The organism is Bacteroides faecalis, assembly GCF_003865075.1.
Classification (GTDB): Bacteria; Bacteroidota; Bacteroidia; order Bacteroidales; family Bacteroidaceae; genus Bacteroides; species Bacteroides faecalis.
This window is the reverse complement of sequence record NZ_BHWB01000006.1, coordinates 230,687-280,516: the sequence shown is the minus strand read 5'-3', so window position 1 is coordinate 280,516 and position 49,830 is coordinate 230,687. Positions and strand designations below refer to the sequence as shown.

At 38.9% G+C, this 49,830-nt stretch carries 43 protein-coding genes and 2 pseudogenes (1 of these 45 running past the window's edge); 11 read left to right on the top strand and 34 right to left on the bottom strand.

The genetic code is table 11. The annotated features are described in order from the left end of the window. A pseudogene (locus tag EJF25_RS12780) lies at window positions 1-761 on the top strand (IS1380-like element ISBf12 family transposase); the annotation flags it as partial. A gap of 285 nt (window positions 762-1,046) precedes the next feature. Here EJF25_RS12780 and EJF25_RS25700 read toward each other — a convergent pair. The 8 genes and pseudogenes from EJF25_RS25700 to EJF25_RS12755 all read right to left on the bottom strand — a co-directional run bounded on the left by EJF25_RS25700 (window position 1,047) and on the right by EJF25_RS12755 (window position 9,052). Continuing rightward, window positions 1,047-1,205, bottom strand: coding sequence for a hypothetical protein (locus EJF25_RS25700; protein WP_235016805.1), 159 nt, complete (start codon window positions 1,203-1,205; stop codon window positions 1,047-1,049). Beyond that, window positions 1,205-1,327 carry a RagB/SusD family nutrient uptake outer membrane protein gene (locus EJF25_RS25695; RefSeq protein ID WP_235016804.1) on the bottom strand — a complete coding sequence of 41 codons (123 nt, stop codon included), beginning with the start codon at window positions 1,325-1,327 and terminating at the stop codon, window positions 1,205-1,207. Before EJF25_RS25695 ends, EJF25_RS25700 begins: the two co-directional genes overlap by 1 nt. Before the next feature lie 228 nt (window positions 1,328-1,555). After that, on the bottom strand, window positions 1,556-1,753 hold the full coding sequence (locus EJF25_RS25690; RefSeq protein ID WP_235016803.1) for a hypothetical protein: 198 nt from the start codon (window positions 1,751-1,753) through the stop codon (window positions 1,556-1,558). Window positions 1,754-1,848: 95 nt separating this feature from the next. Continuing rightward, window positions 1,849-2,724: a RagB/SusD family nutrient uptake outer membrane protein gene (locus tag EJF25_RS25685; protein WP_235016802.1), complete on the bottom strand. Its 876-nt coding sequence runs from the start codon at window positions 2,722-2,724 to the stop codon at window positions 1,849-1,851. Between the two features lie 23 nt (window positions 2,725-2,747). Beyond that, the gene (locus EJF25_RS12770) at window positions 2,748-6,122 is read right to left on the bottom strand and encodes a TonB-dependent receptor (protein WP_125041461.1); all 3,375 of its coding nucleotides are present in this window, start codon (window positions 6,120-6,122) and stop codon (window positions 2,748-2,750) included. 156 nt (window positions 6,123-6,278) lie between these two features. After that, window positions 6,279-7,463: a FecR family protein gene (locus EJF25_RS12765; RefSeq protein ID WP_125041460.1), complete on the bottom strand. Its 1,185-nt coding sequence runs from the start codon at window positions 7,461-7,463 to the stop codon at window positions 6,279-6,281. Window positions 7,464-7,509: 46 nt separating this feature from the next. Then, complete coding sequence (locus tag EJF25_RS12760) at window positions 7,510-8,076, bottom strand: RNA polymerase sigma-70 factor (protein ID WP_125041459.1); 567 nt, start codon at window positions 8,074-8,076, stop codon at window positions 7,510-7,512. Window positions 8,077-8,232: 156 nt separating this feature from the next. Then, window positions 8,233-9,052: pseudogene (locus EJF25_RS12755) on the bottom strand (IS982 family transposase). Between the two features lie 394 nt (window positions 9,053-9,446). Between EJF25_RS12755 and EJF25_RS12750 the strand changes: the two are divergent. The 8 genes from EJF25_RS12750 (at window position 9,447) to EJF25_RS12730 (ending at window position 15,942) form a co-directional block, all read left to right on the top strand. Next, a complete protein-coding gene (locus tag EJF25_RS12750) occupies window positions 9,447-10,622 on the top strand; it encodes a glycosyltransferase WbsX family protein (RefSeq protein WP_125041458.1) in 1,176 nt (391 codons plus the stop codon). Between the two features lie 109 nt (window positions 10,623-10,731). After that, the gene (locus tag EJF25_RS12745) at window positions 10,732-13,905 is read left to right on the top strand and encodes a glycosyl hydrolase (protein ID WP_235016801.1); all 3,174 of its coding nucleotides are present in this window, start codon (window positions 10,732-10,734) and stop codon (window positions 13,903-13,905) included. Between the two features lie 30 nt (window positions 13,906-13,935). Then, a complete protein-coding gene (locus EJF25_RS26170; RefSeq protein WP_262707205.1) occupies window positions 13,936-14,061 on the top strand; it encodes a hypothetical protein in 126 nt (41 codons plus the stop codon). A gap of 7 nt (window positions 14,062-14,068) precedes the next feature. After that, the gene (locus EJF25_RS24910) at window positions 14,069-14,230 is read left to right on the top strand and encodes a hypothetical protein (protein ID WP_160119412.1); all 162 of its coding nucleotides are present in this window, start codon (window positions 14,069-14,071) and stop codon (window positions 14,228-14,230) included. Further along, on the top strand, window positions 14,227-14,346 hold the full coding sequence (locus tag EJF25_RS26165; RefSeq protein WP_125041457.1) for a glycosyl hydrolase: 120 nt from the start codon (window positions 14,227-14,229) through the stop codon (window positions 14,344-14,346). The genes EJF25_RS24910 and EJF25_RS26165 overlap by 4 nt, the downstream gene beginning before the upstream one ends. Next, window positions 14,324-14,731, top strand: coding sequence for a hypothetical protein (locus EJF25_RS12735; protein WP_125041456.1), 408 nt, complete (start codon window positions 14,324-14,326; stop codon window positions 14,729-14,731). The genes EJF25_RS26165 and EJF25_RS12735 overlap by 23 nt, the downstream gene beginning before the upstream one ends. 195 nt (window positions 14,732-14,926) lie before the next feature. Continuing rightward, entirely contained in the window at window positions 14,927-15,088 is a 162-nt protein-coding gene (locus EJF25_RS26600; RefSeq protein ID WP_370685718.1) for a DUF5043 domain-containing protein, read from the top strand. A 350-nt stretch (window positions 15,089-15,438) separates the two neighbouring features. Beyond that, window positions 15,439-15,942: an HU family DNA-binding protein gene (locus tag EJF25_RS12730; protein ID WP_125041455.1), complete on the top strand. Its 504-nt coding sequence runs from the start codon at window positions 15,439-15,441 to the stop codon at window positions 15,940-15,942. Between the two features lie 342 nt (window positions 15,943-16,284). Here the strand turns inward: EJF25_RS12730 and EJF25_RS12720 are convergent, their stop codons facing one another. Together EJF25_RS12720 and EJF25_RS12715 are read right to left on the bottom strand one after the other, a co-directional pair. Beyond that, the gene (locus tag EJF25_RS12720; protein WP_077155498.1) at window positions 16,285-17,610 is read right to left on the bottom strand and encodes a Gfo/Idh/MocA family protein; all 1,326 of its coding nucleotides are present in this window, start codon (window positions 17,608-17,610) and stop codon (window positions 16,285-16,287) included. Between the two features lie 23 nt (window positions 17,611-17,633). Then, a complete protein-coding gene (locus EJF25_RS12715) occupies window positions 17,634-18,404 on the bottom strand; it encodes an FAD:protein FMN transferase (RefSeq protein WP_125041473.1) in 771 nt (256 codons plus the stop codon). A 216-nt stretch (window positions 18,405-18,620) separates the two neighbouring features. On the opposite strand from EJF25_RS12715, the gene EJF25_RS12710 reads away from it, so the two are divergent. After that, on the top strand, window positions 18,621-20,162 hold the full coding sequence (locus EJF25_RS12710; RefSeq protein ID WP_125041453.1) for a glycine--tRNA ligase: 1,542 nt from the start codon (window positions 18,621-18,623) through the stop codon (window positions 20,160-20,162). 11 nt (window positions 20,163-20,173) lie between these two features. Beyond that, complete coding sequence (gene bamJ, locus EJF25_RS12705; protein ID WP_125041452.1) at window positions 20,174-20,788, top strand: BamJ family beta-barrel-assembly machinery protein; 615 nt, start codon at window positions 20,174-20,176, stop codon at window positions 20,786-20,788. Between the two features lie 180 nt (window positions 20,789-20,968). On the opposite strand, the gene murQ is transcribed toward bamJ, so the two are convergent. From murQ to EJF25_RS12590, 24 genes are all read right to left on the bottom strand, one after another. Beyond that, window positions 20,969-21,775: an N-acetylmuramic acid 6-phosphate etherase gene (gene murQ / locus EJF25_RS12700; protein ID WP_125041451.1), complete on the bottom strand. Its 807-nt coding sequence runs from the start codon at window positions 21,773-21,775 to the stop codon at window positions 20,969-20,971. A gap of 38 nt (window positions 21,776-21,813) precedes the next feature. After that, complete coding sequence (locus EJF25_RS12695; protein ID WP_125041450.1) at window positions 21,814-22,647, bottom strand: ATPase; 834 nt, start codon at window positions 22,645-22,647, stop codon at window positions 21,814-21,816. 35 nt (window positions 22,648-22,682) lie between these two features. After that, entirely contained in the window at window positions 22,683-23,960 is a 1,278-nt protein-coding gene (locus EJF25_RS12690) for an MFS transporter (RefSeq protein ID WP_125041449.1), read from the bottom strand. Between the two features lie 18 nt (window positions 23,961-23,978). Next, entirely contained in the window at window positions 23,979-25,385 is a 1,407-nt protein-coding gene (locus tag EJF25_RS12685) for a SpoIID/LytB domain-containing protein (RefSeq protein WP_125041448.1), read from the bottom strand. After that, window positions 25,382-27,847 carry a DUF4922 domain-containing protein gene (locus tag EJF25_RS12680; RefSeq protein ID WP_125041447.1) on the bottom strand — a complete coding sequence of 822 codons (2,466 nt, stop codon included), beginning with the start codon at window positions 27,845-27,847 and terminating at the stop codon, window positions 25,382-25,384. Before EJF25_RS12680 ends, EJF25_RS12685 begins: the two co-directional genes overlap by 4 nt. An 11-nt stretch (window positions 27,848-27,858) precedes the next feature. Then, window positions 27,859-29,340 (bottom strand): sodium:solute symporter, encoded by a 1,482-nt coding sequence (locus EJF25_RS12675; RefSeq protein WP_125041446.1) that lies wholly within the window; start codon window positions 29,338-29,340, stop codon window positions 27,859-27,861. Between the two features lie 56 nt (window positions 29,341-29,396). Next, window positions 29,397-30,701 (bottom strand): lamin tail domain-containing protein, encoded by a 1,305-nt coding sequence (locus EJF25_RS12670; RefSeq protein WP_125041445.1) that lies wholly within the window; start codon window positions 30,699-30,701, stop codon window positions 29,397-29,399. Between the two features lie 210 nt (window positions 30,702-30,911). Then, the gene (locus EJF25_RS12665; RefSeq protein ID WP_125041472.1) at window positions 30,912-31,946 is read right to left on the bottom strand and encodes a DUF4857 domain-containing protein; all 1,035 of its coding nucleotides are present in this window, start codon (window positions 31,944-31,946) and stop codon (window positions 30,912-30,914) included. A 43-nt stretch (window positions 31,947-31,989) separates the two neighbouring features. Further along, window positions 31,990-32,658 (bottom strand): hypothetical protein, encoded by a 669-nt coding sequence (locus EJF25_RS12660; protein ID WP_125041444.1) that lies wholly within the window; start codon window positions 32,656-32,658, stop codon window positions 31,990-31,992. Between the two features lie 6 nt (window positions 32,659-32,664). Further along, window positions 32,665-33,552, bottom strand: a complete 888-nt coding sequence (locus EJF25_RS12655; protein WP_125041443.1) for an ABC transporter ATP-binding protein — start codon at window positions 33,550-33,552, stop codon at window positions 32,665-32,667. Window positions 33,553-33,574: 22 nt separating this feature from the next. Further along, window positions 33,575-34,141, bottom strand: coding sequence for a PepSY-associated TM helix domain-containing protein (locus EJF25_RS12650; protein WP_125041442.1), 567 nt, complete (start codon window positions 34,139-34,141; stop codon window positions 33,575-33,577). Then, window positions 34,128-34,715 (bottom strand): hypothetical protein, encoded by a 588-nt coding sequence (locus EJF25_RS12645; RefSeq protein ID WP_125041441.1) that lies wholly within the window; start codon window positions 34,713-34,715, stop codon window positions 34,128-34,130. Before EJF25_RS12645 ends, EJF25_RS12650 begins: the two co-directional genes overlap by 14 nt. Before the next feature lie 57 nt (window positions 34,716-34,772). After that, a complete protein-coding gene (locus EJF25_RS12640; RefSeq protein WP_125041440.1) occupies window positions 34,773-35,696 on the bottom strand; it encodes an FISUMP domain-containing protein in 924 nt (307 codons plus the stop codon). A gap of 38 nt (window positions 35,697-35,734) precedes the next feature. Next, window positions 35,735-37,243, bottom strand: coding sequence for a DUF6850 family outer membrane beta-barrel protein (locus tag EJF25_RS12635; protein WP_125041439.1), 1,509 nt, complete (start codon window positions 37,241-37,243; stop codon window positions 35,735-35,737). After that, complete coding sequence (locus EJF25_RS12630; protein WP_125041438.1) at window positions 37,236-38,462, bottom strand: DUF4876 domain-containing protein; 1,227 nt, start codon at window positions 38,460-38,462, stop codon at window positions 37,236-37,238. Before EJF25_RS12630 ends, EJF25_RS12635 begins: the two co-directional genes overlap by 8 nt. Before the next feature lie 4 nt (window positions 38,463-38,466). Continuing rightward, window positions 38,467-41,280: a TonB-dependent receptor gene (locus tag EJF25_RS12625; protein ID WP_370685720.1), complete on the bottom strand. Its 2,814-nt coding sequence runs from the start codon at window positions 41,278-41,280 to the stop codon at window positions 38,467-38,469. Window positions 41,281-41,494: 214 nt separating this feature from the next. Continuing rightward, the gene (locus EJF25_RS24905; protein ID WP_160119411.1) at window positions 41,495-41,647 is read right to left on the bottom strand and encodes a hypothetical protein; all 153 of its coding nucleotides are present in this window, start codon (window positions 41,645-41,647) and stop codon (window positions 41,495-41,497) included. Window positions 41,648-41,850: 203 nt separating this feature from the next. Next, window positions 41,851-42,813: a TlpA family protein disulfide reductase gene (locus EJF25_RS12620; RefSeq protein WP_125041436.1), complete on the bottom strand. Its 963-nt coding sequence runs from the start codon at window positions 42,811-42,813 to the stop codon at window positions 41,851-41,853. Between the two features lie 193 nt (window positions 42,814-43,006). Beyond that, entirely contained in the window at window positions 43,007-44,293 is a 1,287-nt protein-coding gene (locus tag EJF25_RS12615) for an IS1380-like element ISBf12 family transposase (RefSeq protein ID WP_009040242.1), read from the bottom strand. A gap of 592 nt (window positions 44,294-44,885) precedes the next feature. Beyond that, window positions 44,886-46,094, bottom strand: a complete 1,209-nt coding sequence (locus EJF25_RS12610) for a DUF4934 domain-containing protein (RefSeq protein ID WP_125041435.1) — start codon at window positions 46,092-46,094, stop codon at window positions 44,886-44,888. 356 nt (window positions 46,095-46,450) lie between these two features. After that, window positions 46,451-48,115 (bottom strand): IS66 family transposase, encoded by a 1,665-nt coding sequence (tnpC, locus tag EJF25_RS12605; protein WP_125041434.1) that lies wholly within the window; start codon window positions 48,113-48,115, stop codon window positions 46,451-46,453. An 87-nt stretch (window positions 48,116-48,202) separates the two neighbouring features. After that, window positions 48,203-48,562, bottom strand: coding sequence for an IS66 family insertion sequence element accessory protein TnpB (tnpB, locus tag EJF25_RS12600; protein WP_125041433.1), 360 nt, complete (start codon window positions 48,560-48,562; stop codon window positions 48,203-48,205). 3 nt (window positions 48,563-48,565) lie between these two features. Next, window positions 48,566-48,910, bottom strand: coding sequence for an IS66 family insertion sequence element accessory protein TnpA (gene tnpA / locus EJF25_RS12595; RefSeq protein ID WP_125041432.1), 345 nt, complete (start codon window positions 48,908-48,910; stop codon window positions 48,566-48,568). Window positions 48,911-49,147: 237 nt separating this feature from the next. Then, a protein-coding gene (locus tag EJF25_RS12590) for a glycoside hydrolase family protein (protein WP_125041431.1) crosses the window boundary here: on the bottom strand, window positions 49,148-49,830 show its 3' portion. The gene runs 205 nt beyond the window's last position; 683 of the gene's 888 nt are visible here — the last part of the coding sequence; its start codon lies off the right edge, out of view; the stop codon is at window positions 49,148-49,150.

The window sequence follows — 49,830 nt, the reverse complement described above, 5'->3', positions numbered from 1 at the left end:
TTTGATAGTCGGTATAGAGAATACGATGGTAACACAAATGTTCGTTTCCATCAGAAGGACACGCTGAAGAGGTTCTTTGCGAGATTTGAACAGAATGGCTCACTATCAATCGCTTCAGAGCTGATTGTGGATCATGTTCCGAGGAAATCGTGGAGGAAATAGAAAAACACTGCAAGTCCTTCTATATCCGTGCTAACCGCTGCAGTTCGATCTACAATGACACCTTTGCTCTCAAAGGCTGGAAAACTGAGGAAATCAATGGCATTGAGTTTGAATTGAACTCTATCCTTGTTGAGAAGTGGAAAGGTAAGGCATATCGACTTGTGATTCAAAGACAGAAACGGATGGATGGTGTGCAGGATTTTTGGGAAGGAGAATACACATACCGTTGTATCCTGACTAACGACTATGATTCTTCCGTAAGAGAAATTGTCGAGTTCTATAACCTTCGTGGAGGAAAGGAACGTATCTTCGATGATATGAACAATGGTTTCGGGTGGGACAGATTGCCCAAATCCTTCATGGCAGAGAACACAGTGTTCCTTCTTCTTACAGCACTTATCCGTAACTTTTACAAGGCCATTATTCAAAGACTTGACGTAAAGAAGTTCGGGCTCAATGCAACAAGTCGCATAAAAGCGTTTGTCTTCAGGTTTATCTCTGTACCAGCCAAGTGGATCAGGACATCAAGGCGGTATGTGCTGAACATCTATACCTGTAATAATGCTTACGCAGATGTTTTCCAGACTGATTTTGGATAATGCCTACAACTTATGGGAATGATATTGTGTATTGCCTCAAGTCACATTGTGGGGTAAGGGGATATTGTAGGCAGAAGTGGGTGCTTCAAGTTCAAATTATCTGCAAATTCAGTAATGAGAGGACGTGTAAACGCAATAAGGACGTTCAAGGGCTTAGTTGCGGATTTGAGTTAATAGTATTACCATTGGGATTTTGTACAATGTATTCGTCTTTGTCTATTTCCGATTGGGGGATTGGAAGAGATAATAACTCTTTCTGAAATTCTTTTTTCGAAAACAGTACGTTCATAAAAACCCTTCATCTGTAAATTGATACCGCATCCAATTCATGCCATAGAAAGGTCCACCATCTGTATCTTCGGCAATCAACCAACGTCGTGTATCAAATAGCGTAACTTTCAAAACATAGCTCCACTCTCTTTCATGCCGTATTTTCTTTCTCATCACATCTTGAGACAGACCTTTGGGTACTTCGGGAATCCCGCTCTCTCACGAATCAGATTCAGATATTTACGAATATCCGTGTTTTGAGGATCATATTCATTCAGTGCTTCAACATAATTCAAAGAATTTCAGCATAACGAATCATCACATAGGGACGCGTGACATATTTACTGGTCTTAGGATTTGAATCAGGAGATACTTCTGATAGAAATGTAGCCTGTGCGCGGGAAATCCCAAGAGCCTTTCTTGCCATGGTTTTGTCCGTGAAATATAATTGTATTCTATTTTTTGGTCCCAATCCAGTAAGCTCCACTGAAACCAATAGCTGCATAAAACCGGGGTTCTCTGTTTTACATACATTTATAAGTACCTTTAGGAGCAAATACCCAACCGGTTACAGGATCTTTATAATCAGCAGTACTAAATCCTTTTTCTACATAGCTTGTTCCTGCATCTTTAATACCTTTACCGTCTTTCATCTCGAATTCGTCTACTAATTGTTGGGTAGCTCCCATACTTTCATATCCATTGGTAAACGTGGAGTGCATGAACGTTCATAGGCAGAAAGTGAATTGCTGGTGCGGACCATGATGAGTTCATCGTTCCACGTGTCTAAGAACATTCCGGCAAGAAAGGTAAGGATCTAAATCTCCATTTTGTTTTTAACTTTATACAAATCAAAGATGCCGAGATCAATAATGTCTTTCGCTGCTTTAGCGGCATCTTTCCATTTCTGTTCATTGTATGCCTGACTGAACAGGTGAGTGCCGTCTTTGTTTATAACATCTTTGTATGCTTGGTTACCATTGAATTGTGGACTTGCAGCTAATAGCAAAACTCTATTTTTAGTAGCCATACACATCGCTTTTGTAGCACGTCCGTAGTCAATTTCAGGCTGTTCTGTAAAGTGCAAAGGAAGATCATGAGATGCAATCTCCAATTCATTGAGTATATACTCAACACATTTGTCATAAGGACTTCTAGACAACGTCATTTGTACATCGTCGTTTTCCAGGTCGCCTGCAATCACTTCATCACCAATAATAACAAAAGGTCCGTATTGTCTTAGCAGGTTATAGTAAAACCAGGCTCTTAGGAATCGTGCTTCTGCTTTATATTGGATAATTCTGTCCTGCTCACCATTTGCAATCATTTCCGTATTATTTTCGATATGATTCATAAAATAAGTTGCAGAACGTATTCCTCTATAGAAATGACTCCAGAATTCATAGTAATTGGAAGATGCACTCCAATTACCTAAATTCATTTTATAACTATTATAATCTGCACGGTCGTAAGTAACATCCAGATCGTCCGAACAAGGATCCCAAGGGACTGTGTTGGTTCGGTGTGACTCATCTTTAATATAACTGTACACAGTTGCCAGATATTCTTCGGAATATTTACGTCTCTGAAAAACTTCCTCAATCGTCAGGCGGTCATTCGGCACTTGATTAAAGAAGTCGTCATTGCAACCGGTGCAAAGGATAATGAGTAATCCTAATACAATATTTTTCATGTTATCTATGTTTACCATAAGAATTAAAAGTTAAAGTTAATACCTATATTATAAGAAGCGATATTAGGATAGTTATCTCCACGCCCGTCTCCTTTCTCCACATCCCATAATTTGAATGGGGTAATAGTGAATACATTTACACCCTGCAGGAATATATTAGCTCCGTTCAGATTAATCTTCTTTAGAAAGTTTTTGGGTAATCCATAAGTTAACTGTATGTTTTTGAGACGCAGGTAATTTGCGCTTTTCAGCCACCAAGTGCTTGACTCGAAATTCATATTTAAATTACCAGGCATAAGGCGAGGATAAAAAACATCTTGGCTTGGATTACTTTCTGTCCATCTGTTGGTGATATTGCTTAACAAGTTTCCCCGGCTAAGCCCTTGTGAGAAAGGCATCACTCCCTCTCCGGATAATTGAACATCTACGTGAGTTGCTCCTTGAAACATAGTAGATAAAGACATATTTTTATAAGCTAATGTAAATCCGAATCCGTAAATAATTTCAGGTACGGCTCCCCAGCCGATAGGGGCTTTATCATTTTCATTTATTTTACCGTCTCCGTTCAGGTCTTTATACTTAATATCTCCTGCGCGGGTATCTCCGGACTGTATAGGGGAAGCGATAACATCTTCGTCACTTTCGAATAATCCGAGAGCAATATATCCATATCTTTGGCCAACTTTTTGTCCTCTTCTATCTAGCCACGGATAAGGATAAACCATATCATTCTCTATTACCTTATTCCTGTTAAAAGAAAAATTACCCATGGCACTAAGCGACCAGTTTTTCCAGGTGTTATTATAAGTAAATGAAGTTTCAATACCTTTATTATCTACTTTTCCAATATTTCCTAATGGAGTTTTGATCATACCGACGTACGCAGGAATGCTTCCACGTGACAGAAAAATTCCTTCCCGCTGTTCTTTGAATATATCTATTTGAACATTCAGCTTATTATTCAAAGTCATGATGTCAAGACCAATGTTTGTTTTATTGGCCGTTTCCCACGTCACATCCACATTATAATCGCCAATAGCTTTGGTAGCATATTTTTGATTCATGTCTTTACCAAAAATATAAGAAGTAGTTGTAGAAGCATCCACGGTTGCGAGGTATGCAAATCGGCGTCCCGTTATTTTTGCATTACCAACTTTGCCCCAGGTTCCTCTTAACTTCAGATATTGAATGACAGAGCTCAGTGGCTTGAAGAATTTTTCGTTGGAAATAACCCATCCGGCGCCAAACGACGGGAAAAATCCAAAACGTTTGTCCGGTGCAAAGTTTTCGGAACCATTGTAGCCAAAGTTAAACTCGCCAAAATAACGTCCACCATATGAATATGTAAAACGTCCGGCCAATCCTCTGAAACGGTATGGAAGAGCTTCTTCTACAGAGGATGCTTTGGTGTTCAACTCGTCACTTTGATTGAATAGTAACATACCTGTCACGTCATGCAGTCCGAATTGACGTTTATAGTTAAGGGCTGCTTCCAGATAAATGCTGCGGTTACCTTCGGAGTTGTTGGAATAAGAGAGCGTCTGAGTTCCTGTATAAGTTTGTGTATATATTAGGTTGCCATTCTTATCTCTGCCGGTTGCTATATATGTGTCGGGAGTACGGGTGAATCGATTGCTGGTATAGCTGTATGCATCAAAAGAAAACATACCGGTTACTGACAGTCCCTTGATAATGAAGGGTAAATCCTGTGTCAGACGTAGATTTGAGAAAATCTGGCTTCTCCATTGATTAGCATATCCCGTTTCGTTTAACAGTGCATATGGATTATCAACACCACTACTGGGGCGATCGCCTATTTTCCCATCCGGATAGACTGGCGCGACATAATTAGGAGTCATGTAGAATGCTTTGCCAAAAATTGTTTCACTACCGGTTGCCGGATAATTAGCATGTGCCATGTAACCCTGAATGCCCAATTTGATCTCTGTGGTACGCGTTGGAAGTAAAGTTACATTCGAAGTGACATTGTATCTTGTATAATAAGTATTTGCATTATAATCATGTGTTTTACTCATTTTATACAATCCTGTTTCGTCGTAATATCCCAATCCGATGTAGTAAGTTGCTTTATCCGAACCGCCGTGTATGTTGGCATTGGCAGTACGATTGTGACCGAAATTATTGAATAAAGTAGAGAACCAATCCACATTTGGATACAGATAAGGGTCTTCTCCATTGCGTGTCATCCTGATTTCATCATCGCTGTATTGTCGTGGATTTCCGCGAGTGACCAATGCCTCGTTTGATAAATCCATATAGGTCGGTGCATCTACGAACTCCGGATGAGCTGTGAAATGAGTGAATCCTTCGGTATACCGGATATTAAATTGAGGTTTCCCAGCACGTCCCGATTTCGTGTTGATGATGATAACACCATTCGCTCCACGCACACCGTAGATAGCTGTTGCCGATGCATCTTTTAGGATGCTGAAACTTTCGATGTCTTCCGGATCGACATTTGAAAATGAACGGGGGACTCCATCTACCAGTGTCAAAGGTGCACTCATACTGGCAGTCAATGTAGAGATACCACGGATATAAATATTGGAATCATCGAATCCTGGTTCACCTTTTCTTTGGACGGAAACCAGACCTGCGATTCTACCTCCTAATGAATTAGTAAGGTTGGCAACGGGTACTTTCATATCAGCAGCAGAAATACTTTGTTGCGAGCCGATAATACTAATCTTTTTTTGTGTACCATATCCTACTACGGTAACCTCATCCAATACCTGATCATTTTCGTTCATGGTTACGTCAATGGTTGTTTTTCCTTTCACCGGAATGTCTTGTGTGATATAGCCAATATAAGCAAACTCTAGCACATCACTTGATAGCACATCAATCAGGTATTTACCATTAATATCTGTTGCGGTTCCAGTCTGTGGGCGACTTTTAATGCGAATATTTACACCTACCAATGCTTCTCCGTTCGCACCGTCTTTTACTATACCTGTGATACGGTAAGTTTTCTTATCCTGTTGTGGGGCAGTTCCTGGAGTGCTTTTTTGTTTGATGTATATTTGTCTGTCAGTAATGGTATAAGTATTGTTTGAGTTTTTGAAAAGCTGATCAAGTATAGCATTAATGGTTTGGTTTTGTACATCTATCGACACATTTTTATTTATGTCCAATATGTTATCATAGTAAAAAAATATAAATTCACTTTTACTTTCAATTTCAGAAAAGACTTCTCGGATAGACTTGTTCTCTATTTTTAAGGATAACAGTTTACTTTGAGAATACTCTTCTTTCGCATTTTCGGCAAAGCCATTACTATTCCATCCTAAAATTAAAAATAGGACTGTATATTTAATAATTTGAAAAAAACTTTGATTATTAATGACTTCTCTTGTGTTATTTTCTGATTTTGTCATACATTTGTAATAATTCTAAGGTTTTAAACTAAAGGTAATTTGTTTTTGATTTTAGAATTTACCGGATGATACTAGGAATATTGTCCGGTTTCTTTTTTCAATAGTGTTTGATTTTTATGTTTTCATAGGCATTCTGTTTATTGGTTTTACAAAGGTTTAATTTTCTGCTTTTGTCAGATAATATGTTCCGTCCTCCTGAAACCGGTATTGAATTGGCAAAGTTTCAGCCAATCCATTCAGTAACGAATCTAAATCTTTTTCCAGATCTAATTTTCCTGAGCAACGGAGCGAACTGATTTCCGGCTGACAAGTAATCTTCTTTCCGTAGAATTTTTCTAACTGAAGTATCAGTTGAGCAATTGTTTCGTTTTCGCAGACATATATGCCATAGATCCATGATATATATTTGGAAGTATCTATGACTTTTACAGATTCGGAGTGATTGGCTGATAAAAGATACATCTCATTTGGAACCAGTTCCTTTCCGGAGAAGATCTCACTTTTGTTTTCCGGTGTCACTCTGACAGAGCCGGAAGCAAGGACAACTGTCGTTTGATTTTCCACTTCATAAGCTGAAACATTAAATTTTGTTCCCAACACTCTTACATTTATATTTTTTGTTTTTACTATAAAAGGCTTATCTTTATCATATGCTACTTCAAGGTAGATTTCTCCATCGATGAATATTTCTCTTTGTTTATCGTCAAAGCGTACAGGATATACTAGGCGTGAACCTGCATTTATCCATATTTTAGTTCCATCCTCCAAGGCTAATATGCTCTTTTTTCCATAGGGTACGACTAGCTGATTGTAGGAAGCAACATTCTTTTTATCAATTATTTTATCTTCATTTATTCGGATATTCTTCTTATTTGAATATGAGATGGTAGGTTTTTTATTATTCAACTCAATTTTTTGCTTTTCAGAAAGAATTAGTTGTATGTCCGATAAGTCTTTGATATTTTCCGGAGAATTAGATGCAAATTGCCGGATATTTGTTAAAGAAGAATTATAGGAATTAGTGATATACCATATCCCTATAACGATAATCAGTGAAGCTACAAATCCTCCGGCGTATAGAAACATACGCCTGTATGACCGAATAATCGGATGATACTTGATCTCTAAATTACGTTGTTTAAGAAGTATTTTAGTTTTCTTCAATGCTTCCTCCGGATTGAATTCTGTTTGCTGTGATAAACTCCACGAATCATAAAAAGATAGAAACAATTTTTGATTCTCTTCCGATTCTTTCAACCAGAGAGATAATTCTTCTTTCTCGGCAGGGGTGATATTTCCCTCCAAAAAGCTGACAATAATAGGTTCTATTTCTGCTTTCATATATATAATACGATTATGAGGGGAATAACCCTACCTCAAAAATGATTTATTTTATAGAAAAGATAAATAAAAGAAAGTAGGAGATGATTTTATTATTCTGAAGTCCTTTTCTTAAAGTGAAAAGTGCTTTTGTTATATGTTTTTCTACTGATTTGATACTTATATTCAAGTGAATAGCAATTTCTTTATTAGACAAATTTTGTTGTCTGCTGAGTGTGAATACGGTTCTGGTTTTCTTGGGTAATGAAGATATTAGTGAGTAGATGGTCCGGTTTAATATCTGGTAGTCATACTTTTCATCCACTCTATTAATAATTAGTTGGTCTACATATGATTCCAGTTCTGTATTATTCAGATAATTGTCTAGACATTCATGTTGATTACCTACATACTTCAGGTAATCAATTGCTTTATTACGCGTACATAAATATAAGAAGGAACGAATGGAATCCATGTTGTATATTTCTTCCCTTTTTTCTAATAATCGGCAGAATACATCTTGTACGATATCTTCTGTAATTTGCCGATTACGGACATACCGGTACGCAAATGCGCAAAGCTGACTGTAATATTTGATGAAAATATTATTGAAGTCTTGGTCACTAATATACATTTCTATTTTTTATAGTATTAGAAAATTTATGGCAATTTAGATAGAAAAAATGTGATGTGCAAGAAAGGAAACGAAATTTGTGATTTTCGTTTTTTTTATTGTTATTATACTGTTGCAGATGAATTACTTATTAAATAACGTGAGTTCGATATACTATCAAAAAATAGTAAGTTGCCCATCGTTGATAAAATTCACATCAATGGCGGGTCTCTTTTTCAAAAAACAATAAGCAGCGATAGCTGCCAAAGCATTTGCAATGAAGTTATTGAAAGAACGATGTCTGGAAAGTTCGATCTGTGCAATGTTCTTTAGTTCATCATTAACAGGTTCAATCAAAGTTCTTTTTCTGAGTAGAATCTTATTGGCTATGTTCATCAGGGAATTCTTCATGTTGTTTTTGACTTTAGTGACAAGCTGTATGCCGTCTCGGAACAAATTCCCGAACAGGTCTGCCCGATATATCCTTTGTCAGCACATAATTCCCCCTTTATGTTTTCAAGGAACTTACCCTATTTCAACGGTTCCCGATCATTGACATTCTCGGGAGTAAACATGAAATTGAGAATTTCACTTTTGTCATTGATTATCAGATGTAGCTTGAGTCCGAAGAACCATTTCATTGAACATTTTCCACGCTCGGCAAGTCCCTCGAAAGTCTTGTGAATCCATATCCGCTGATTACGGCAAACGCGCAAGGGAGTGGAGTCGACAAAGCTGATACCCGTTCAGGTTATAAGATACACATCGGGGAAATAAACCTTTCAGATGTTTGTAGATATACTCCTTGTAAAAATGCTTAAAGCAGCAAGAACCACCAGAAGGAAATAGAATAAGTCGGCATCATTCATACGGTTGTGCTTGTTGCGATGTTTGAAATGTTTGTCTTTAACCATATATTTTCCTGTTGTCTCGTAAATTCTTTACAAGAATCACCTGCCATACAATAAATCTCTGTAACTTTAACCTCTGAGAACATAGCGGTAATTGTTTAAATGTTATAATTCAGCACTTTTTATCGTTATGTTCCTATTTATCAAAAGATTAGTTTTATTCTTATATCGAACTCACGTTAAATAGTTACTTTCAAATATTTTTTTGTCATTATTCAGAAAATAAAAATATCAATATTAGACAATTCAGTATCTTTAGATTTAATTATTTTCTTTATTCGTAATACTTATAGAAAATTAAATGAATTGCTATTTTACTAGCTAGTTATATCATTTTAGAAAGGAAAAAAATCATTATTAACAGGTTTACTTCATTAAGTATCTGCTATTTTTGCAATTTTACATTTAATATAAAATCTGAATGCAAATAAATTAAGAATATGATGAGATTTTTATAAACATCAACAACTAATATTTTTTATGAAACACATTTTATTACTATTATTCCTATTTGGAATTCTTTTTTCTTTAGAAGCGCAAAAAAAAGAGGTACGACAAAAATACGATGTTGCAGCTTTTTTATATCCTGCCTATGCGTCGGATGATCCCCGCTTACGTCCCTTCTGGCCCATGGGTATTGGAGAATGGGAAACTGTAATGACTATGCAGAACCGTTATCCCAACCATTATTGGAATCGAAAACCTCTATGGGGATATATTAATGAAGCAGATCCGACAGTAATGTCTATGGAAATTGAAGCAGCTACCAATCATGGGGTAAATGTCTTCATTTTTGACTGGTATTGGTATGATGGACGCCCCTTCATGGAAACAACCTTGGATAATGGTTTTCTAAAAGCTGATAATGTTTCTAAGATGAAATTCTATCTGATGTGGGCCAACCACGATGTACTAAATTTGTGGGATACGCGTTTAGCACGTGTCAATGAAAACAACGTCATCTGGACAGGGAAAGTAGACCGACAGGAGTTTGAGAAGATTTGTAAGCGTAACATCGAAAAATATTTCAAGCATCCTCAATATTATAAGATTGATGGAAAACCGGTATTCATGATCTATGATATCCCTCAGTTGATTACAGGATTAGGTGGAATCAAAGAGACTACCGATGCCTTAAACTGGTTTAAAGAAGAGACAAAGAGAGCAGGTTTTCCAGGATTGGAACTCCAAATAACAATGTGGGGAGTTAATTTGAACTATAGTGGATTTGATGCAGGGAAAAACACCAGTCCTGAAAATGAATTTGTGAAAACACTTGGTTTTACAAGTGCCACTCATTATCAATTTGTATATTTCACTAATGTGGATGATGAGTACCCTAATATAGCGGATCGGGCAGAAAAAGAATGGTATCGTATTGATTCCATATTCGATTGTAAATATTATCCTCATGTCAGTGTAGGATGGGATAATAGTCCGCGTACGGGACATAGTGCGGTAATGAGGAATAATACACCGGAGAATTTTGAGAAAGCTCTGAGAAAAGCACGTGATTTTGTAGATAGTCATCCCCGGCAAGCTCCTCTTATTACAATTAACAGTTGGAACGAATGGACGGAGACAAGCTATCTGATGCCTTGTAACGTGTATGGATATGGCTATCTAGAAGCAGTGAAAAATGTTTTCATGAAATAATTCATTTCAATTCTAAGTAAAAAATAATATGATGCACTTTGAGAGACAACTGAAATTTTCTTTCCATTATTTATTGTTCACAGTAATTGCAAGTGTCTTTATACAATGTATGGCACAGAATAAAATGGAAACTGAATTTAAAAATCCTCCATCTTCTGTACAAACCGGTACTTATTGGTATTGGATTGAGGGTAATATCTCCAGAGAGGGAGTAATAAAGGACCTTGAAGCAATGAAGGCTGCCGGTATTAACCGTGCTTTTATTGCCAATATCGGCGGTGCGGGAACCGGTGATCCTAATGCGTCTCGAAAAGTGGAGTTTATGAGTGAAGAATGGTGGGATATCACCCATGCTGCACTCAAAAAAGCGACTGAACTGGATATTGAAATTGGCATATTCAACTCTCCCGGCTGGAGCCAGTCGGGAGGTCCTTGGATAAAGCCGGAAGAGACGATGCGTTATCTGGCTTCTTCACAGAAAATACTGAAAGGCCCGGGAAAGGTTTCCGTTCAATTGCCGCAACCTACAGAACATTTTGAAGACGTAAAGGTACTGGCATTTCCAAATCCCACCCCTGAAGGAACTGTATTGGATATGGCAAATGCTGATATTACTATTACTCCGCATACGGAAAATGTCGCAAATCTGGTAGATGGCGACAATCATACCGGAATGTCTTTTCATGGTGAAGGAGGAGCTAGTATTGATATAAAGGCTAAACAACCATTTACAGCACGTAGTATCGTGATTCGGCCTACATCAGTTCCTATCTGTACGGATGTAGAACTACAAGCAAAAAGTAATGACGGAACATATAAAACAGTCAGCCATTTTCAGATCAACCGACTCAGAGATTGGAAGAAAGTCGGATTTGATCCCTATGCGGATGTTGCGATTACTTTTGAACCGACTACCTCTAACGAATTTCGAGGGATTTTTAGTTCAACAGGTAAAGGTACCGGCCTATCCGAACTGACGATCTCTTCCGTTCCACGTGTAGAACGCTTTAAAGAAAAGTCGTTAGCTAAACTGTTCCAGACAGAGGTTCCGGCATGGAGTGAATACTTGTGGAGAGAACAACCGGAAAAAGACGAGAGAAAATATACCCTGAATCCCGGGCAGGTCATAGATATCTCTGATAAGCTCTCGGCAGACGGCTTGTTAAACTGGGAAGTTCCGGAAGGTGAATGGATGGTTATTCGTACAGGTATGGCTCCTACGGGTGTCGTAAATGAACCGGCCTGTCCCGACGCAACAGGTTATGAAGTAGATAAAATGAGCAAGAAACATGCTGAAACCCATTTTAATGCGTATGTTGGTGAAATGCTGCGACGTATTCCGGAAAAAGATAGAAAGACCTTTAAAGTGCTGGTGCAGGATAGTTATGAAGTGGGAGGACAAAACTTTACAGATAACCTGATACCAGATTTTAAGAAAAGATATGGATATGACCCTACACCCTATTTACCTGTCCTGAATGGCATTGTAGTAGGTAGCCAGCATGATTCCGATGCTTTTCTTTGGGACCTGCGTCGGTTTATAGCAGACAGAATATCATATGAATATGTAGGAGGTACACGTGAAGTAGCACATAAACATGGCTTAACCACTTGGTTGGAGAATTATGGTCACTGGGGATTTCCCGGGGAGTTTCTGCAATATGGAGGTCAAGCAGATGAAGTGGGTGGAGAATTCTGGGCTGATCCTCCTTACGGTGAGATTGAAAATCGTTTGGCTACCTCTTGCTCGCATATTTATGGTAAGAAGCTAACTTCTTCGGAGTCGAGCACAAGCGCAGGACCGGCCTATTTACGTACTCCGAATGATTTGAAACAACGCATGGACCGTTATTTTACCTATGGAATTAACAATACGGTACTTCATCTTTATATTCACCAGCCCGGAGAAGAACGGCTCCCGGGTTCGAATGCCTGGTTTGGTACGGAATTTGACCGGAATAATATCTGGTTCAAGCATATGGACTTATATACCACTTACATCAAGCGTTGTAATTATATGATGCGCCAAGGTTGGTATCAGGCAGATGTCGCTTATTTCATTGGTGAAGACGCCCCTCGTATGGTAGGGATTATGGAGCCATGGATACCCGCGGGATATCAGTTTGAACATATCAATGCGGAAGTTATCATACGTGATCTCAGCGTGAAAGACGGTCGGCTGGTTTTACCTCATGGAGTATCGTTCAAAGTCCTTGTATTGCCTCCCGAACTTAAAACTATGCGTCCCGAATTACTTGAGAAAATTGAAAAACTGGTAGCGGATGGGGCTATCGTTTTAGGCCCTGCTCCTGAGCGTTCACCAAGTTTAGAAAATCAACCGGAAGCTGATCAAAAAGTAAAAGCATTGGCTAAAAAACTTTGGGGTGATGTAGATGGTGTGAATATGAAGCAACGGCAATATGGTAAAGGGAGCATTTGCCATGGAATGAGTTTCGAAGAGCTTTTCGCACAACTTGACTATGTTCCCGATTGCAAAGTACCGGCGGGTACATTAATTTATCAGGGACATCAGAAAGATGGTAATACGGATATTTATATTCTTTCAAATCAAGAAAACCATGCTGTCACAATGGATGTGGAATTCAGAGTGACCGGTAAACAACCGGAATTATGGATTCCTCTAACAGGAGAAATACGCAAGCTGCCCGCTTTTACCTATAAACAAAAGACTGCGGTCGTACCGATGAAACTAGAGAAAGGTGAGTGCGTGTTTGTGGTATTCCGTGAAACGGGAAAACCGATGCTCCATAGTGTAGAGGCTAACTATCCGTCTCCTGTTTTGATACAGAATGTACAGAATATCTGGGATGTTACTTTTGAAAGCGCATTTAAAAATCCGAGTCCGATAAAGATGGATATACTCCAAGACTTGGCAACAATGGCTAATGATAGTGTGAAATATTTCTCTGGAACAGCGACTTATAAGACAAATGTTGATCTGAAAAAAGCAAGTAAAGGAGAGCGTATGTTTATCAATTTTGATAAGGTTGGTGCAATGGGCAAGGTTTACATCAATGGAAAATATGCAGGAGGTGTATGGACCATTCCATATCAGCTCGATGTAACAGACTTTGTGAAGAACGGTATGAATGAGATTAAAGTCGAAGTTGTGAATACATGGGTAAATCGCATTGTAGGTGATCTGAATGCACCGGAAGGTGAACGCCAAGTATATTGCTTTATTAATCCTCATCGTCCGGACTCTCCGCTTCCTGCTTCAGGATTGATAGGGAAAGTAACTTTTGAAACTATTAAATATTGAAACATTAACCTAAATACACAATAGTATTCAATGGAGAAATCTACAGCTCTACTATTGGCAATCCTTTTCAGATTAAACGGATATGCCCAAAGAGGTGGTTTGCAATATGAATTGATTACTCTACTGGAAGAAGTGGAAACCAATATGTATTGCTAATGGATGTATGGTAATATATCAAAAGAAGGGGGACAAGGATTTACAAGAGATGAAAAGGAATGGTATTAACCGAGTTTTCATCGGACACAATGATTTTGATCCTTATATCGGTGGACGTAATGTAAAATTAATGAGTGATGATGGTGGGAAGTACTACATACAGCAGTGAGAACTGCCGGTGAATTAGATATCGAAGTGGGTATGTTCAACTCTCCCGGATGGACACAAGCAGGTGGTCCTTGGGGGGAAACCCGAAGAGTCGATGCGATACCTGAGTGGTTCTGAAATACAAGTAAAAGGTTATCAGAAGTTAAACACAAAGCTGGAAAAAACACATCCGGATTTTCAGGATGTCAAGTTGATAGCTTACCCTGTCGTAGAGACCGATGTGTCTTTATTGAATGCAGCAAGTGCCCGGATCACTGTAACCCCCGCTATCGAACAGTCGGATAGGATGTTTGATGGAGACCGCCTGTCAGATATCCGTCTACCGCAAAATGTGGACTACTGCATTGATTGGAAGACTGACAGGGATTTTACGGCACGAAGTTTGACTATTTACCCGTCTCATTGCAATATTAACGTTACCTTTGAGTTGCAGGCTAAGATAGGAAATAAAAAACTACCCCGTAGTAGTTGGCTCGAATACTTATGTTGTGGATTCTTGTAGAAATTGGAAATATTATTATAATCTAAACAATCCATTCGAAGGATTAGAGTTTGTATCTCGAGAGGGCAAAATTAGGAAAGTTACTGTTATGGGAGAAAGATCTGATTCTATTGCAATGGAGGTGTTGAAACCTTACTATACAAAAAAAGTGAATATTCTGTCTATATAAGAGCGAATTATGATTTAAAAGGTGAAATGAAGTTTCTTGAATTTGGCTTCTCTACTAATATGCATATTCCTATACAAGTGTTTGAAGAACTTGAAAATCGAGTGAAAAAGGAATCTCACCTTAAATTAGATTATGATCCTGAAAGGGCGAAAGGACTTAACTATATTCAATTAGTTTGGATGTATTAGAAGAAAATGTTCTTGTTGGTTTCAGTTTAGAAAATAGGTTTTATTGTCATTTTTATTTTGAAATTAAATATAAGCCTTTACTTATTAATGTCTGAACAATAAGGTTCATGGAAGCTGCAGTCTGGAATAAATGAGGACTTTAGAAAGAATTTGTTTTAATAGCCTTCTAATATTTGTTATCCTACAATAAAGTTTTATCTTTGTAGTATTGGAAACTTGTATGACACCTGGGTCTCGTGCTATACGACACCCGGGTGTCGTCGTGTTTAACACCCGGGTCTTGGTATGTATGACACCCGGGTGTCGTACAAGATTGAATTACTAACAAAAAAAGAAAGGAGTATAAGCTAATGGGAGTTCCTTATGTAGTACGAAAAAAAGTGGATATGACATCCGGAGAAAGAAAAGAATTATGGTATGGGGTACCGAGGAAATTGCAGAAGAGAGGAGGTGTGAATAACAAGGAATTAGCAGCGTGGATGGAGAAAACAAGTGGCTTCCATCGGGGACAGATAGAGGGTATACTTACCGAAATGGTTGCTAATATTCTTCAAATGCTTTCCTTGGGAGAGTCGGTGACCATTGATGGCTTGGGAACTTTTCAAACGGCATTAACAAGTGCCGGGTTTGAGCATCCGGAAGAAGTGACACCGGGAAAAGTATCTGTCTCTCGTGTATACTTCGTTGCGCATCCCGATTTTAGGCGGGAGGTGAAAAAGATAAAATGTGTGCGCATTCCTTTTAAATATTATATGCCGGAAAGTATGCTGACGAAGGAGATGACGAAAGTGGATATCGAGCAGGAAAGAGAAGAGGCCGGTGTGGAAATGTGGGGCGAGGAAACTGGTGAATAATTGAAGAAACAAAAATAAAACCCTGATATAGGTTGTCTAATAGATAACTTATATCAGGGTTTTGTTTTATATTAATAATGTCTATTTGTATGAGTGTGCATTTTTCTTCTTTTTAAAAAGACTTTTTCCTCCTATGAAAAGCAATCGCGGAATCCACAATATAAAATAGATAAAAAGGCTGATGACAAACACATAGCCTATCTGGGAGAACATTTCCACCCATGGGCGTGTGTAAACAATGATAGCAATAATATTGATGATGAACGCAAGGAAAAAGCACAATATATAGATATTTCTTTCTCTCTTGATTTTTTTTGAAGTAATGACGATATCTTTCATGGCTTAAAATTTCATGTATGGTATTTTATATTCATCCGGGAAAACAATGCAACGTTCTTCTTCCATAGATTGGTTACCCAGTAAGCAAAGTACTGAAGAACAGTAGGCTTCTTCTACAACATCTTTTGCTTTTTCTCCGGTGATGCATGACTGACAGAAGGAAGAAAGAATAGTATCTGATCCGTCCTTCTCGAATCCAACCATACTCAAACCGTTGCTGACGTTGCTACCTCCATCGATTACGAAGTGCGGTATATATTCCATCTTGGTTTCCGGACGCCAGCTAGGACCGGCTGTAGGGATAGCGGCAAATACTTTATCCTTTACCTGATCGATTAATTGGCGGATACCGGTGGTGGAATGGTCTTCTTCCAGATAATATAGGCCTTTTGACAAATCCATTGTACCTTTATGTCCCAGAATTTGTTCTTCCATACCATTGAATTTGTTGGAGATCAATGATTCGTAAGCAATCTTTGCTCCGTTGGAATACCGATAAGTCACATTTACACTATCATAAACTTCCCGGCCGTCTTTCCAGTAAACGATGTCGCCCATACCCATAATATGTGTCGGCATCTTATGTATTGCCCAGTTGCAGACTTCCAATTGATGACTACCCAGTTCAGTCATTAAACCACCGGAACTTTCCTTATAAAGTCGCCAGTTGATTTTACGTTCCAACTCTGGGGAAGGAACAGGACGTCTCCAATCTGCATTACGGAACCAATGGCATCGCATTCCTACCACCTCTCCGATAAGTCCGGAATGAATCATTTGCATTGCTTTGATGTATTTCTCATCATACATACGTTGCATACAAAAGTAAAGCACTTGGTTGGTATTCTGATAAGTATCGTAGACTGTTTTACATTCTTCTAGAGTACGCGCCATTGCTTTCTCGCAAAATACATGTTTGCCGGCGGAAAGAGCATCCAATGTAATACATGCATGCCAATTAAGAGGAGTAGCGATGATAACTCCGTCAATATCTTTAGATTCCAGTAATTTCTTGTAATCCGTATAAGTTTTTGCATTCGGGAATAATTCCTGTGCAGCTTTCAGATTGGGAGGATAATTGTCGCAGATAGCAACTACCTGCGCATGGGGGATCTCTTTGAGGTTGTGGAGGTGGTATTGTCCTCTGGATCCTGTACCGATAACAGCTACTCGCGCTTTTTCACTGCTGATTTCTTTTAGTTTTTCTGGTGTGCAAGAAGTGAGCCAGGGAGTACTCGCCAATAATGCGCTTCCTCCGGCAATGTATCCCAGACTTTTAATGAATTGTCTGAGACTAAGATCTACACCTTTTTCTGTATTGTTCTTCATTGTTTATAATGTATATATTGTGTTTATAATGTATATATTGTTCCTTTTATATTTTTGAAATTCGTGTTGATTTGTTCCCGTTGTTGTTCATTGGCAATCATCCAGACTGTGCTAAGTACTTCGGCGTCTAGAGGATCTTCGGAAACTATGGTACTGGCTTTCCGTTGTTCGTCATAGATACCTGTGAGTGGATTAATAATATGTCTGGTGTATTGCCTGGTATTTCCTGAGGTAGATAACGCTGTATCTTTGAGATCGAATTCACTTAACGGCATTTGGTTGTATGGGTTGAGAAAACTAACTTTCCAGCATTCTCCGTAAGGATGATGTCCGATGCCCATAATGGAACTGTTGCCAAAATCGACAAACGCATTCTTTACGTTTGCGCAAACGATCATCTTCCTGATTTTTTTTAGCGCATATCCCTTAGCAAATCCTCCAAAGTCGAATGATAAATCCGGCTGATTGGAAGAAATGAAACAGTTGCTATGGAAATTTACCTGTGAGAAGTCTTTCAGTGTTATATCGAACAAGTGAAGTGTTTGTTCGTAATATTGGCGGCAAAGCTGTAACATGCTCCATAGCTCTGTGCTTATTGGGGTTTTATTCACTGAAAGATGTTTGTTTAGAAGAGCCACTTCACTTTGAGGGTTGAAACGATCGAGCATCTTCTCCAAACATTTCAACTCATCTACAATAGCTGACCATAACTTGTCGGCTAATGTAGAGTCGGGATGAAGGAGTAGGATGTCGAGCCGGGTTCCCATGATGTGATTCATAAACCCATGAAACATGGATTCACTTTCATAATATGTACTTTGGACTTCTAACATGTAACGGTTACTTTCTAATTGTCGTATTTCGAACTACAAATATATGAGAAATCCTTTGAAGATGTTCACGAATAAGATAAATTAATACCCTAGCTGTCTTATTTATGAGATAAATACCTATCTTTGTGGCACTTTTTAGTAGAAAAGCAAACTCAAATTAATAGATAGATATAAGAAATGGCACAAGAAGACGTTTTTAAGAAACTTGTATCGCACTGCAAGGAATATGGTTTTGTATTTCCTTCGAGCGATATCTACGACGGACTAGGCGCTGTATATGACTACGGTCAGATGGGCGTTGAATTGAAGAACAACATAAAGAAATACTGGTGGGACAGCATGGTACTGTTGCACGAAAATATCGTTGGTATTGACTCTGCCATCTTTATGCACCCAACTATCTGGAAGGCTTCCGGACACGTTGATGCATTCAATGACCCTTTGATTGACAATAAAGATTCTAAAAAACGTTATCGTGCTGACGTATTGGTTGAAGATCAGTTGGCTAAATACGATGACAAGATCAATAAAGAAGTAGCTAAGGCTGCAAAGAAATTCGGTGATGCTTTTGATGAGACTCAATTCCGTTCTACTAACGGGCGTGTATTGGAACATCAGGCAAAACGTGACGCATTACATGCACGTTTTGCCAAGGCATTGAATGATAATGATTTCGAAGAACTTCGTCAGATTATTCTGGATGAAGAAATTGTATGTCCGATCTCCGGAACAAAGAATTGGACAGAGGTTCGTCAATTCAACCTGATGTTTTCTACCGATATGGGATCTACTTCGGATGGTGCTATGAAGATTTATCTTCGTCCTGAGACTGCACAGGGTATTTTCGTGAACTACCTGAATGTACAGAAAACAGGCCGTATGAAGGTTCCTTTCGGTATTGCTCAGATTGGTAAGGCTTTCCGTAATGAGATTGTTGCCCGCCAGTTCATTTTCCGTATGCGTGAGTTTGAACAGATGGAGATGCAGTTCTTTGTAAAACCGGGAACAGAACTTGACTGGTTCAAAAAATGGAAAGAGATCCGTCTGAAATGGCATAAGGCTCTGGGATTCGGTGATGATCACTATCGTTATCATGATCATGATAAACTGGCTCACTATGCAAATGCTGCAACTGATATTGAATTCTTAATGCCTTTTGGTTTCAAAGAAGTGGAAGGGATTCACTCTCGTACTAACTTTGACTTGTCGCAGCATGAGAAATTCTCAGGAAAGAGTATTAAGTACTTTGATCCGGAATTGAATGAATCTTATACTCCGTATGTGATTGAAACTTCTATCGGTGTAGATCGTATGTTCCTGAGCATCATGAGTGCAGCTTATTGCGAAGAACAACTGGAAAACGGTGAAAGTCGTGTAGTACTGAAGTTACCTGCTGCGTTGGCTCCGGTTAAACTGGCTGTTATGCCGTTGGTAAAGAAAGATGGGTTGCCTGAGAAAGCTCGTGAGATTATCGATGATTTGAAATTTCACTTCCATTGTCAGTATGATGAGAAAGACAGTATCGGTAAACGTTACCGTCGTCAGGACGCGATCGGTACTCCTTACTGTGTAACTGTCGATCACCAGACATTAGAAGACAATTGCGTGACATTGCGTAATCGCGATACAATGCAACAAGAGCGTGTAGCTATCTCTGAACTGAACAATATTATTGCAGACAGAGTAAGTATCACTTCTCTATTGAAAACTTTACAATAAACCTTTGACGAATGAGTAAAAAATTCTATTTATTCTCTTTAATTTTGTTGGCTTTGGCCTTTGTTTCTTGCGAAGAAACTGAGGAGGTTGGTCGTTATGATAATTGGCGTGCACGGAATGAGGCTTTTATAGACTCATTGGAGAACGTTTACGAAACGGTTCCGAATAGGGGCGGATTAGAGCGATTCAGCATGTACATAGATCCAGGAAGATTTATTTATTACAAAGTAAAAACACCTGTTACAACAGATAAACTGAATCAAGATATGATAGGACGGAGACCTACAAGTGCTTCAACGGTTACTACTTATTATAAGGGTATGAATATCCTTCGTGAACGTTTTGATGGCTTCTCGGGGGATAATCCGAATCTGAATGAGTCAAATGCCAATGAAGGAGAAACAAAGGCTTCAAGTTTTGAACTGGGAAGTGTTATTTCCGGTTGGCAGGAAGCACTTCAACATATGGTTGTAGGTGATCGTTGGGAAATTTATATTCCTTGGCAATATGCGTATGGAAGTACTGGCGATTCTAAAGGGCAGATAGAGATTTTAGGTTATTCTGCATTGATCTTTGACTTACAGTTGCTTGATACAGATTATCCGGCAACAGTGGATGAAGAATAAGATATACGGAGATAATAAAAGAATAACGGCCTGCTTCTCGAAAAGAGACAGGTCGTTATTCTTTTATTCCAATAAGATGGGATATTCAGTAAATGTCCCTAATTATACTTCAAACTTTTGGGGGATTATAGGAAAGTTTGAAGTATGTTCTGAATGTATTGTGGCATTTCAATAAGGTAGTTAACGAATTCGATAAGCTTCGATTGCTTTCTTCACCGACCCATGTAGTAATAATAGTTTCTGGGCTTCTTCGTGATTCAATCCTAACTCCTCCATAATCATTCGAGTTCCCCTTTCCACTAGTTTATGGTTACTGAGTTGCATATTTACCATCTTGTTCCCCATTACTCTCCCAAGTTGAATCATGACGGAGGTACTAATCATATTCAGAATCATTTTTTGTCCTGTACCAGATTTCATGCGGGAACTTCCTGTCACATATTCCGGACCGACGATCATTTCGATAGCTACATCTGATTCAGCAGCCATAGGAGAGTCTGGATTACTGGTGATACATCCAGTCAGAATACCGTTTCTACGAGCTTCCCGTAAAGCACCAATTACGTAAGGAGTGGTACCGGATGCAGCAATACCAATTACTGTATCTTTATCGTTGATATGATGATCTGTGAGTTCTTTCCATCCTTGAACCGTATCATCTTCTGCACCTTCCACTGGATTTCGTAGAGCAGAATCACCACCGGCTATTAATCCGATCACCCAACTAGGGGGCATACCGAACGTCGGGGGAATTTCGGAAGCGTCGAGCACTCCCAAACGTCCGCTAGTTCCGGCTCCCAGATAGAAGATACGTCCTCCTTGTTTCATTCGAGGGACAATCTGATTGACAAGCTTTTCTATTTGAGGAATAGTTTGTTGTACTGCAAGTGCAACTTTTTGGTCTTCCCGATTGATATCTTCCAATATCTCCCGGACGGATTTTCTCTCCAAGTCGTTATAAAGTGATGATTGTTCTGTGATTAGCATAATTATCTTTTTTTAAATGTATTACAAGTGAAGAGACATTATCGATGATATTGAATTAATCCTTCCATTGGACTTTGGAGTATTTTCCCTAATTTTAAATCTGTTTGTTGCATAGCCTCTTGCAAAACCTCTTTATAGTAATATGCAATAGAGCCGATAAAGTGTACCGGATAATATTTATAATCATACTGCATCACATTTCTGCGAAGGAAGGCGAGAAAGCTGTTGAGTACTAATGAATGAACAGCAGGTTCTTCAATATGTTGTGCCAGAAATGGAGATAGGCTGGCAAGAAAGCGGTTAGGGAAGGGTTGGCGGTAGACACGATCTATAATTTCAGGACTAGTTAAATCAAACTGCTTCAGGAAAGCTTCTTTTAGTGCAGGAGGCAATTGATTTTTTAAGATATCGCCAACTAACAGTTTACCTAAAACAGCACCGCTTCCTTCGTCTCCCAGAATAAATCCCAAAGGAGATACATTATCCACAATTTCTTCACCATTATAAAAACAAGAGTTTGACCCTGTACCCAGAATACAAACAATTCCGGCTTCATGTCCACATAAACTATGGGCAGCAGCCAGCATGTCCGAGTTTATTTTAATATTCCCAATGACGGGTAGACTGTCAGCGATTGCACGACGGATGATAGGAGCTTTCTCAGGCGTGCAACCGGCTCCGTAAAAGTAAACGGCGTCTAACTTCCCTGCTGGCAATTGAGGTAGAAGGGTGGCGGTTAGTTCACGTTGAATATCTTCTTCCGTTTGGAAGAAAGGATTAAATCCTTTTGTTCCTATTCGTTGAATGGGCGTACCGTTGAGTGCAACACACCAGTCGGTTTTAGTAGAACCACTGTCTGCTATTAGTATCATATCATATTTTCTTTTTAGGTAGAATATAACTTCATTTATACTTTTCTGCCGAATGATTCATCCAATCGTTTGTGAATCATCCATGCAGCGATAATCCCCGGAATGGTACAAATACAAACCCAGATAAAAAAATAAGTATAGCCAATATGCTCTTGTATCCATCCGGCAGGCATACCCGGGATCATCATACCAAGTGCCATGAAACCGGTTCCGATGGCATAATGGGCTGTCTTATGTTCTCCGTCAGCAATGTATATTAAATAGAGCATATAAGCTGTAAAACCGAATCCATAGCCTAACTGTTCAATGGCTACACAAATAGATATGAATAGGGGATTACTGGGAGTGGTAGCAGCCATCCATACATAAAGCAGGTCAGGCAAGTTGATTGCCAGTGCCATGGGTAATATCCATTTTTTTAGACCGTCACGTGAAACAAGGAAACCACTAATAATGCCCCCAACTAACAGAGCTACTACACCTATTGTTCCATAAATCATGCCGACTTTTCCGGTGGAAAGAGCTAATCCTCCCAAATCAGCTTTGTCGAGTAAGAAAGGGGAGGCTATTTTTGCCAGTTGTGATTCTCCCAACCGATAGGTGAGGAGGAAGAAAAACATTAGGGGTAGATTTTTTTTTCGAAAGAAAGAGAAGAATGTTTTAAAGAAGTCTTCCAGCAATTTCCCGGGTGTTAATCCTTCACGTTTTATGTCTGCCTCAGGATGTGGAAGAACTAACCGATGATAAAGAGTCAGAGCGAGGAAAAGTCCTGCCATCAGATAGAAGACAATACTCCATGCCAAAGGGATATTGCCTTGAGATGTTTCTAACCAACCTGCCAGCATGACAAGTATACCTTGGCCGAAAATATTGGCAAAGCGATAAAACATATTTCGAATGCCGACAAAAAAGGATTGTTCTTTGTTGGTAAGTCCAAGCATATAGAATCCGTCTGCTGCAATATCATGGGTAGCGGAACTGAATGCCAATAACCAGAAAAAGGCAAGAGTGAACTGTACATAATGTGTTGTCGGAATAAAGAAAGCAATTCCGGCAAATCCGGCAGCGATAAAGCTCTGCATAGCGATAATCCAGGCACGCTTTGTTTTTATCAGATCAACAAAAGGACTCCATAGGGGTTTGATAATCCAGGGCAGATATAGCCAGGAGGTATAGAGTGTGATATCAGTATTCGATAATCCTAAACGTTTATACATGATGACAGCGATAGTTACCACTGCCACATTGGGGAGCCCTTCTGCAAAATAGAGAGTGGGAATCCAGCTCCAGAGATTTTTATTTCTTGTTGTCATCAGGATGATGTTGTTTTATTAGTATTGTTTTTCAATAGTACTTCCCGGGTAATAGTGGGATAGTATTTCATTATATGCATATCCTTGTTCTCCCATAACGGCTGCGCCAATCTGGCAAAGTCCGACTCCATGTCCCCAACCGGCTCCGGTAAGAATAAAGCGGGAAGGAATTTCTTTTTCCCCTTCTTTATCAATGACAAAAGCGGAACTATAGAGGTGAGAGGAAGAGAGTGTACGACGTATTTCCAACTCTTTTCCTATGATAAGAGTACGTAATGTTCCTACTATTTTTAGCTTTATGATACGTCCGGAGGTTCCTCGTTCTATTGGGATTAAATCTATGATTTTTCCAAAATCGATTCCTGAACGGTCGTATATCAATTCAGAAAGTTCTTGTTGTGTATAAGCTACTTTCCAACGATAAAAGTCTGCAGTTTCCTGATCATAATTGTTGAGTACCTGACTCAATATTTTCTTGTCTTGTGTATTACAGAAAGCAGAAGGAGAGGTACGAATCCACTGATCTGCTTCTGCTTCTATAGTCAGATCGGGAAGTTCGTTTGCTGTTTTATCATCCCTTTTACCAACCAGATAGGGATGTTTCACATTCTCCCAGCAATTTTGAAACTCCTCTAAAGCACCGCCGCAACATTTAGAAAACCGAGCATCACAAATGTGATTCTCGAACATAAGCACTTCCCCTCGCGTAGAAAAAATTGCTTCGATAGCTTTGGAAGTAGAAGCACGCGTAATTCCTTGATAACGTTGGCAATGATCATCAGCACAAACATCAAAATGAGTGTGTGCTTCGTGGTCGTACCACTTGATAAATGAAGAATGAAGAATGGAGAATGAAGAATGGGCCGCGTTGTCAGTTTTCATCTGAGGCTTTTCATTATTTCTTATTCTTAATTCTTCATTTTCAGGTTTATTTATCCTTAATTCTTGATTCTCAGTTCTTGGCTTTTCATTTTCTCCTTCCCGTTCTTCGATTTTGTTGAGTAGCCAACTTCTGGAGATTACAGCGTGCGCTTTTAGTAATTCTAAAGAGGCGGTTGCGCTCATTTCGGATGAAATAACACTTGTCAGGTAATCTTCTATGGAAATAATGTTGATAGCGGTGAGTTTCTCCTCTTCTATAATCAGCTTTAATGTTCCTTTGAAGCGTTGGAGCTCTTTGCGTTCCCAGTGGAAGTTGATACCAATGGTGACATCTTTCAATTCAAAGAATGCAGAATTAGAAAGTTGAGGTGAAAAAGAGATTTCATCATACAGGCTCCCCTCCCAATATATTTTTCCTTCTTTATAGACAGCCTTTTGATCTCCTACGGATTCTATTTTATCAGAGGAAACAAATGTTTCCGGAAAAGAGAATTCAATCTCTTTTCCGGAAAGGATTCCGACTGTTATTAGAGGTTCTCTCATAAAGCTGTTTTAAGACGTTTGATAATTTGTTCCAACTCTTCTTTGGGTATAGAGACTTCACGACAGATAGAATGTATCTTTTCAGGAGTCAATTTAGGGATATCTTCTTCACGTGCAATCGGGAATAGTCCGCTCATCTCGGCAATAGCTGGGCTGATAAGTATTTGCTCATCACCTTCTGCATAGTAGCAGTCGGGTCGGTGTTTGCTACGTAGAAAGAGGATGCAGTTATAACGAAGCGTCAGGTCATGCATTTCTTCTTTATAGTCACGATAGAAGTCTTTATTTTTTTCCAGTCCATACCAAGCGAGGATGTTCATCAGGGGCTCCTTACCATTATTTTCAGTTGCAAGGATATCGTAGATGACTTTGAATAGGTGAGACATCTCCTTTTTGTTTTTTGTTTTGAGGTAAAGAGCGCTGACCGGGTCATCAGTATAAGCCAGAGCTTTGCTGTCAGTTTCAAATAATTCGCTTACATGCCAGTCGTTCCATATCAAAGCTGATAGATTCTCTCCTTTAGCAGCAGCTTGGAAATGAGCATGATCAGGAGCAGAGGCTCCACATTCCGGACCATTGTACATGAATAGATATTCTTTCAGGTTTTCTGTCAGTTCTATTAAGTCTTCAAAGCGGGTGGCGATAGATTGGGGTGTATGATTAATTGCAGCTATTGTTAGGTGCTCTTCGAATATAGGATAAGGGTTGACTAATATCTGATAATTTTTATAATTAACAGCCTTTTGTTCTGCCGGGCGGTTTTCCTGACAAAGAAAGCAGGGGCGAGCCTGAATAGAAGAGGCATCTGTTTGAGCAGCTGTGGAAAGAATTCGTTTGGGATTTGGGAATGCATCCACGTATATCCACCAGCTTTCTTTATACTGTTTGATTGATTTCGATTGTCTGCGATAGCCTCTGAGTGCGCGATAATTCTCCTTTGCTAATTCCCAAGAGTGAATTTGTTCTGTAAACAGTTGTTCTACCTCTTTGGAAAGATTCTGAATCCCTTTCTGTTGCAGAATTCTCTTTTGCAATTCCCAACTACGTAGGCGGTCTTTATAGATATTATTTTGATTGACTTTTTCAATAGGAAGTGCCGCATCCGAATTTCCTTCCCAACGGCGGCACAGATAGACTACATCATATACTCGTCCTATCTGATAATCTCGTGAGATTCTTAGTCCGAGAGCATAGTCTTCACCGTAGCTTGTGTTTGGAACATTGATTTCACGAAGTAGCGGAGTGAAGAATGCGCGGGGAGCTCCAAGTCCATTGATGCGTAATGCATTATTTCGTCCGTTTTCGGGTGTCCATTCTTTGTGGTCTATGATACCGGGAGCAATTTCATTCATATTAAAGTCCGTCATCATGTAGGTACCAATCACCATAGCGCAGTTCTGTTGATAGAATGCGTCTACCATGATTTGTAGCGTATGTTCGTCTTTATATACGTCATCGCTATCAAGCTGAATGGAAAACTTACCGCATTTTTCGTGATGAACACCTACATTCCAACAACCTCCGATACCAAGATCCTCTTTTTCAGGAATTACATGAATCAGTCGTTTGTCTGCACTGAGTTCACGAAGTGCTTCGGTAGTTCCGTCTGTAGAATGATTGTCGATAACAATAACATTAAACGGAAAAGATGTTTGCTGGCACAAAGCCGAACGGACTGCATCTTTGATAGTACGGATACGGTTACGTACGGGAATAATGACGGAAGCCTCAACATCAAAAGTAGAAGATGAAAAATTAATCGGCTGAAAATCGGGAGCCAGATATCCGCCAATAGCTTTCAGATGATTGGTGCATACCTTTTCCATTTCAATCTGTACTTCTCGGTTCTTCGGATTAACATAGTCAAATTGTTTCTCTCCACTTTTCCGATGATCATTTTCTATTTCTGTATATAGATATTCGTTGATATGTTCCAACTTGTTTTTCTGAGAAATCTTGAGTCTCAGATCATATAAACCTGCATATTGGTAGTTCTCTTTAGAGCTCTTTACCGCTTTCTTGAAAACATCGGATTGAAACAATAATACTGAACCGAAATCAAAATCATCACGTAAACTACCCAATTGATAATCAATGACAGGAGCTGTTTTCTGAGTTCCATCTATCTGCTGAAAATGATCGGCATAAGTCATACCTGCTTGAGTCATTTCCATAACTTGCACCATTCGTTCAAGAGCAAATTGCCCGAGTTTCAATTCTGTGGGCTTAGTGTATAATAAGGTGTATGGAACATCGGAATGTGCTGCAATAGCTTTCATTGCTTGTGTAGACTGGAAGTTATTGACAGAGATCAGTTCACAGCCAGGAATACAAACATTGGAAATTTCCGGTGCTATTAGATAGATTTTGTTCACTAACTCCGATGCACGTAATTCTTTTACTGTTTGCATACTTTCTTTTAGTCTGCTAAAAGGAAGAAAACAGTTGATTGTTGCTTTCATTTTTTTATTTGTTATTTTATGGTACGGGTGGCAGATACTACATGTTTCTCTTTTCTTTTGATGAGCAGACAAAGTCCCAGGAAAGTAAAGAATGCATTGAGTATCAGTAGCTCGTAACTAATTTGATATCCATTGAACCATGCTTCCGAATTACTTTGAAGGATGTAGCAAAGTATAGGAGAAAGAATGGCTACGAATGGAATATATTTATCGTTTATTTGTTTCTTGGTGAAAATGCCGAAAGCGAACAGACCGAGAATTGGTCCGTATGTATAGCTGGCTAAAGTATATACAGCATCGATAACACTGGTGTTATTGAGCAAACCGAATACAAATATGACTATCCCCATCACAACTGCCATGCTGATGTGAACCCGTTTACGAAGTTTGCTCAAGGTTGCTTCTTCTTTGCTTTTAGCGTGCAATATGTCTACTGTAAAAGAGGTAGTCAGAGCTGTTAATGCTGATCCGGCAGCGGAATAGGCGGATGAGACTAACCCTATAATAAACAAAATACCGACGATACCGGGGAAATAACTACTGGTTGCTATCATAGGAAAGAGCTCGTCACTCTTTGAAGGAGCAGTAAGCCCTTGCTGCGCAACGAAAGTATAGAGTAATACACCTAACATCAGAAAAAGTAAGATGACAAAGAATTGTGAGATACTGCTGGTGATCATATTCTTCTGAGAATCCCGGAAGTTCTTGCAACTCAGATTGCGTTGCATCATATCCTGATCTAAACCATTCATTGCGATGACAGTGAAGACTCCTGCCAGAAATTGTTTGAAGAAATATCGTTTGTCGTTGATATCGTCAAAAAAGAATATACGTGAAAGCTCACTATCTGAGATCGTATTTACTAATCCTCCGAAATTAAGTTTCAAATCCGAAGCTATATAATAAATGCACAGCACAACCGAAACAACCAGACAAAAGGTTTTCAGAGAATCTGTCCAGATCAGCGATTTTACTCCTCCGCGGAAGGTATAAAGCCAAACCAAAGCTACAGTAATAGCTACATTCAGGATAAACGGAAGATGGAAAGGTTCGAATACAAGCAATTGAAGAGTAAGGCATACCAAGAAAAGGCGGACGGCTGCTCCCAACATCTTAGAGATAAAAAAGAACCAAGCCCCTGTCCGATATGATGAAGTTCCAAACCGATTTTCCAGATATTCGTAGATGGACACCAAGTTCATTCGATAGAAAAGAGGGACAAGTATAAACGCAATGATGAACTGTCCGACAATAAACCCAAGTACCATTTGGAGATAGGAGAAACAACTGCTCCCTACCATGCCCGGTACAGATACAAAAGTCACTCCGGAAATAGTAGAACCTATCATAGCAAAAGCTACTACATACCAACTTGACTTTCGGTTGCCTACAAAGAATCCTTCGTTGTCTGCTTTCCGTCCCGCAATGTATGAAACGGTGAACAATAATGCAAAATAGGCAATGATGGTGATGGTTACGGCAATCGGACTCATTTTGTGTTATTTTTCATTTCTTTCCTACAAATGTAGATAAAATCTCATAGATACACTTATTCTTGAGAGTTTTTTATTCCGGGAGTGCCACCGGTCGCATTTTTTGAGGAGGTCCAGTTCCTACTGAAAGCAGAAGCTAGCTCCGGTGATTTTTTCTCTAGGGATACACCTTGTTTCCTTTTTTTGTCGGTATGTATCTGGTCGGAATAGCCGCATTTATCAATAAGTCGGGGCTGTTCTTCATTGGTGACTATGGCAAGATAACCTCCTTCATTGTTTATTCGTGGAAACTTCGTCGTTTCTATCATTGTTTCTCCACTTACTTTATGCTTTTTAATCAAAGTACTTACGGATTTGGTGAAACAAATGTATTCATGAGACGGAATATTTATGACTAGACTACCGTCAGATGGCTCTAACACCGCTGTTGTAGTGGTTTGCGTTGTACCGGATTCATCAGCGACATATCTTAATAATTTGAATGGTGGAATAGAAACCATCTGATCCGAAGGATTGTAAAGCTCTATATATTCTGCACCATCTGTTGCGTTATCATACATGACTTCATTGAACACTAACAGATTTCTCACATCTTCCGGATAACTAGGTATATCAGGATCTTCCGGAGTATCCGGTTCGTCGGGAGTATCCGGATTATCGGGAACCTCTTCCGATCCGTCCGGATCAGTGGTCGTTGCCACATCATTTGAGAGTTGAATGTGATGAAACGTGAATCCGTTGCAACGACTTTTGGTATAAACACAGTATATGCCACAATATTCAGAACTTTGGATGCTTGTATCTCTTATCTGTTTTTCTCTCGTATATTCATTTTCTGATTCCAGCCGCGTCCAGAAAGTCCAGTAACCATTGTTGTCACATTCCACTTTGATATACAGTTTGGGAGAGTTGTTTCCTTTCATTAGTTCTCTTCCTGAAGCGAGTAATACAGATTTATTCTCATTCTGACGATAAAGAGCGACATTATCTTTAGCTCCTCCAATTTGGAGATAATAACCATTTAGAGTATTGGACAAAGTTGCTGTGGAAGAGGTAAGATAAAAGCGGGCATAATTATTGGCAGAAGGATTAAAAGTTAGTTTCACCCCGAATTCCCAACGGGTATTTCTTACCGAGGAAGAAGGAAAAGCGAGATAAGCTGTTCCGGCGGCTTCTTGTGGATCATCCAGCCGTACTCCCTCTTTTGAAGTAATTGTAAATTTGTCGGTTTCTCCCGACCAGGCAAGTTGAGTTACAGAATCATCATTTCCCTCTTCTTCCTTTTCTTCATCTTCAATGTTTAGTGCGCAGCTGCCGAGGATGAGGCAGCATATCATGCTGAATAATTGATAGAACTTCATACGGTCGATTTTATTCGTTGTTTAGGGCCGTATGGGCTTTTCTCGATTTCGGCTTTTGATACCACAAAGATACAGTAGAACTTTCGGAATATGTTTATGGAGTCAATCTTTTTTGTCCCAAAAAGAAAAAATATGGTTTATTTATCGCTTTTTGGTGGAAATGTAACGAGCTACACCGAGATTGTGTAGCTCGTAGTGGGAAATAGTCTTTTATTCGAAGTGAGGCATTACATATTTATTAGCATAAGAAGTAAAACTAAGACCGGGTATTGAATGATTGGTAAATTTCTGTTCCAGCTCCTTTATCAATGAATAGTCGTCTGCATTCAATGCATAATAATTATCAGTTTCAGGAGTTGTAACCCGGACTGTCCAGTCGAACATGTTTCCTATGATAGTCATAACATCTGTTTCCGGATTGAATGAAGGGACTCCGGTTTTTACCAGATCGTATGTCCGATTCCTCAAAACATAGAATCTATTATTGACATCCGTCATCAAAGCAAGAGTCTTTTTGTTTTTAAACTCTGTCAGATAAAGATGTTTCAAAGTTACTCCTTCCGGTAATTTGATGGCACGTACATAAGGACGTCCTTTCACTTGTTTCAGATGGAATAAATGACGGTCGGCGTCCAGTAATAGATACCCTTCGTCATATTCTTTTTTCACAGTCGGGTTTCCGGCGATGCTGGTAGCAGGAAAATGGAACCCTTTCTTTGCCATAGCCTCGGTGAATTGAAGACTTTTCTTCTCCTTCACACTGTTGGAAGCCATATCGATAAATTCTATCCCTTTGGAGTTTATACGGAATACATCATCGGGCATTTTTAAATCCACACGTCCGGACATGGATTCCAAGAGTGGATAGAGCCCGATAATCGGAGCATTAATATCTGAAGGCACACTTCGGAAATTAAAGTTTTCGGTCTGTACCATTTTGGGAGTTACTGCTATTCCATTTATTGTATCTGGGAAACGTTCATCAGACATCAACTGACGAAAGTAAAACATGGGAAGGATACTGTCGAAAGCTGTTTCCGAATAAATATTCCCTGCAAGATCGCGGCGAACCGTTCCTTTTCCTTCCTCTTGTCCTATCTGTACGAAATCATTCATCACGAAACTATAAAGTGTAAAAGGATTCTTTTCCGCCTTTACGAAAAAGAAATTGTAACACCATGGCAACTGCCAAAGAAGCAGAAGGGCAATGGTGGCATAAAATAATATGTTGCTGAAACGTTTCATCTTCATTTAATTCTTCATTTTTAGTTCTTCATTCTTCGTATCTTCAGTCTTGTTTGCCGACTTTAAATCGTATGATGGAAAGCCATGAGAAAGAGGCAGTCAGCAATGTGTAGACCAACAGATAGGGTAGAAATTTATTGTAAGCTTCCGGCGTGGGTGACAGAAAGAAAACGCGCAGCAGTAATACGGTGATCACAAGATTGATGATGCGACGTTTCCAAGCTGGTTCGAGGCAGACCCATGAGATCAGCAAATAACCGGATATTCCCGCAAGATACCATGTCAGAGCAGTTAGTAGAATATGGTTTTTCAGCTCATGGACTAATACAGTATTCAAGTAAATCTCCATTAATAGGAAATTGGAAGCGAAGCAAACCAATAGAAGTATCAATCCGGAAAGTAACATGTTTCCTGTCATTTTTAATTCGGGATAAGGCAAATGGAGAGTTAATTTCAGACATTTGCGTTGCATTTCGGGGACAAATTGTACAATCGCCATCAAGATGCCAGCAATCAATGGTATATATTGCATCATATCAATGAATATGGCATCTCTTTCCAGCATGACCTCCCATACATGCGCAACACCTTTCATTTCTATTACTCGGTTGATGCGGAGCATGCAATATCCCGTAAAACCTAGCGTCGTGACTACGGCAAGTAGGAAATACCACCGTGTCTTTATCCATTCTTTATAAAATATAGCGTACATTCTTTTTTAGTATTTACCTGTCAGACCGATGAAAGCGTCTTCCAAGTTCACGTGTTTACTATGCAGGTCTGTATAAGGCACTGCCATTAATTTCAGTTTGGTCTCTGCCTCTTCCGGTGAAAGGAAAGAAAACGTTTCCAATTGGTTTCGCATGATGGAGGGATGATAGAAATCGTCAGAGGCAGGAAATTCATACCCTTCGGGGACAGTGCAAGTGTAGCAGCGCCCTTTTTCCAGCAGTTCTGCAATAGGTTTCTGAATCAATATTTTCCCATAATCCATCATAATGCAGTCATCTATCAGGCGTTCCATATCCTGAATAATGTGCGAAGTAAGAAAGACTGTTTTACCTTCAGAACGGGCATAATCACGTAAATAGTCTACAAACAGACGGCGATAGCCGGGATCGAGTCCGAGCGAGAAGTCATCCAATACCAACAATTCGGGATTCTGTGCAAGGATTAACCCTAAGGCTACTTGCGAACGTTGTCCGCAAGACATACGTGAGATTCGCTGTCCCGGAGCTACTTTCAGTTTATTCATCAGTTCGTAGTATGCCTCTTTCTTCCATTGTCCCGGATAAAAGGCTGCATAGAATTTCTCTATCTGTGTGATGGTCATGAACTGATATTGTACATGACCTTCAATCAGTAGCCCGATATTACGACGTAAGGCCGGAGATATTGTTTGTATCTCCTGACCGAAGATGCGGCATTCTCCCGAATGTGGTTTCAGGTAGCCGCTCAGAATATTAATAGTCGTGGTTTTACCGGTACCGTTTTTTCCTAAAAGTCCCAGGATACGTCCTTGAGGCACTGTGAAACTTAGATTTTCGTAAATCAATCGTTTGCCATAGTAATGCGTCAGATTGTTACATTCTATAATTTGTTCCATTCAATTTTATTTATTATTCTATTCAAAAGAAGAGAAGGAAAAGAATCGGAATGAGGACTCCGGCCACTAGTTCTATTCCCCCTCTGCCAATAATGCCTTTATTCCCTTTCAGCATAATGATACCGGAAAGAGTGATGATAATGAGTCCGACAGCAAAAATATCTGCGAAGTACGTCCACCATTTCCCGGGATTGTAATGCAAACGAGACATTGCACCGATTAACGGGCGACGGGTTACAGATTCGTAAACTGCTTCTCCCGTCTGAACGTTTACTTGCAGATTGGAGCCACCTTTCAAAAATACTTTCATCAGTTCCGTTTTCGGAAAATAATGTTTCGTGTAGTTGTTCTCTTCTCCCAATGGTTGAAGTAATGTGAGTACTCTGTCCTTGCTCATTCGGGCTTTGTCCGGCAGTTTCTCAGTTATCTTATATTTTTTTCGTTCAATGGAGAAATTGGGATTGATGGTATCACGGTGATTCATTACAATTCCGGAAATGGCATATATCAATACCATTCCGGAAAAGAAAAATGACAAGTCACGGTGTATCAACCGGCTCCATTTACGAATCTCACTACTCAACTTCATAGGAGGTAGCTTCCATGAAATAGAATGATAAATACTCCTTACCGGTTTTTGTCTTTTGGTCAGCTATTTTAGCCCGGAAGTCAGCGATACGTGCTTCGGGAGTGTTGGCTGTTTCACCACGAGCTTTCTTTTCAGAATCGCATCCGGCTTCTCCGGTTCCATGATTCTCTGCAGCTTGTGCTTTAAGTTGAGCTTCCCAGTTCTGGAGATAAGCTTCGTCGATGCGTTGTTCTTTCAATGTTCCGGTAACACGTACCATGGAGTTTACACACTTCGGGTCGAAAGCTCCTAATTCTCCGGATTCTACACGAATTACTTGTGTATCGTCACTACCCATCAAGAAGATTTTCTTTGCTCCGTGTTTACAGGTATGAGTGCAAACGCCTTGGATGGTTACTTCTTTGTTTGCCAGGTTTTCAGCGTTTGCAAGTAACGAATCTATTTCCAGAGCAGACGAGGTTGTTTGTTCAGTTGTAGCTTCAGATACGTTTTTCTGTTGTTTGTTTCCACAGGAAGTTCCGATAATAGCAATCGCAAATAAGGCGATTGCAAGGCTTAGTTTTCTTGTTTTCATTATTATAGCTTTATTTTTAGTAGTATGTAATTTGTTGAATATTTATAGATTTGTTTTTTATTTCTGGTCTTTTACACAACGAAGCGTTTGTCCACTAAGTACACTTATATAAGCTAAGGTTAATCTACCTTCCGGATATTTAGCTAAAGTGAAAGTGCTCATTAGTCCGAAGAACTGAATATTAGAAAGTATATTAGTAGTACTATTATAACTAGGCTTATATGCAGTTGAAGTCATATAGTAGTTCATTGCGGGACTTTCATACCATTCAGTTTTGGTACTATTTCCCTTACCAATTACATTAAGTTGATATTTGGGGGTACTTGTATAGCCTGTTGACATACGAACTCCGGAAAATTGATAATTTAATCCCGCATCAATGAATGATTGTATTTTAGCTCCATCATAATCTTTATTATAGAAAATGGCTTTAGCTTTTTCTGCATCTGACGGAGTATTACCATCAACATCTTTTGTGGTGTTGCCTACAAGAGCAAGATATTCTGCATGTGTGGGGATATGCCATCCTTCGGGACATATACCTTGTGTCCCTTCAAATTCATAACAATTATCTTCTGTTACCTCTTTGCCTCCGAGTGCTGCATACATATCGTAGAGATATCCATGTTTTTTAATGGAAGTTTCGTCTTTTAGCACTTCAAAATTGTCTGCATTGATAGTGTTATTACCTTCGTTTACTATTAATCTGTATGGATACCATATATGAGAATCAGTTGTAGGATCACCTGATGGAGTATATCCTTCCGGTACATACCGTAATGGTTCCGCCATCCAAGTCGTCCCGTTAGCAAGTTTAACAGTTTTGTAAGTTTCTCCATGATAAATGAAATAACCATCATGTTCTTCAAAGACGGAAGTTTTTCCAGAATCATCTCCATCGTCTTCAGGCAAGTTTTCATTATTATCACTACAAGATGCCATAAAAGCTGCTGCGAGCATAAACATTAAATACTTTTTCATATTTCGATAAATTTAAATTATATAATAGATTTATTAGTTTAAAATGTATAACCTAACTTGATTGCTTCATTCCACCGACTTGCTCCTTCTATATACTTCAAATTGAAGCCATGTGTGTAACTTGTCTGAATCTCTGCATAAATACCACGATGGAAATTATATCTTACGCCAAGATTAAACATGACACGTGAAGCCGTCGCATATTCATTTTGCAGATTATAATAATCCATCAAACGATAAGGAGGATCGCCGGCTTCTGTGTTTGTATTAGCTGTCTTATCCTTTTCTGAATAGTTTCCGGTAGAGAAACTACCTGTAACTTTCAGATCAAATCGTCCGAGATGGACTGTTCCGGAAAGATACGCATCTCCACAAATCATTGTTTGTGAGACAGAATAGGGAAACATTTGAGTTGTGAGACTTTTGGATGCAGTTATATTCATTCCGGCACGTAACTCTCCACATCGGTTTATCAACTCGTATTCTGGTTGAACAGAGAATATATTTCTTTCAAAGATACGGTTGGAGCCATAGACATAAGTGGTTGTCACCCCATTGGAAGTCTCTTCTCCCAACACATTTTCATTATTAACCTGGTGTGACCAAGTTAAATTCAAACGTATGAAATGTTCGGCTTTCCCTCGTGTGAAACGATAATTCAGATGTGAAGTGATCCGGTGTGTAGGGAACTTGAACCAAATACTCTCTTTCTCTCCGGCTGAACCGGAAGAATGACTATATTCCACATCTCCATAGAACGACTTCCACTGTAGTTGGACAGCTATTCCGTGAGATAGCTCTTTGATAGGAAATCCATTGATGCCCGATTCATTCAGATGAATACCACTACCTTCCCATGTTTCGTAAGCTCCATACATCAGCCCTTTATCCAGAAAAGCATAATAAGGTGTTGAGGCTGTTCCTACTTCTTCAGCTTTGACAGACTCACTGTTCTTTCCGAAAATATAAGAAAGTCCGATTGCATAATCATTAGAATAATACATAATTCCCGGAGCCACTTTAAGATCTAACCGATAGTTGGTATGTCGTAGATCTTTGCGCTTTGAATAGTTGGCAGAGGCGAAATTCATCTTACCACCGATACGCCAATGGGGAGCGATGTTTGTTGCAATACCCCCCATGAAGGAGTAGGTTTGTAAGTCTTTGCGTCCGGGAGTAAATTCCAATATATCTACCGGATAAAATCCCGGATGAATAAACATAGAACCACACATGTTTTTGTCGGAAGTCTGATCGAATGAGAATGAACCTGTCAGAGAATAATTTTTCAGATGAGTGATCGATTTGGCTACTGCCCCGGCACTCCAAAGTTGGTTTGCCTCATAATAATTGCGGAAATCACCATGAGTGTTCTTTCCATATAGTTCGGCATAGGAGGTAGTAAGGCTGTCCAACATGATACCTGTAACGTTTGTACCTGCATTCCAGGGGTTCCGACGTTCTATAATGTCATATGATTGTGCTGAGATACCAGATACCATGCACAACAGAAGACATCCTATATATATTCTTTTTTTATCAGTCATGCAAAGATTGTTTTTCTCGTTCATAAAAATCGTTGGAAGAATTGTTGGTGTCTTCCAATATTTCGTAACCAGCTTCATTTGATGCTTCCTCATCTGTGCGACGGAATAGCGTTTTTCCGTCATACAGAGCACTTTGAGTTACGTACCCTGCATCGATAGAGGGAGACAAACGTTTCTTATTATTTGAAGAACCGCCATAGTATATTTCTACACCGTCCAGTATCCATTCATTCGGTATTTTTACAACCCGGTCTATGGTACTTCCCGGTTTTTGAATCACATTGTTTTCGTTGTTTACAAATTCTTGTATAGTGGTATTTTGCGCTTTAAAAATAACCGTAGCAGGAGAAAAAACGGAGAAGGTATAGGCATTTGCTTGTCCGGTCTTTATCACCACATTCAGGTAATGATCGGGATTAATCTGATCACCCGGTGCCGGATGATATAGCGTATTCCAGAAATATACAGGATTGTAGCAGACGAAATATCCGGGTTTATTCAGATTCACCGATAAGGGATATTGGGCAGCATGGTTAATGGCTCCGCCTATCACGACCACTGCATCTTCTCCCGGAGCCATAGGAAAAGATTGTCCATCACCGCCGAATTGCCAGATACTTTGGGCAATAGGTACGAATTCGGGGAAAATTGTAACTCCTGTGGTAGGGTCTTGTGACACCCAGACATTGGTTGCCTGTGAATTGTAAGGGTCCAGTGTACCAAAACACAGCTGGTCCAGATATTGTGTTTCAGATGTATTATTGTGTAGGATAATGTACTTATCGGACTGATAATTACCTTCAATCGGAAGCTTGGTACATCCTCCGCAATAAATCTCTTTGATAACAATAGCACCGGATCTGGAGTGAGTCAGAGGAATGTTGAGCGTGATATCTCCATTTACAAGTTTTACATTGTCTGCCAATCCATTGAAAATATCGCGGTCTGCTCTATCACTGACTTGTACCCGGTATAGTCCGTTGGTCAGATCAAAAGAAACAATTCCATTCTTGTCTGTTGTTGCTTTATAAGTATTTCCTCGATTGATATCTTCTATTTTTACAGTAGCTCCTTCCCGGAGATAACTACTGTAATCTTCAGGATAAATTGCCGTTATCCGGAGTGTGTGCAATTGATCATCATAAGGATTGTCCTTGTTGATGTCCATACAACCACTTATAGTGAGAATCGTTATAAATATGTATGATAAATGCTTCATTGTTCTAGAGTTTTATGCGACAGGTTAAGCCATAATAGAAATTAGGGGTGAAGATAGCACTTACTCCTGTGGCGTAAGAAGTAACATATTTCCGCGAATTTGTAAAGTTGATAGCGTTAAGTGACAACGATACATGATCACCAATTTCTTTGGTAATATTTATATTGGCTGAAAAATAAGGATCATATCCATCTGCGGCAAATGTGTACGCATTTCCCGATTTTCGTATCAGGTTTGCGAAAGCAGCATTCTTTGCTTCTTTTTCGGTGAAGGGGTGTACTTCATTATTAAGGTCGAGATAAGCTACCGGATAAATTGCCGTATATGAATTTCCATCATAAATACTGCCTCCTGTTGTGGCATTACTACTTTCACTGACATTAAAAGCATACTCTTTACCGTTGTATTCGGACAGGTTTTGCGACCGTTTCAGTAGCGAAGCTTCCAATCTGAATGAAAAAATCAGTCTGGCTTTTGGTATATGAGTGGTTGCTGTGATATTGGCATCCAATGAATGGGTACGTTTTCCGTTGGCTGTGGATGATGAATTATCTCCACTAGCATAGATACCTACATATTGGTAAGAGCGGTTGGGGATACCGGTATGCGACCATCCTGTTTGATAATAGTAAGAAAGAGAGTTATCTATATACTTTGTATAAGTATAAGCTGCGTCCAAGCGAATCTGTGTACGGAGAGGAGTTATTTCGGGGAAATCAACAATCATTTCCGTTCCACGTCGGGTAATATCAGGTCCGTTATCCGGAGAAATAGAGTTAATGAATGTGCGGTTTGTAACTTTTACATCCATCGGGGTCCAGGCTTCCGATTCATTTCCGCGGATATACACCATTCCGGTTTGACTATCCACATTAATCAATGGATTAGTAGGCATATTGAATCCATCTGGTAGTTGGAGGACATCATAAGAAAATGGTGTATAGGCATTGCTATATTTATAAGGATTCTTGGTACGGTTGAAGTATCCAACCAGTGAAACTTTTGTTTTTGCGATATCCATGTCAATTCCCAGTTCCGCATTCTGGTTTCGTTGCCAACGGAGATTACTATTGTGTAATAATATATAAGGCTGACTATAATAAACATAGGATGTCTCGTTACTATTATAAGAAACTCCGAAAGTCTGTATATCACGATACTCCTGTCGAGGGTAGAGAGTATAGTAAGAAGGTAACTTTTCTGCGACTCCCCATCCTCCCCGGATAGCAATGTTCCGGTTCAACTCCCATTTGGCATTGAAACGTGGCGATAAGGTATTCAGACTTTTATATTCAGTTCCGCTAATAAATAGATTTTCCCAGCGTAGACCTGCCATAAGTCTTAACGTCGTATTTCCAATGGGGACTGACAGACTTTCTTCCACATAGAATGCCACATTGTGCATATATGGATAAGATGTATAGGAACGGGGACGATATCCGTTGGGAGCTAACGAAGGATCTTTATAATACTCTCCTTTTCCCACATTGCCTGTTGCTTTCCATTGAATTCCTGCTGCCAGGCTATTATTAATTTGTTTGAAACGACGGTTCCATTCATATTTGAAAGAAGCCGCATAATCCAACTCTTTAGAATTGATAATCTGATCGGCAAAAAAAGAATAAGGTAGTTTGCCGGCAAGGAAATAGCCTTCTGCTTCGGTATGTACGGCTGGTTGCTCAGAAGCATAAGAGTAGGGAGTATGTGCATGCGAGTAATTGTCGTTGTAATATACTGATGCATCAAACTTAACGTTTGTAATCCATGATTTGTTAAGTAACCAATTCAATGATGTGTTTACGCGGAATACATTGTCTCTTACTTTAGTGTATTCACCGGTGTATGCATCCGGATCATCTTTGGTATTCATACCTCCGATATTACCGGTAAATCCAATGTTGAAACGGAAAGCTTCTTGGAAAGTATTGTTATAGCCTACGGAGAAACCTCTTCGTGTATAAGAGCTGTAGGGTGAAGACAACTTTTGAGTTGCTTTGGTCCACTCCCCACTGAAATTGACAATGCCTTTATCATTTTCTAAATCGATCCCTTTGGAGAATGAAAGTTGTTCAGTACGAGGATTAATGGCTAGTAGAATTTCCCAGGGTGTTTTACCTTTCTTGGTACGGATATTGACCATGCCACTGTTCAAATCACCATACTCCGCCGAGGGTACTCCCGTCATGACTTCTACTGATTCAATGTTTGCAACAGCAATGCTACGCGTGTCTATTCCGTTCATATTGCCGAAAGAAGCATTGTTTCCCATGCGTATTCCGTCTACCGCTACTGCTGTGCCGAAAGCTGCATTTCCTGCGGTTGATCCACCGTCTCTCAATGAAAATACATTGTTGGTAGTTAAGTCGGGCACTTTTGTCTTTCCACCGGGAAGGAGAGAGGATATGTCACTAACATTAGAGACTTGAAGATGTTCTAAAGCGTTACTCCCAATGATGAGAGTTGTATTTAATTCGTTTTTAGGCGCTTGTGCAGTAATAACCACATCGTCTAGTGCCAGAGTATTCTCTTTGAGTTGTATATCTAAATCTTTGATGTCTTCATGGACATTAACGGGAACGATGGCAGTTACATAGCCTAGAAAAGAAACTTCCAGTTCATATTTCCCTTTCTGAACTCCCTGTATTGTGAATTCTCCTTTTTGGTTGGACACAGCCCATAGATAAGAGCTCTTAACTGTAATGGATGCGCCAGGCAATAGATAATGAGTCTTCTCTTCGGATATACGACCCGAAATCACAAATACATCCGGCTCAGCGGCAACTTTGAATATAGTAAAACAAAAGAGCCCTAACAGCATTATTTTTAGTCGGAAAGATCTCATCGTTAAATTTTGTGCAAAGTTCACTATAGAATTGCTTTCTGGCAATCACAATAAATAGTGGTTTTTAGGTGGAATGATACCTATAATTAGCGATGAGCGAACAATAATAATTGATTTTCAACTATTGATGCGTTAAATAAACAACTGCTGTTGTTCCTAAATAACTAATAAATTATATGCTATAATTGTTTTATTTAGAAGTACCTGATGTCGCGACTTTTTTGTTAATATAATCTATAGCAGCTTCTAATACCTTGTCACGTCCTTCACGAATCCCCTGAATGCTGCTTTTGACTTCAATATCCGGTACAATACCAATTTCTCCTCCAATAGAACTACCCATGTATAAATCATAGAATATTTGATGGAAAAGTAGTAATAAGTGGATAAGTTTTTTGAACCATAGTAAAAATAATATCTTTTGAAGATATGCATTTTATTTTTGTTTTATCTGATATGCCATCTTTTTCATAATCTTCAATTTTTATGTAGAATAAAACTTTATGGCAGTTGTAAACTTTCTATTTTTAATTTGTCCTCAGCCTTTCATACTTCAACAATTTCAGCTTTCATTTTCTGAGGATAAATCAAGTAACAAAATGGGATAGAGGGAACCTTATATTGGTCTCTTATTTCGTTGATCTTTCCGTTTACACTCAATGATCGCCAAGGAATTTCTTCTTCTTTCATGAGTTTATTCCAAGCTGGTAACTGCTTAGGGTCATCTAAAGTAATATACACGAAATCAATTACATCTTTCTTTTTTTCATGGAGTTCTTTTAAAAGAGGAATTAATTTGTGACATGGACCACACCATGAAGCGGAAAAGATGAGTAGGGTATATTTGTTTTCGTTACTGATAATTGTTTCTTTCTGCTCCGTCAGGCGGTTTATTAGCTTCGTGTCAGAGAATTTATCAGTGAGTATTTTAATATATTCATTGAGCTTTTGTCCATAATGGCTTTGTTTTTGCTGCTTTGAAAACAAGTTTCTGAGTGAAATTAATTGTTCGGTAGAGAATGATTCCTTTTTATCATAGAGTAGCAGAGTATTGCTATGCGAATCAGGAGCTTGTGAAATCATATGGTAAAACTTATCATAGAGTTGATCTGTTGTCAAGTCTTTGTATTTTACGTATAGGTCGTTCTTGTTAGTGAGAGTTCTTCGTAGCTCAGAAGAAGGATTTATAAGATCAAATCTAGGACTTATGATAACATTGTTTATACCATAAAAAGTACTGTTTCTGATTGTGTCTTGATACACAAACTTAGCATGTATGAATAAAGTATCAGCATTGTCCAGATAAGAAAGTGCTGTGAAAAAGAGTGTTGAGTCTTTATCTGCAATAACTCTGAAGCATGGATGCATGAACTTAATTTTTGGTGAGTCATTACGTTTACCAAAGAATTGAAAGTATTGGGCTTGATCAAGAATAGAATCCGGGATCTGATACAACCAACTATTTGTATTAGCTTGGTAATCGCCTAAGTATTCTGTGTTTTCTGTCAAATTAGATGTTGTTCTACATTTTCCTCAAATCCGCAACTAAGCCCTTGAACGTCCTTATTGCGTTTACACGTCCTCTCATTACTGAATTTGCAGATAATTTGAACTTGAAGCACCCACTTCTGCCTACAATATCCCCTTACCCCACAATGTGACTTGAGGCAATACACAATATCATTCCCATAAGTTGTAGGCATTATCCAAAATCAGTCTGGAAAACATCTGCGTAAGCATTATTACAGGTATAGATGTTCAGCACATACCGCCTTGATGTCCTGATCCACTTGGCTGGTACAGAGATAAACCTGAAGACAAACGCTTTTATGCGACTTGTTGCATTGAGCCCGAACTTCTTTACGTCAAGTCTTTGAATAATGGCCTTGTAAAAGTTACGGATAAGTGCTGTAAGAAGAAGGAACACTGTGTTCTCTGCCATGAAGGATTTGGGCAATCTGTCCCACCCGAAACCATTGTTCATATCATCGAAGATACGTTCCTTTCCTCCACGAAGGTTATAGAACTCGACAATTTCTCTTACGGAAGAATCATAGTCGTTAGTCAGGATACAACGGTATGTGTATTCTCCTTCCCAAAAATCCTGCACACCATCCATCCGTTTCTGTCTTTGAATCACAAGTCGATATGCCTTACCTTTCCACTTCTCAACAAGGATAGAGTTCAATTCAAACTCAATGCCATTGATTTCCTCAGTTTTCCAGCCTTTGAGAGCAAAGGTGTCATTGTAGATCGAACTGCAGCGGTTAGCACGGATATAGAAGGACTTGCAGTGTTTTTCTATTTCCTCCACGATTTCCTCGGAACATGATCCACAATCAGCTCTGAAGCGATTGATAGTGAGCCCATTCTGTTCAAATCTCGCAAAGAACCTCTTCAGCGTGTCCTTCTGATGGAAACGAACATTTGTGTTACCATCGCTATTCTCTATACCGACTATCAAATCGCCAATAACCGCCACGCCAGGGCGATAACCAAGGAACTTCTTGTATGTAGGCTTTGCATCATACTTCTCTGTCTCTATGAACTGATGGTCGAAATCAACATCATACATCTCACCCTCTTTCAGTTGGCCAGATGCAAATATACAATTGAGCAATAAAGTATTGAGAGTGTCAGCCGTATTGAAATCGTAGGTCTTGCCCATATCTGATGTGTATGAAATGTTTTCTTGCGTCAACTCCTTTATCGCCCTGAGGATAGTATCAGAGCTACAAGTGCGAAGTGTCGGATGAAGCGAGAGGTGGTTCATCAAATGAGTAGTGACATCCTCAATACATGAACCGCTACAGAAGTAGATACTCATGAGAGAACGGATGATTTCGCTGTACTGATAACCGAACGATCTACACCTTAGACCGAGGGTTGAGTCGATTACAGATGATAATGTGGAGTCAAATTGCTCCATGATTGAAAATAATCCCCCAAAAGGAGTGAGTCTCTCAGATTTAATTTGTATCTTCGCCATGTCTATCGTCGGATTCTCTTGTTTTTTTTGCAACACTAAGATAAGTGAAAATTCTGACATGGCAAAATCCTGAGCAACTTTTTGTTGCTCAGGTACTTAAAAAGTTTAATTTATAATAGTGTTGCGGAATTAAGGATTTTAAAACATCATACGGTGGTATATTATTGAGTGTTACTTTTATTACCCGTTGCTGAGCATGTGTGAACATGCAACAAAATGATAGTATAATTGAAAGAATTACTGTTTTCATATGTCTGATTTAATTTGAGAAACTTTGTATTATTACAGATTTTATTTGTCGTCTTTCTGATTTTTATAAATTGGTAATAAAGATATATCAAAAAAGGTGTTCGACAACTAAGTTCTATGTTCTTTAAAGTATTTAACGGGCATTTTTAATGAATTCTAAGTATGTAAAATTACTTTCCTTCATAGCTGACTGCATCATTTGTTATAATTGACTGTTTCTTTTTAATGAATTGACCGTATCTTTAGTCGTAAGTATAAATCAAATGATACTTTTTCATATACTCTTCTTATATAAAATGCAAGTTTTGCAATTCCTGAAATAAGTGTTTAGTCATATATTGCTTTATTCTTTAAATTTGATCAACATTAATACCGGATTGTCATCTTCTTTAAGTTTCGAAGCAATCTCTTTCAATTCTCCTTCCAATTTACCGTCGTTATAATCTTTAAGTAATCTTTCAGGAGTTATACGACAAAGTCCTGTATTATGGGGTAAAGCTATTTTGCCGCCTTTCATCGGGAAGGAAATAGGAAGACGCGTAGCAAGTCGATAAAACTCGTCAGACTGTTTGTCGTAAATTATATTAATAGACGATATGCGCTCTTGGAATTCCTTCTTACATGCTAATAAGGAGATATATCTATCGGTAAAAAAATCAACTCCTACCAACATTGGGGGATCCATTTTATGTGTTGATGGATTCTTTATCATTATAGGTATTAACTTTCTATCTTTCAAAGAATAAAGGGTGTCGTCTGCAAATTCTGTAATCATAATATTCGGAGTGTTTTGGGATAAAGGAAATAGACCTATATCTAGAATTGCTATTCTTTGTCCATTCTTCATTTCGTTGGATTGGCTGCCCATTCTGTTAGGTATGTAATAATTCAAAGGAGTTATTTCTCCTGTTTGTTTCGAAATAAAAAAGTAAGGGTTATCTCTCTTACTGTAATCTTCCTGATTCATTTTTTCCCCAGACTCCTCTGTGTGATCCAGAAAATAAACGTTATGGCAAAACAGGTAATCTTTATCATAATTCATTAAACATTCAGGAAAAAATTTTCTAGGTAAGGCTAAGCTGCGATTAAATTTCCCATCAATTGAATAAACGAAGATTTTGGCTTTATGAATATCATTAACAAATAATTCTTCTTTTTCTTCGTCTAGAATGATGTTACCATATATGCTAATATATTCTTCCGGCCCTCCTCCTCTGTAGTTGAAAGAATATAGACTTTTTCCTTTCCGGTTGAACACAAAAATCTGACCATTGCTATTATGATATATAATATAACGGTCTGAAACAACATCTGGACGAGGACGATTAACTAATGTACTATCATTTGTTTCTAACGGGATATATTCTATATTTGCGATTTTTTCCAGAACTAGTATCTTTTCAGGAGTTTTTGTTATATCAATGACTACTGGGTCTGTTCTGATGTTTTTTATTGAATCATTTGTAGGATTACTAGAACTACCTGTCGTAGATTTAGTAGAACAACCTGTTAATGCTAATATGGATAATACTATAATGATCAGATGTTTCACATGGCGTTTTAATAATTAGATTCGGAAAAATGGTAACAATAATAATCTCTAGCTCACTTGTCATCATGGCATTGCTGGAGAGGAGTTCATAATTATATATATCATCTAACCAGATCCTATCTTAATTATTATAGGAGTGTTGTTCATAGCTTTTATTTATGTGTTTTAAGTCTTAGATTCCTTTTCCGTTAAATATAGTATTAAATTTAATATATCTGTTATAAGTTGATTGTAAGCATTTGGTAACCCCCGTCTCACGAGGTCTTTAAAGATATTGAGATATCTCTTAAGAATTCCGACTTTTCTCTGAAAAAGTTCCAGTTTTTAAGAGACATCTCTTACTTTTTAGGAGATTCTTAAATGATTGCACGCTCTTTGAGCGAGTGAGGAAGCAACTCAGCCAAGTCCTTTGAGTAATCATTATCATACTCATGAACGTGGTTAAGTAAGTAGTTCATCCACTCATTGAAGTCTACGCCTACCGCTTTGCAGCATCCCATCAGAGAGTAAATCACAGCAGCATCTTCAGCTGCTTCATGATTGCCGCAGAAGAGATAGTTCTTGCGGCCCAAAGCTACCGGGCGTACACTATTTTCGATGAGATTATTATCGGGCAGATATCGACCATCCATGGTATAACGCACCAGCTGACGTGAGTAATTCAAGAAGTAGCCGATGGCTTTTCCTATAGGGCTCTTGGGAAGCACATTGTTCTGTTCACATATACACCATTTTTCAAAAGCACGTATAATGGGATAAGCGAGTCGTTTGCGTAACTCCATGCGTTGGATGGTATCCATATTTTGATCGTCAGCCATTCGTTCTACATCATAGAGCATGCCGATTTGGGCTAACGCATGTTCCGCTCTAGCCTTATCATGGGTTAACGCTCTGTCAAAATAGCGTCTGGCATGCGCCCAACAGCACAGGGTGGTGATACCTTTAAACTTTTCCAAGATGTTATATCCAGCGTAACCATCTGTTTGTATGGCTCCTTGATAATCTTTAAAGAGTTGGATAACCACTTTTTGGCCTCTTGATCCTTCGTTATAGGAAAAGAAAATCAAATTGTTTACTACACTCCGAACCAACCATAAGTATCCTTTTACCGTTTGATGCTTCTCATTATTAATAATCGGAACCGTGGTTTCATCAGATTGAACGTAATCTGTGGCTAAAACGAGTGCTCTTAATCGATAATAAGCAGGCCGCATTAAATCTGCTACATCATGGAACCAGGATTCGATGGTTGATGGAGGTATGCTAACCCCTAATCGCTTATACATTTGGACTTGCCTGTAGAAAGGAAGATGATCTACATACTTTCCAACCATTAGGTCTGTAAGTAGCGATGCGCTTGCGTAACTTTTGGCAATGGGTTCATTCTGTACAGGAGCGGTTAGTATCTCCTTCGTGTCTTTGCGCATACCTTTGTGGCGGATAGTCACTCGAACATATAATTCAGCAGGATTAAACTCCAAGTGTTCAGATGTCTCAGTATCATCAAACAGTACCCATTCATCCTCATGCCCTTTGTACCCATCAGGATAGATATGTTCTTCTACACGAGGAAGGCTTTCAGGTAACTTCTGCCGAACAGGGACTCGCTTTTCGTGCTCTTTGACTGTTACTTTTTTGTAGTCGGTAATTTCTTCAATGGCCTTTCGAGCGGTTTCCTCCTCTTCAGGCGTCATCTCAAGTTGTTCAAAGTCAAGTTTGAGTTGATTCGGATCATCGGGGATTCGTCGTTTTTCCGACATGGCTCCCCACATCTTCCGTTCCAGATAGAGAAGTTTCTGTTCCAGTTGGGCGATAAGATTGTCTTTATCTTCAATCGTTTTATCTCGTTTCTGGAGAGCTTCCTCTTTTTCTGCCAGCTTAGCCTCGTACGTAGCCTTCATTTTCTTTGCATCGCTCAATTCCTTCAGCTGTTGTTCTGCTTTAGCAGCACGACGATATTCCGCGTCGCGGTCGCGAAGCAGCTGGTCAATGAGGGTTTGTTGATTCGGGCTTTCTGACATCTTTTAGTTCTTTATTTATGGTGTAAAGATACGAAAATCAGGCGTTTTTCCATGCTTTGTGATGCCAAAAAGTCACAATAAACACTACTATTTCTTAGGGTTCCAACGACTGCATCGCTTAACATCTGAAGTTGATATTCCTTGCACAATCATCATCAAGTCAGACCACTTTATATTTCTTGAGGTAGCCGTATCATCCGAGTCTATTTCGGGAAGTTTAAAGGCTCCTCTCTCGAGCTTCATATTATAGATAACCAAGCCCCCATATTCAGTATGAAGTATCTTTAAACCGGTCAATGATTTATTGATGAAGATGTAAGCATCTCCATCCTGAACGTCCATACCCATGTGATTGGTTACGATACCACTTAGTGAATAGAAGCTTTTGCGCATATCCGTGGGATATGGGTATAGGAAGAATCGGTTTGAGTCATTTAGATTAAACATAGACTACTGGCATAAAAGGATTAAGGAGCGGAGCATCTCAAGCGGCATGTCGCTATTCACTCGAAGGGTCACACCATTTTGGTATACTATTTCACAAGCGACATTGTTCTCCATCTTCACTTCTGGAATGATGGTGGTGCCCATAGTGATTTTTCCATTTTGACGGTTCATCTGTACTGGTACAAATCCCTTGCTTTGCGGTAACAATGACTCTGTAAGCTTTTTACGCCAATAGTAGAATTTACTTTCTTCAAAACCTGTATTACCACAATAGTCGCGAATGGAAAGGCCAGTAGATTTCCAATCCTCATGAATCTTTTTGAATTCATCTAAAGTTAAGTTCTTCATATCTTTCACGTTTTATAATTTGCGCGCAAAGGTATGAAGAACTATATTGGCCTATAATACGCGGTTTGCTGAATGCTTACAGTTGATTGAAGTTTGTAATAGATTAACAGATCAATTATATAAATACAAATAAACTCTGCCGAACCAATGAATAAGTTATTGATTCGGCAGAGGAAGTTGTAAAATGGGTATCTATCGAGATGTTATTGAATAAAGTCTAGACCGCCTTGTAATGTTTCATACAATTTGCTGAAGAGCCCATCCGGTTAAACCATTTAAAGATAGATCATCCGGTGTTAAATTTATTAGTTTCTCTTTTATGTATTGTTCTACAGCCTGTTCGTTACAAGATAGTTTGTTACTATTTAAAATAGGAGCATATATCAAGATTTGCCAGTTTGCCACGATTGGAGTTATTATCTCATTGGGCAATAAATTATTCCAGTTCATGGATTGTTGAAAGTTGGCTTTTTCAACTAATAGTTTTAAGATACTTCTATCAGATTTCGTATAGAAATTAGCTTGTAAGGCTTTTGTTGTATGTAGATAGAATAACTGCTCAAATTCTGATTGGCTGTTTTTCTGTTCGTTGAAAGTAGAAGCCAAATACACATATAAAATGGAATTAAGGAATCCAATAGGTAATGTTCGTTTCTCTGTTAGTTTTAATATTTTTTCCAGATAGGATATTTGGGTAAACTCTTCTTCCTCCTTTGTATGAGTATATAATGCATAAAGTCCATTAGTATAAACAGGATTGTGTGTTGTGTCTAATTCTTGTATGCAATCATTTAAAGTGCGGTTATAAATGATTGTATTGTAATTTTCAAACACATCATCATCGGCTTCTATGAATGAATTATCTATCAGATGGCGGATACACCAACAGACTCCTGCAATTCCATTTGAAAAATCTGGAC

Coding starts and splice junctions, on each gene's coding strand:
- tnpB (WP_125041433.1), bottom strand. CDS start 48,562: ATGTTTAATCTAAATGACTCAAACCGATTCTTCCTATACCCATATCCC.
- murQ (WP_125041451.1), bottom strand. CDS start 21,775: ATGCTAATCACAGAACAATCATCACTTTATAACGACTTGGAGAGAAAA.
- EJF25_RS12625 (WP_370685720.1), bottom strand. CDS start 41,280: ATGCTGTTAGGGCTCTTTTGTTTTACTATATTCAAAGTTGCCGCTGAG.
- EJF25_RS24905 (WP_160119411.1), bottom strand. CDS start 41,647: ATGGGTAGTTCTATTGGAGGAGAAATTGGTATTGTACCGGATATTGAA.
- EJF25_RS12660 (WP_125041444.1), bottom strand. CDS start 32,658: ATGTACGCTATATTTTATAAAGAATGGATAAAGACACGGTGGTATTTC.
- bamJ (WP_125041452.1), top strand. CDS start 20,174: ATGAGTAAAAAATTCTATTTATTCTCTTTAATTTTGTTGGCTTTGGCC.
- EJF25_RS12750 (WP_125041458.1), top strand. CDS start 9,447: ATGAAACACATTTTATTACTATTATTCCTATTTGGAATTCTTTTTTCT.
- EJF25_RS12715 (WP_125041473.1), bottom strand. CDS start 18,404: ATGTTTCATGGGTTTATGAATCACATCATGGGAACCCGGCTCGACATC.
- tnpC (WP_125041434.1), bottom strand. CDS start 48,115: ATGTCAGAAAGCCCGAATCAACAAACCCTCATTGACCAGCTGCTTCGC.
- EJF25_RS12720 (WP_077155498.1), bottom strand. CDS start 17,610: ATGAAGAACAATACAGAAAAAGGTGTAGATCTTAGTCTCAGACAATTC.
- EJF25_RS12665 (WP_125041472.1), bottom strand. CDS start 31,946: ATGAAACGTTTCAGCAACATATTATTTTATGCCACCATTGCCCTTCTG.
- EJF25_RS12770 (WP_125041461.1), bottom strand. CDS start 6,122: ATGACAAAATCAGAAAATAACACAAGAGAAGTCATTAATAATCAAAGT.
- EJF25_RS12630 (WP_125041438.1), bottom strand. CDS start 38,462: ATGAAGCATTTATCATACATATTTATAACGATTCTCACTATAAGTGGT.
- EJF25_RS12635 (WP_125041439.1), bottom strand. CDS start 37,243: ATGACTGATAAAAAAAGAATATATATAGGATGTCTTCTGTTGTGCATG.
- EJF25_RS12730 (WP_125041455.1), top strand. CDS start 15,439: ATGGGAGTTCCTTATGTAGTACGAAAAAAAGTGGATATGACATCCGGA.
- EJF25_RS12650 (WP_125041442.1), bottom strand. CDS start 34,141: ATGAAGTTGAGTAGTGAGATTCGTAAATGGAGCCGGTTGATACACCGT.
- EJF25_RS12655 (WP_125041443.1), bottom strand. CDS start 33,552: ATGGAACAAATTATAGAATGTAACAATCTGACGCATTACTATGGCAAA.
- EJF25_RS12695 (WP_125041450.1), bottom strand. CDS start 22,647: ATGATACTAATAGCAGACAGTGGTTCTACTAAAACCGACTGGTGTGTT.
- EJF25_RS26600 (WP_370685718.1), top strand. CDS start 14,927: ATGAAGTTTCTTGAATTTGGCTTCTCTACTAATATGCATATTCCTATA.
- EJF25_RS12685 (WP_125041448.1), bottom strand. CDS start 25,385: ATGAGAGAACCTCTAATAACAGTCGGAATCCTTTCCGGAAAAGAGATT.
- EJF25_RS12735 (WP_125041456.1), top strand. CDS start 14,324: ATGCGATACCTGAGTGGTTCTGAAATACAAGTAAAAGGTTATCAGAAG.
- EJF25_RS12710 (WP_125041453.1), top strand. CDS start 18,621: ATGGCACAAGAAGACGTTTTTAAGAAACTTGTATCGCACTGCAAGGAA.
- EJF25_RS26170 (WP_262707205.1), top strand. CDS start 13,936: ATGGAGAAATCTACAGCTCTACTATTGGCAATCCTTTTCAGATTAAAC.
- EJF25_RS12680 (WP_125041447.1), bottom strand. CDS start 27,847: ATGAAAGCAACAATCAACTGTTTTCTTCCTTTTAGCAGACTAAAAGAA.
- EJF25_RS24910 (WP_160119412.1), top strand. CDS start 14,069: ATGGTAATATATCAAAAGAAGGGGGACAAGGATTTACAAGAGATGAAA.
- EJF25_RS25700 (WP_235016805.1), bottom strand. CDS start 1,205: ATGAGAAAGAAAATACGGCATGAAAGAGAGTGGAGCTATGTTTTGAAA.
- EJF25_RS12760 (WP_125041459.1), bottom strand. CDS start 8,076: ATGTATATTAGTGACCAAGACTTCAATAATATTTTCATCAAATATTAC.
- EJF25_RS12765 (WP_125041460.1), bottom strand. CDS start 7,463: ATGAAAGCAGAAATAGAACCTATTATTGTCAGCTTTTTGGAGGGAAAT.
- EJF25_RS25690 (WP_235016803.1), bottom strand. CDS start 1,753: ATGCACTCCACGTTTACCAATGGATATGAAAGTATGGGAGCTACCCAA.
- EJF25_RS12675 (WP_125041446.1), bottom strand. CDS start 29,340: ATGAGTCCGATTGCCGTAACCATCACCATCATTGCCTATTTTGCATTA.
- EJF25_RS12645 (WP_125041441.1), bottom strand. CDS start 34,715: ATGAAAACAAGAAAACTAAGCCTTGCAATCGCCTTATTTGCGATTGCT.
- EJF25_RS12640 (WP_125041440.1), bottom strand. CDS start 35,696: ATGAAAAAGTATTTAATGTTTATGCTCGCAGCAGCTTTTATGGCATCT.
- EJF25_RS12615 (WP_009040242.1), bottom strand. CDS start 44,293: ATGGCGAAGATACAAATTAAATCTGAGAGACTCACTCCTTTTGGGGGA.
- EJF25_RS12670 (WP_125041445.1), bottom strand. CDS start 30,701: ATGAAGTTCTATCAATTATTCAGCATGATATGCTGCCTCATCCTCGGC.
- tnpA (WP_125041432.1), bottom strand. CDS start 48,910: ATGAAGAACTTAACTTTAGATGAATTCAAAAAGATTCATGAGGATTGG.
- EJF25_RS12745 (WP_235016801.1), top strand. CDS start 10,732: ATGGCACAGAATAAAATGGAAACTGAATTTAAAAATCCTCCATCTTCT.
- EJF25_RS25685 (WP_235016802.1), bottom strand. CDS start 2,724: ATGAAAAATATTGTATTAGGATTACTCATTATCCTTTGCACCGGTTGC.
- EJF25_RS12690 (WP_125041449.1), bottom strand. CDS start 23,960: ATGACAACAAGAAATAAAAATCTCTGGAGCTGGATTCCCACTCTCTAT.